Source organism: Streptomyces sp. NPDC043878, assembly GCF_056435735.1.
Window position 1 is genome coordinate 112,248 of sequence record NZ_JBWKDW010000012.1, and the last position, 54,440, is coordinate 166,687.

The 54,440-nt window shown below is 71.6% G+C and carries 45 protein-coding genes and 1 pseudogene (1 of these 46 only partly in view); 36 read left to right on the forward strand and 10 right to left on the reverse strand.

Translation table 11 applies throughout. The annotated features are described in order from the left end of the window. Positions 1 to 277, reverse strand: partial view of a HEAT repeat domain-containing protein gene (locus AC07AZ_RS18455; protein WP_478848910.1) — the 5' portion only. It extends 455 nt beyond the left edge of the window; 277 of the gene's 732 nt are visible here — the first part of the coding sequence; it begins with the start codon at positions 275 to 277; its stop codon lies off the left edge, out of view. Beyond that, complete coding sequence (locus tag AC07AZ_RS18460; protein ID WP_478848912.1) at positions 274 to 660, reverse strand: CPCC family cysteine-rich protein; 387 nt, start codon at positions 658 to 660, stop codon at positions 274 to 276. Before AC07AZ_RS18460 ends, AC07AZ_RS18455 begins: the two co-directional genes overlap by 4 nt. Before the next feature lie 304 nt (positions 661 to 964). On the opposite strand from AC07AZ_RS18460, the gene AC07AZ_RS18465 reads away from it, so the two are divergent. The 11 genes from AC07AZ_RS18465 to AC07AZ_RS18515 all read left to right on the forward strand — a co-directional run bounded on the left by AC07AZ_RS18465 (position 965) and on the right by AC07AZ_RS18515 (position 14,221). Then, a complete protein-coding gene (locus AC07AZ_RS18465; RefSeq protein ID WP_478848914.1) occupies positions 965 to 1,780 on the forward strand; it encodes an oxidoreductase in 816 nt (271 codons plus the stop codon). A 511-nt stretch (positions 1,781 to 2,291) separates the two neighbouring features. Continuing rightward, on the forward strand, positions 2,292 to 2,882 hold the full coding sequence (locus AC07AZ_RS18470; RefSeq protein ID WP_478849122.1) for a TetR/AcrR family transcriptional regulator: 591 nt from the start codon (positions 2,292 to 2,294) through the stop codon (positions 2,880 to 2,882). 529 nt (positions 2,883 to 3,411) lie between these two features. Beyond that, on the forward strand, positions 3,412 to 4,416 hold the full coding sequence (locus AC07AZ_RS18475; RefSeq protein WP_478848916.1) for an NADP-dependent oxidoreductase: 1,005 nt from the start codon (positions 3,412 to 3,414) through the stop codon (positions 4,414 to 4,416). Between the two features lie 111 nt (positions 4,417 to 4,527). Then, positions 4,528 to 4,971: a gamma-glutamyl-gamma-aminobutyrate hydrolase family protein gene (locus tag AC07AZ_RS18480; RefSeq protein WP_478849124.1), complete on the forward strand. Its 444-nt coding sequence runs from the start codon at positions 4,528 to 4,530 to the stop codon at positions 4,969 to 4,971. Then, on the forward strand, positions 4,899 to 7,046 hold the full coding sequence (locus AC07AZ_RS18485) for a DEAD/DEAH box helicase (RefSeq protein WP_478849126.1): 2,148 nt from the start codon (positions 4,899 to 4,901) through the stop codon (positions 7,044 to 7,046). Before AC07AZ_RS18480 ends, AC07AZ_RS18485 begins: the two co-directional genes overlap by 73 nt. Before the next feature lie 394 nt (positions 7,047 to 7,440). Then, the gene (locus AC07AZ_RS18490; RefSeq protein WP_478848918.1) at positions 7,441 to 8,646 is read left to right on the forward strand and encodes a DUF4190 domain-containing protein; all 1,206 of its coding nucleotides are present in this window, start codon (positions 7,441 to 7,443) and stop codon (positions 8,644 to 8,646) included. Between the two features lie 147 nt (positions 8,647 to 8,793). Beyond that, complete coding sequence (locus AC07AZ_RS18495) at positions 8,794 to 9,546, forward strand: GntR family transcriptional regulator (RefSeq protein ID WP_478848920.1); 753 nt, start codon at positions 8,794 to 8,796, stop codon at positions 9,544 to 9,546. A gap of 338 nt (positions 9,547 to 9,884) precedes the next feature. Next, positions 9,885 to 10,076, forward strand: coding sequence for an SPOR domain-containing protein (locus tag AC07AZ_RS18500; protein WP_478848922.1), 192 nt, complete (start codon positions 9,885 to 9,887; stop codon positions 10,074 to 10,076). A 207-nt stretch (positions 10,077 to 10,283) separates the two neighbouring features. Continuing rightward, positions 10,284 to 10,781 (forward strand): (deoxy)nucleoside triphosphate pyrophosphohydrolase, encoded by a 498-nt coding sequence (locus AC07AZ_RS18505; protein ID WP_478849128.1) that lies wholly within the window; start codon positions 10,284 to 10,286, stop codon positions 10,779 to 10,781. A 110-nt stretch (positions 10,782 to 10,891) separates the two neighbouring features. Continuing rightward, complete coding sequence (locus AC07AZ_RS18510) at positions 10,892 to 11,320, forward strand: ATP-binding protein (protein ID WP_478848924.1); 429 nt, start codon at positions 10,892 to 10,894, stop codon at positions 11,318 to 11,320. A 276-nt stretch (positions 11,321 to 11,596) separates the two neighbouring features. After that, the gene (locus AC07AZ_RS18515; protein WP_478848926.1) at positions 11,597 to 14,221 is read left to right on the forward strand and encodes a SpoIIE family protein phosphatase; all 2,625 of its coding nucleotides are present in this window, start codon (positions 11,597 to 11,599) and stop codon (positions 14,219 to 14,221) included. 54 nt (positions 14,222 to 14,275) lie between these two features. Here the strand turns inward: AC07AZ_RS18515 and AC07AZ_RS18520 are convergent, their stop codons facing one another. After that, positions 14,276 to 16,093, reverse strand: a complete 1,818-nt coding sequence (locus tag AC07AZ_RS18520) for a hypothetical protein (RefSeq protein WP_478849130.1) — start codon at positions 16,091 to 16,093, stop codon at positions 14,276 to 14,278. 150 nt (positions 16,094 to 16,243) lie between these two features. Between AC07AZ_RS18520 and AC07AZ_RS18525 the strand changes: the two genes are divergently transcribed. Next, positions 16,244 to 17,449, forward strand: a complete 1,206-nt coding sequence (locus tag AC07AZ_RS18525; RefSeq protein ID WP_478848928.1) for a glycoside hydrolase family 18 protein — start codon at positions 16,244 to 16,246, stop codon at positions 17,447 to 17,449. A 43-nt stretch (positions 17,450 to 17,492) separates the two neighbouring features. Beyond that, complete coding sequence (locus AC07AZ_RS18530; RefSeq protein WP_478848930.1) at positions 17,493 to 17,696, forward strand: hypothetical protein; 204 nt, start codon at positions 17,493 to 17,495, stop codon at positions 17,694 to 17,696. Here the strand turns inward: AC07AZ_RS18530 and AC07AZ_RS18535 are convergent. From AC07AZ_RS18535 to AC07AZ_RS18550, 4 genes are read right to left on the reverse strand one after another with little or no spacing between them, the layout of a single operon-like run. Next, a complete protein-coding gene (locus tag AC07AZ_RS18535; protein ID WP_478848932.1) occupies positions 17,677 to 18,447 on the reverse strand; it encodes a succinate dehydrogenase/fumarate reductase iron-sulfur subunit in 771 nt (256 codons plus the stop codon). The two genes, AC07AZ_RS18530 and AC07AZ_RS18535, sit on opposite strands and share 20 nt — an antisense overlap. Next, positions 18,444 to 20,411 (reverse strand): fumarate reductase/succinate dehydrogenase flavoprotein subunit, encoded by a 1,968-nt coding sequence (locus tag AC07AZ_RS18540; RefSeq protein ID WP_478848934.1) that lies wholly within the window; start codon positions 20,409 to 20,411, stop codon positions 18,444 to 18,446. Before AC07AZ_RS18540 ends, AC07AZ_RS18535 begins: the two co-directional genes overlap by 4 nt. Positions 20,412 to 20,429: 18 nt before the next feature. Continuing rightward, entirely contained in the window at positions 20,430 to 21,266 is an 837-nt protein-coding gene (locus AC07AZ_RS18545; protein WP_478848936.1) for a hypothetical protein, read from the reverse strand. A 19-nt stretch (positions 21,267 to 21,285) separates the two neighbouring features. Further along, positions 21,286 to 21,576 (reverse strand): hypothetical protein, encoded by a 291-nt coding sequence (locus tag AC07AZ_RS18550; RefSeq protein WP_356045917.1) that lies wholly within the window; start codon positions 21,574 to 21,576, stop codon positions 21,286 to 21,288. 632 nt (positions 21,577 to 22,208) lie between these two features. Here AC07AZ_RS18550 and AC07AZ_RS18555 point away from each other — a divergent pair. The 12 genes from AC07AZ_RS18555 (at position 22,209) to AC07AZ_RS18610 (ending at position 39,858) form a co-directional block, all read left to right on the forward strand. Next, on the forward strand, positions 22,209 to 24,500 hold the full coding sequence (locus tag AC07AZ_RS18555; RefSeq protein ID WP_478848938.1) for an ABC transporter family substrate-binding protein: 2,292 nt from the start codon (positions 22,209 to 22,211) through the stop codon (positions 24,498 to 24,500). 266 nt (positions 24,501 to 24,766) lie between these two features. Continuing rightward, on the forward strand, positions 24,767 to 26,674 hold the full coding sequence (gene typA, locus AC07AZ_RS18560; protein ID WP_478848940.1) for a translational GTPase TypA: 1,908 nt from the start codon (positions 24,767 to 24,769) through the stop codon (positions 26,672 to 26,674). A gap of 439 nt (positions 26,675 to 27,113) precedes the next feature. Further along, entirely contained in the window at positions 27,114 to 28,160 is a 1,047-nt protein-coding gene (locus AC07AZ_RS18565) for an ABC transporter permease (RefSeq protein ID WP_478848942.1), read from the forward strand. Positions 28,161 to 28,259: 99 nt separating this feature from the next. Further along, complete coding sequence (locus AC07AZ_RS18570; RefSeq protein ID WP_478848944.1) at positions 28,260 to 30,053, forward strand: ABC transporter substrate-binding protein; 1,794 nt, start codon at positions 28,260 to 28,262, stop codon at positions 30,051 to 30,053. A gap of 98 nt (positions 30,054 to 30,151) precedes the next feature. Further along, complete coding sequence (locus AC07AZ_RS18575) at positions 30,152 to 31,129, forward strand: ABC transporter permease (RefSeq protein WP_478848946.1); 978 nt, start codon at positions 30,152 to 30,154, stop codon at positions 31,127 to 31,129. Between the two features lie 15 nt (positions 31,130 to 31,144). After that, positions 31,145 to 32,206, forward strand: coding sequence for an ABC transporter ATP-binding protein (locus AC07AZ_RS18580; RefSeq protein WP_478848948.1), 1,062 nt, complete (start codon positions 31,145 to 31,147; stop codon positions 32,204 to 32,206). 13 nt (positions 32,207 to 32,219) lie between these two features. Next, on the forward strand, positions 32,220 to 33,353 hold the full coding sequence (locus AC07AZ_RS18585; protein WP_478848950.1) for an ABC transporter ATP-binding protein: 1,134 nt from the start codon (positions 32,220 to 32,222) through the stop codon (positions 33,351 to 33,353). Between the two features lie 900 nt (positions 33,354 to 34,253). Further along, positions 34,254 to 35,888: a peptide ABC transporter substrate-binding protein gene (locus AC07AZ_RS18590; RefSeq protein WP_478848952.1), complete on the forward strand. Its 1,635-nt coding sequence runs from the start codon at positions 34,254 to 34,256 to the stop codon at positions 35,886 to 35,888. 5 nt (positions 35,889 to 35,893) lie between these two features. After that, positions 35,894 to 36,817: an ABC transporter permease gene (locus tag AC07AZ_RS18595; RefSeq protein WP_478848954.1), complete on the forward strand. Its 924-nt coding sequence runs from the start codon at positions 35,894 to 35,896 to the stop codon at positions 36,815 to 36,817. Next, positions 36,810 to 37,820, forward strand: a complete 1,011-nt coding sequence (locus AC07AZ_RS18600) for an ABC transporter permease (RefSeq protein WP_478848956.1) — start codon at positions 36,810 to 36,812, stop codon at positions 37,818 to 37,820. Before AC07AZ_RS18595 ends, AC07AZ_RS18600 begins: the two co-directional genes overlap by 8 nt. Positions 37,821 to 37,829: 9 nt before the next feature. Beyond that, entirely contained in the window at positions 37,830 to 38,804 is a 975-nt protein-coding gene (locus tag AC07AZ_RS18605; protein WP_478848958.1) for an ABC transporter ATP-binding protein, read from the forward strand. Beyond that, positions 38,797 to 39,858 carry an ABC transporter ATP-binding protein gene (locus AC07AZ_RS18610; protein ID WP_478848960.1) on the forward strand — a complete coding sequence of 354 codons (1,062 nt, stop codon included), beginning with the start codon at positions 38,797 to 38,799 and terminating at the stop codon, positions 39,856 to 39,858. Before AC07AZ_RS18605 ends, AC07AZ_RS18610 begins: the two co-directional genes overlap by 8 nt. Before the next feature lie 233 nt (positions 39,859 to 40,091). Here the strand turns inward: AC07AZ_RS18610 and AC07AZ_RS18615 are convergent, their stop codons facing one another. Continuing rightward, a complete protein-coding gene (locus AC07AZ_RS18615) occupies positions 40,092 to 42,221 on the reverse strand; it encodes a S9 family peptidase (protein WP_478848963.1) in 2,130 nt (709 codons plus the stop codon). A 177-nt stretch (positions 42,222 to 42,398) separates the two neighbouring features. On the opposite strand from AC07AZ_RS18615, the gene AC07AZ_RS18620 reads away from it, so the two are divergent. The 9 genes and pseudogenes from AC07AZ_RS18620 to AC07AZ_RS18660 all read left to right on the forward strand — a co-directional run bounded on the left by AC07AZ_RS18620 (position 42,399) and on the right by AC07AZ_RS18660 (position 50,532). Beyond that, positions 42,399 to 42,593: a hypothetical protein gene (locus tag AC07AZ_RS18620; RefSeq protein WP_478848965.1), complete on the forward strand. Its 195-nt coding sequence runs from the start codon at positions 42,399 to 42,401 to the stop codon at positions 42,591 to 42,593. Positions 42,594 to 42,724: 131 nt separating this feature from the next. Then, positions 42,725 to 43,097, forward strand: a pseudogene (locus tag AC07AZ_RS18625) (hypothetical protein); the annotation flags it as partial. 11 nt (positions 43,098 to 43,108) lie between these two features. Next, on the forward strand, positions 43,109 to 43,975 hold the full coding sequence (gene mshB / locus AC07AZ_RS18630; protein ID WP_478848967.1) for an N-acetyl-1-D-myo-inositol-2-amino-2-deoxy-alpha-D-glucopyranoside deacetylase: 867 nt from the start codon (positions 43,109 to 43,111) through the stop codon (positions 43,973 to 43,975). Continuing rightward, positions 43,972 to 44,382 (forward strand): DUF6113 family protein, encoded by a 411-nt coding sequence (locus AC07AZ_RS18635; RefSeq protein ID WP_478848969.1) that lies wholly within the window; start codon positions 43,972 to 43,974, stop codon positions 44,380 to 44,382. Before mshB ends, AC07AZ_RS18635 begins: the two co-directional genes overlap by 4 nt. Positions 44,383 to 44,540: 158 nt before the next feature. Beyond that, positions 44,541 to 46,925: a hypothetical protein gene (locus AC07AZ_RS18640; RefSeq protein WP_478848971.1), complete on the forward strand. Its 2,385-nt coding sequence runs from the start codon at positions 44,541 to 44,543 to the stop codon at positions 46,923 to 46,925. Between the two features lie 148 nt (positions 46,926 to 47,073). Beyond that, positions 47,074 to 47,997 (forward strand): ABC transporter ATP-binding protein, encoded by a 924-nt coding sequence (locus AC07AZ_RS18645; protein ID WP_478848973.1) that lies wholly within the window; start codon positions 47,074 to 47,076, stop codon positions 47,995 to 47,997. After that, positions 47,994 to 48,734, forward strand: coding sequence for an ABC transporter permease (locus AC07AZ_RS18650; protein WP_478848975.1), 741 nt, complete (start codon positions 47,994 to 47,996; stop codon positions 48,732 to 48,734). Before AC07AZ_RS18645 ends, AC07AZ_RS18650 begins: the two co-directional genes overlap by 4 nt. A 41-nt stretch (positions 48,735 to 48,775) precedes the next feature. Then, complete coding sequence (locus AC07AZ_RS18655; RefSeq protein ID WP_478849132.1) at positions 48,776 to 49,921, forward strand: sensor histidine kinase; 1,146 nt, start codon at positions 48,776 to 48,778, stop codon at positions 49,919 to 49,921. Next, complete coding sequence (locus AC07AZ_RS18660) at positions 49,918 to 50,532, forward strand: response regulator transcription factor (protein ID WP_356045877.1); 615 nt, start codon at positions 49,918 to 49,920, stop codon at positions 50,530 to 50,532. Before AC07AZ_RS18655 ends, AC07AZ_RS18660 begins: the two co-directional genes overlap by 4 nt. Before the next feature lie 47 nt (positions 50,533 to 50,579). Here AC07AZ_RS18660 and AC07AZ_RS18665 read toward each other — a convergent pair whose 3' ends face one another. Then, positions 50,580 to 51,428, reverse strand: coding sequence for a transglutaminase-like and tetratricopeptide repeat-containing protein (locus AC07AZ_RS18665; RefSeq protein WP_478848978.1), 849 nt, complete (start codon positions 51,426 to 51,428; stop codon positions 50,580 to 50,582). Between the two features lie 17 nt (positions 51,429 to 51,445). Continuing rightward, positions 51,446 to 52,504, reverse strand: coding sequence for a GNAT family N-acetyltransferase (locus tag AC07AZ_RS18670; RefSeq protein WP_478848980.1), 1,059 nt, complete (start codon positions 52,502 to 52,504; stop codon positions 51,446 to 51,448). Between the two features lie 140 nt (positions 52,505 to 52,644). On the opposite strand from AC07AZ_RS18670, the gene fdxA reads away from it, so the two are divergent. Both fdxA and AC07AZ_RS18680 read left to right on the forward strand, forming a co-directional pair. Continuing rightward, positions 52,645 to 52,965 carry a ferredoxin gene (fdxA, locus tag AC07AZ_RS18675; RefSeq protein WP_003973842.1) on the forward strand — a complete coding sequence of 107 codons (321 nt, stop codon included), beginning with the start codon at positions 52,645 to 52,647 and terminating at the stop codon, positions 52,963 to 52,965. A 163-nt stretch (positions 52,966 to 53,128) separates the two neighbouring features. Then, the gene (locus tag AC07AZ_RS18680) at positions 53,129 to 54,220 is read left to right on the forward strand and encodes a bifunctional succinyldiaminopimelate transaminase/glutamate-prephenate aminotransferase (protein ID WP_478848982.1); all 1,092 of its coding nucleotides are present in this window, start codon (positions 53,129 to 53,131) and stop codon (positions 54,218 to 54,220) included. The last annotated feature ends 220 nt before the right edge of the window (positions 54,221 to 54,440 follow it).

Here is a 54,440-nt window from a genome sequence, read left to right on the forward strand (position 1 = left end):
CGATCTTCAGGCTCGCCAGGGCCATTGCCGCCCATTCCCGGACGGTGGAGTCGTCGCTACCCAGGAGGGCGATCAGAGCGGGGCCGCAGCGAGGGTCCGCCACCTCTTCGAGGACCTCGATGGCGGTCAGCTGCCCGAAGCCGCCGAGGGAGGGCAGTCCGTCGATGATGGTGGGGATGGCTTCGGGGCCGATCCAGATCAGTTCGGCGCGGGCGTCGTACGACGGGCCGGTCGAGTCGTCGAGCTGCTGGATGAGTCTTTCGATGCGGGTTGTCATGACACCAGGTGGTCGCGGCGCCAGAAAGTGGGGAGCCACCAGCAGAGCATCGAGCGGTCCTCGGGCCAGGGGGCGCGGTCCTCGGCTGCCCGGTCCTCGAAGGAGTCGCGTGTCAGGTCGATGGGGCGCCAGGCGGGGTCGAGGGGCTCGTTTTCGGCCGGAGGGCGGACGTACCGGCGGCCGTGTTCGTCGCAGGCGCCGAAGTCCTGGTAGTTGTGCTGGGCCTCGATCAGGGAGACCTTGTTCGCCCCGCCGGCCATGGTCGGCCAGCGGAACTGGACCCCGTCGTCCTCCCAGAAGCAGACGGGGCAGATCTCGTAGGAGCCGGGCATGGCGTTGAGCACACGGTGCCCGCAGCAGGGACAGGGATAGCGGTCGCTCACCTGCGCAGTCTCGTTGCAGGCCCGGCCGCTGCGCCATGGATTTCCCGGCCTCCGCACGCGCCTGATTGTCCGTCAGGCGATTCAGGTGTCGTAGATCGTGGAGCGGTGTCCGACGCGGATGACCCACACGATCAGTCGACGGTTCCGGTCTGTCGTCCGCTCGTGGTCTTTCCCGTTCCGCGCCCCACGTTTCCGGATCTTTTCTGGAGCGCCGGACGTGGCCACTTGTCATCGATCGACGGCCACCGTATGGTCGTACGAATGTAAGGCATACGACCGTAAGTCAAACTCGAGGGAGTCTGTGATGGCGACAACTCGGCCGGTGGCGCTCGTGACGGGCGCCTCATCGGGGATCGGCAGGGAGGCGGCCCGCGCCTTCGTCGCGGCAGGTTTCGAGGTGGTCGGAACCGGCCGAAAGACCTCCGGGCTCACCCCGCCCGCCGGTGTGACCTACCTCGATCTCGACGTGGGCAGTGACGACTCGGCCACCGCCGCGGTCGCTGAGGTGGTCGACCGGTTCGGGCGCATCGACGTCCTGGTGAACAACGCGGGCATCGGCTCGGCTGGTGCCGTCGAGGAGAACTCCGTCGCCCAGGCCCAGAACGTCCTGAACGTCAACGTCCTCGGTGTCATCCGTATGACGAAGGCCGTCCTGCCGCACATGCGCGCCCAGGGCGGTGGCCGCGTCATCAACATCTCGTCCGTCCTGGGCCTGGTCCCCCAGCCCTACATGGCTCTCTACGCCGCGTCGAAGCACGCCATCGAGGGCTACTCCGAGTCCCTGGACCACGAGGTCCGCGAACACGGCATCCGGGTCCTGGTCGTCGAACCCGCCTATACCAGGACCAGCTTCGACACCAATGCCGCACAGCCCGACACCCCGCTGCCTCTGTACGCGGAGCGGCGGCGCATCTTCGACGGGGTGATCGCGGATGCGATGAAGGCCGGCGACGACCCCGCCGTCGTCGCCAAAGTGATCGTCACCGCGGCCACCGACAAGAAGCCGAAGCTGCGCTACACCGCCGGCCCCCTCGCCAGGCGCATGAGGACACTGCGCCGCTTCGCCCCCACCGCCACCTTCGACAAAGGCATCCGCAAATTCAACCGGATGCCCGCCTGACATCCCGGTCCGGCTTCAGAGGCGCCGATTCCGCCTGGAGGTCTCCGGTGTACCCGACATCACTGATGTCTCCGAAAGTCCATTGACCAGTCGCTCTGCCAACAAGGGAGCGCTGCTGCGGGTACCGGTCACCCCCGGCGCGGCCCCATCCGCCTGGTCACTAGCGGCCTGCCCGGCATCGACGACCTCAGCTTCCTGACCCCACGCTCCGATGTGGTGTTCGCCGCGCAGAACGGCTCCTCCTCGGACGACGGCCCGGACAGGGTCGTGGCCATCTACCCGAACGGCACCTAGAAGCCCGTCCTGACCAGCGCGGACGGTCTCGCCTCGCCCTCCGCGACCGCGGTTCGGGGCGACCGGCTGTACATCACCGACGGCGAGGTGTCCGAGCCCCATGACCCGAGACTGCAGACAGTGAGGATCGACTTCGCCGCTCTCCTTGCCCGCGCCGCACACTGACTCGACCAGGGCGGTAGCCGGAGCACAAGCGCAGGCTGTGATGGAGGAACGCATCGTGCGGTATGCGAAGGAACACAAGCAGGAGACAAGGCAGCGGATCGTCGAGACGGCCGGTCGCCGGCTCAAGCGGAACGGCATCGACGGCTCCGGAGTCGCCACGCTCATGAAGGACGCCGGCCTGACCAACGGCGCCTTCTACGCCTACTTCGCGTCCAAGGACGACCTCGTCGCCACCGCGGTCGCCGACCAGATGCGCGCACAGCACCAGAACATCGTCGCGCAGGCGGCGCCCGGCCGCGCCGGACTCGAACAGATGATTCGGTGGTACTTCTCCACCGAGCAGCGCGACAACATCGAGGACGGCTGTCCCAACGCCGCCCTGCTCGACGAGATCGGACGCTCCACGGGTCCTACCAGGCAGGCGTACACCGACGGCGTGCTGGTCCTCATCGACGGTTTCGCCGCCCGCCTGGCACCCCGTGATCCGCCGTCGGCGCGTCTGAAGGCACTCGGGCTCCTCGGCATGATGGCCGGAACCCTGCAACTCTCCCGTGCCCTGACCGACCCGCAACTCGCCGACCAACTCCTCGGACAGGGCATCCACAACGCACTCGCAGTGCTGGATGCCGAACAGCACGACTGAGACGCCATCCGTTCCTGACGCCCTCGCCGCCCGCGGGACCGGTACCCGTGAGGATCGGCTTGCGACTCCTCGCCGCAGGCCGAGTGCCTCCGCGAGGCTTCGAAGGCAACAACTCGGCGAGGGCCGGGCCTCGCCGATCAGTCCCGCGTCCGCCACGAGTACGGCGCCCCCGCCAGGAGCGGGTCCACTTGCGGGCCGCCGACCGACCACTTAGAATTACGTGCATAATTCAATTAGCTCTGCCCCTCGCCCACGAAACGGGCCGACGGCGGCGTCCATGACGCGAGGCGGTGCAGCCCCGGAAGGTTCTGCCGACCGGGGTGAACGTCGGGCACCACGCCCGGTGCGCTCCACGCGCGCTCGTCACCCCGGGCCCTCGGCCCTTCGCCGAAAGCCAGGACCAAGAGCCCCACCCCGCCACTGAAACCCATCCCACCAAAGCCCGCATGCCATCAAAAACCACCAATCATCCAAGGAAGTCCGGGATGAACAGCACCCGTCCGCTTGCGGGCGAGATGAGGAGCCGACGATGAGGGCCTTCACGGTAGAGCGCTACGGCGACAAGGCCGGAGTGCGTGTCGGCGACGTGCCGGACCCGGAGGTGGGCGCGGACGACGTGCTGGTCCGGATCCAGGCCGCGAGCGTCAACCCGCTCGACCGCATGATCCGGGACGGGGAGATGAAGGCGATCCTGCCGTACCGGGTCCCGTTCGTCCTGGGCAATGACCTGGCCGGGGTGGTGGTCGAAGTGGGTGCGGCCGTTACGCGGTTCGCGGTGGGCGACGAGGTCTTCGCGCGGCCCGACAAGGACCGGATCGGCACGTTCGCCGAACTCATCGCGGTGCACCAGGACGACGTGGCGATCAAGCCGGCCACGCTGACCATGGAGGAGGCGGCGTCCCTTCCCCTGGTCGCCCTGACCTCGTGGCAGGTGCTGGTCGAGCGGGCGCACCTTCAGCCGGGCCAGAAGGTCCTCATCCACGCGGGTTCCGGCGGCCTGGGCACCATCGCCATCCAGCTGGCGAAGCAGCTGGGTGCGCACGTGGCGACCACCACGAGCACGGCCAACGTCGACCTGGTGAAGCGTCTGGGCGCGGACGTCGTCGTCGACTACAAGAAGCAGGCGTTCGAGACGGTGCTGCACGACTATGACGTCGTCCTGGACTCGCTCGGCGGCGAGACGCTGAAGAAGTCCCTGGACGTGCTCAGGCCCGGCGGGAAGGTCATCAGCGTCGCGGGCCCTCCCGACGCCGCTCTGGCCAGGGAGCTGGGAGCGAATCCGGTCGTCCGGCTGGTGATGTCCGCACTGAGTTTCCGGATCCGGCGAAGCGCCCGGCGCCGCGACGTGACGTACTCGTTCCTGTTCATGAAGGCCAGCGGGGACCAGCTGCGCGAGCTCACCCCCCTCATCGAGGCCGGCGGGATCCGGCCCGTCGTGGACACCGTGTTCCCGTTCGAGTCGGCCCGAGAAGCGCTGGAGTACGTCGAAGCGGGGCGTGCGAAGGCCGGCAAGGTCGTCGTCAAGATGACGTGAGGGAACGACGCCGTCTGCGGCAACGAGGAGTGCCCTGAACCCGCCACGGAAGGACCTTGGCGACGTTGGAGCGGGAGCTCCAGAAGGTGACGGCGGGGCTCGGCGGCCGAACTGTCCGGCACACGCCTGCTGCGGGTCAACAGCCTCCACCAGCAGGCCGGCGCCCGCACCGCCCCGGCGCTGAGGGCGGTCGGCACGGCCGAGGACGGTGTCGTGGAAGCCGTCGAGGCGACCGACTCCGGTCGGTGGATCGCCGGAGTCCCGTACCACCCGGAGGAGTTGACCGACCGACCGGCACACCGCCGGCTCTTCGACGACTTCGTCCCGGTCCGCTGTCAGTGGCGCGTGCCACGATGGAGGCAGAGGGGACGGCTGGGGATTCCGGGGGAGACGGGGGTGTCATGGAGGGGGAGCTGCCGGCGGGGCGCGGGGCCAGAGAACTGTGGGCGCGGGGCGCGCGGCTCCACCGGGCGGCACGCACCCTGCGCGAGGACCACGACCGCGCCCTGGACGCCGTGCGCTCGGCACTCGAACCGATCCGGGACCGGCTCGTAGCCGAGGAACTCGAGTCCATCCCGGTCAGCCGGCTGAAGGACGTCACCGAGGGGCGGCTGCGGCTCGGCGCCGTGGAGGCGGCCGGGTTCGACTCGGTGCGCGCGGTGCACGAGGCCGGCCGGTACGAACTGCGGCAGGTCCCCGGTGTGGGCCCGCAGACCGCCGACCGGGCGCTCGCCGCCGCCCGGCAGATCGCGCGGGCCGTGGCCGAGACCGTCTCCGTCCGCATCGACGTCGACCACCCCGAGCCCCGCACCACCGCCCTGGTCGTCGCTCTCCAGCGGCTCGTCGAGGCGGGCCCCGAGCTGCGCCGCGCCCTGGACGCCGCCGCACTGCTCGACGAACGGCTCCGGGAACTGCTGCCCGCGGCGCGGCCGGCCGGCAGCAGGCTGCGCATGGCGCTCGCCGGACGCGGACGCAGGGAGAGCGCGCTCACGGCCGTCGCCGGACTGCGCGAGCTGCTGGCCGACGCGGACACGCGCGACCTCCGGCTGCTGATCGCCCAGGCATCCACCGACCTGCTGCGCCCGCCGGTCTCCGACATCGAGGCCTGGGTCGACTTCGAGCTGCGTTCCGCCGAGTACTACAGCCGGCTCGCCGACGTCTCCGAGGAGCGCCCCGACCTCGCGGCGAGCGAGGGCTTCGTGCCGGCGGAGATCGCCGAGCGCGTCCACGCCCAGCCGCTCGACGACACCCACCGCCGCGTGTCCCTGCGCGGCTACCAGGAGTTCGGCGCCCGTTTCGCGCTCGCCCAGCGCCGGGTGGTCCTCGGCGACGAGATGGGGCTCGGCAAGACCGTCCAGGCCATCGCGGCGCTGGCCCACCTCGCGAGCGAGGGCCACAGCCACTTCCTCGTGGTCTGCCCGGCCAGCGTGCTGATCAACTGGACCCGTGAGATCCGCGCCCGCAGCACCCTGCGCGCACTGGCGGTGCACGGCCCCGACCGACAGGACACGTACGCGCAGTGGTGCGAGCGCGGAGGCGTCGCGGTCACCACCTACGACACGCTGCACACGCTGCCCGTTCCCGACGGCCCGGCGCCGGGCATGCTCGTCGTGGACGAGGCCCACTACGTGAAGAACCCGGCCACCCGCCGTGCCGGATCCCTCGCCGCGTGGACCAGCCGCTGCGACCGCGTCCTGTTCCTGACGGGCACCCCGATGGAGAACCGCGTCGAGGAGTTCCGGGCGCTCGTCCACCAGCTCCGCCCCGATCTGCTGTCCGCGCTGACCGGCGCCGGCGCGGCCGTCGGACCGCGGGCCTTCCGCACCCTGGTCGCCCCCGCCTATCTGCGCCGCAACCAGGACGACGTCCTCACCGAACTCCCGGCTCTGCTCCAGGTCGACGAGTGGGAGGAACTCGGCGCCGCCGACCGCGAGGCCTACGACCGGGCGGTCGCCGACGGCAACTTCATGGCGATGCGCCGGGCCGCGTACGCCGACCCGGAGAAGTCGGCGAAGCTGCAACGGCTGTCCGAACTGGTCGCCGAGGCCGCCGACAACGGACTGAAGGTCGTCGTCTTCTCGTACTTCCGCGAGGTGCTCGGCACGGTCCGGCGGACACTGACCGAGCCGACGCCGACGCCGACGCCGACACCGGCACAGGACCCCGGCCCGGACCGGCCGACCGCCGAGCAGCGGGTGTTCGGTCCGATCACCGGGGCCGTCCCGGCGGCGCGGAGACAGCGGATGGTCGACGACTTCACGCGGGCGTCGGGGCACGCGGTGCTGCTCTCCCAGATCGAGGCCGGCGGTGTCGGCCTCAACCTCCAGGCGGCCTCCCTGGTGATCCTCTGCGAACCGCAGGTCAAACCGACGGTGGAGCACCAGGCGGTCGCCCGCGTGCATCGCATGGGCCAGACCCGCACAGTCCAGGTGCACCGCCTGCTCGCGGCGGACAGTGTGGACGATCGGCTCCTGGACATCCTCCGGAACAAGGCCCGCCTCTTCGACGCGTTCGCCCGGCGCAGCGACCTGGCGGACTCCACACCGGACGCCGTCGACATCTCCGACGCGGCGCTGGCCCGCCGCATCGTGGAGGAGGAACAGCGCAGGCTCGCGGCGAACACGAGCTGAGACGAAGGTGCGGCCCGGAGATCCTGCCGGGACGCCGGGACGCCGGGACGCCGGGACGCCGGGACGCCGGGTCCGGACCGGCCGAGTTCGGCGCGCGCCGAGATGTCCCGGGTCCACCGAACATCAGGCCCGCTGCCGGACCCCGCGTCCCTGTCGGGCGCGCTTACGATGCGCCCAGTCGTACGTCGGTCCCGTACGGCCTTCGCCCTGTCCCCGCGCCGGTCCCGTACGGCCTTCGCCCTGTCCCCGCGCCGGTCCCGTACGGCCCTCGCCCTGTCCCGCCGTCAGTTCCGCACGGACACCGCCGTCTCCCCGCATCCGCATCCGCACCCGCGGCCGCCCCGCCGTCCCTCATCACCCCGGCGCCCCCGCCTGAACCAGGAGCACGGTACTCGTGTCCATACCCCCGCCCTCCGGGCCGCACCAGCCCCAGGAGCCGTACGCGCAGGGCGACTTCCGGGTGCCCCCGCCGGGCTTCCCGTACCCCGGGCCCCCGCGGGCCCCCGGCGCCCACCCCCCGCCGCCCTATCAGCTCTGGGGCCAGGGCTACAGCCCGTACAACCGGCCCGTGCCCGTCAACGGGGTCGCCATCGCCTCGCTCGTCCTCGGCATCCTCTGCTTCATGCCGGGGGTGGGGCTGGTGCTGGGGCTGATCGCGCTGCGGCAGATCCGGCTGCGGGGCGAGCGGGGCAGGGGGATGGCGGTCGCCGGGTCCGTGCTGTCCTCCGTGGGACTGGCGCTGTGGGTGCTGACGTTGTCCACGGGGGCAGCGTCCGACGTCTGGGAGGGCGTCAGGGACGGCGCGACCGCGAGCGTGCCGATGGATGAGGGAACCTGCTTCGACTCGCCCACGGGGCTGAAGGGCGCGGCCTACGACTTCGACGAGGTGCCGTGCGCGGACGAGCACGATGGCGAGGTGTTCGCCGTCGTCACCCTGCCGGGCGGCTCCTACCCCGGCGACCGGGAGCTCACGGACACCGCCGACGACCGGTGCTACGGGCGGCGGACCGATTACGCGATGGACGCCTGGGCCGTGCCGGACGACGTCGACGTGTACTACCTCCTGCCGTCCCGGCAGAGCTGGCGCCTCGGTGACCGCGAGATCACCTGCGTGTTCGGCAACACCGACGAGAACGCCACGCTGACCGGGTCACTGCGCAACGACTCGACGATCCTCGACTCCGACCAGACCGCCTACCTGAAGGCGGCCAACACGCTGGAGGCCGCCCTCGACTCGGCGCCCGGTGCCACGCCGGAGGACGACCTGGCCGCGAACAGGCGGTGGGCCGCGCGGGTGGCGGGCGCGCTCGGCGAGGAGGCGGCGCTGCTGGAGCGGCACCGGTGGCCCGCGCGGGCCGAGGGGCCGGTCGCCGCCGTCGGCAGGGAAGTGCGGGCCCTGCGCGAGGAGTGGGCGTCGGCGGCCGGGGCCGCCGACGTGGACGCCTTCTACCGGCACTACGACCGGACCCTGACGATCGAGCACCCCGACCCGTCCGTCACCGCTCGCAAGGCTCTGGGCCTCGCCACCACACCGCCGTCCCCCGACGACGACCCCGGCGACTCGGGCGGCGGTGGAGACAAGGGCGGCGCCGAGGTGTGAGCGCGCCCATAGCGGGGAGAAAGTGCCTGCGTAAAGCCCTCACGGGCCACATGTCATCACATCGAGTGATTCTCTGGCCTTTACTTGCACCGCCCAACCTACGGTTGCCACGCTGTTGCTATCTGTACAACCTGATGGGAGCGGCCAGTGACATTCGGTGAGCAGCCGGCGTATCTGCGCGTCGCGGGTGATCTTCGCAAGAAGATCGTCAACGGTTCGCTGCCACCGCACACCCGTCTCCCGTCGCAGGCCAGAATCCGCGAGGAGTACGGCGTCTCGGACACCGTCGCGCTGGAGGCGCGCAAGGTGCTCATGGCCGAGGGGCTGGTCGAGGGCCGTTCCGGCTCCGGCACCTATGTGCGCGAGCGTCCGGTGCCCCGGCTCATCGCCCGCTCCGGTTACCGTCCGGCCGGCGGTGCCACCCCCTTCCGGCAGGAGCAGGCGGACGCCGACGCCCGCGGGACCTGGGAGTCGAGCAGCGCGCAGGTCGAGGCGGGCGGCGCCGTCGCCGACCGGCTGGACATCCGGCCCGGCGACCGCGTGATGCGCACGAAGTACGTCTTCCGGGACGCGGGCGAGGTGGTCATGCTCTCCACCTCCTGGGAGCCCCTCGCCGTCACCGGCCGTACGCCGGTGATGCTTCCCGAGGAGGGCCCGCTCGGCGGCATGGGCGTGGTCGAGCGCATGGCCGCCATCGACGTCATCGTGGACAACGTCACCGAGGAGGTCGGCGCCCGTCCCGGTCTCGCCGAGGAGTTGCACGCCCTGGGCGGAGTTCCGGGCCATGTCGTCGTCGTCGTCCAGCGCACCTACTACGCCTCCGGGCGCCCGGTCGAGACGGCCGACGTGGTGATCCCGGCCGACCGATACCGCGTCGCGTACCACCTCCCAGTGAAGTAGCGCACACCCTCGCACCACCTTGCACACCCCTCCGGCAGTTGCCGCCGGCGTGGGACCCCCTCCGCGCCCACCTCCACGGCGTTGGGATTCAGCCGTTCTCGCAGGTCGACCGGTATGTGGACGGTATGCCGCTGACCGGATACGTCGATGTGCGGGGGCGGCGCGTTCCACTTCGTGCGCCCCCGTGAGGCCCGTCCGACCTGGCTGGTTGCGTACCTCTTTGTGAAAAGCCGTATTCGCTGCGTGAAGGTTGGGCGTAGGCTCGGGCATATGCGGATTGCGGTTTCCTTATCTGGCGGGGCACGGCAGAGGCCGCGGGCGGGAAGTGGAGGGTCGCGATGAACGACGGCACGATCACTCTTCCCTGGCTCGTCATACGCCAGGACGACAACGGCAATCGCTACCGCGTGGGGCGGTACGCGACCCGCGCCGAGGCCCAGAAGATCGCCGACAGCCTCGACAGCCGCGGACACAAGCAGCTGTACTGGGTCGAGCGGATCGGCCCGAACGGCACGGGCGCCGACGCCTGACCGTTCGACCGGCGCCGCCCCACACCCGCCGTGCCCCGTCCCCGCAGCCGAGTTCACGCGGCCCCCGTCCGTGCGGCCGAGTTCACGGTTCACGAGAGCTCCGTCCCGTGGTCGAGTTCGTACGGCCCCGGCAGTCCGGGTGTGCGCGGCCGCCGTCCCGGCGCTCGCTTCCCGCCGCTCCCCGCTAGGCTCCGGCGCATGACGCCGATGAGCGAACGGATCGTGGTGGTGGGAGCCGCCCTGCTCGACGGAGGCCGGCTGCTCGCCGCGCGCCGCAGCGCTCCCCCCGAACTGGCCGGCCGCTGGGAACTGCCCGGCGGCAAGGTGGAGTCGGGCGAGACACCCGAGGCGGCCCTCGTGCGCGAACTGCGGGAGGAGCTCGGCGTCGACGCAGAGCCCGTCGAACGGATCCCGGGGGAGTGGCCCCTGCGGCCGCCGTACGTTCTCCGGGTGTGGACCGCCCGGCTGCTGCCCGGCTCCGCCGACCCCGAGCCCCTCCAGGACCACGACGAACTCCGCCGGCTGACCCCCGCCGACATCTGGAGCGTCGACTGGCTGGACCAGGACGTGCCCGCCGTACGCGAGGTACTGGCCCGCCTCCGGGCGGAAGCCGAAGCCGGGAGGCGGACGGAGACGGACACCCGGACGGACACCGGGGCCGGGGCGCGGGCGGGGGGCATCGGCGGCAACGCGGCCGGCGGGTGAGCCCGGGCGAGCGCCCTCGTACGCCGTTCGTGCCACAGTGCGCCCTCAAGGGCGGTACTCGTGCCTGGATATCGGGTATCTGCCCATTAACCCCATGAAACCGGACATGGGTGGGCTCGTTGGGCTGGGAAGTGATCGGCGTGATCGACAGCGAGGGCGACCGCGCCGAGTGGACCTTCCCCGCGGACCCGGGCGCCGTCCGTGACGCCCGGGCCGCCGTCCGTGGCCGGCTGCGCGACTGGGGCCTCGACAGCCTCGCCGATCTCACCGCGCTGCTGGTCAGCGAGCTGGTCACCAACGCGCTGCGGCACGCCACCGGCCCCATCGGGGTGAGCCTGGTGCGCCCGGCCGCTCTCGGCGACGTACTGCGGGTGGAGGTCTCCGACCCGATCCCGGACCCGCCGCGGGAGCGCGCCGCCCGGCCCGAGGACGAGAGCGGCCGCGGTCTCCAGCTGGTCGCCCACACGTCCCGGCGCTGGGGCACCCGGCCCGGAGGCGCGGGCAAGACCGTGTGGTTCGAGCTCGCGGTGCCAGGATGAACCGGGTGGCCCGGCAGCGCCGGCGCGGGGGCTGTACGGACCCGTCCGCGCTGTCGAGCGACTGGTTCAGGCCAGTGGCGGTTGTCGACGGGTGGGATTCGATGACGTGTCCGCTGGTTAGAAGACTGGAAGTGTTGTCGCGGCTCGGACCGAAAACCATCGGGACCGTGCTGTGATCGTGAACACCGTGTTGTGCGGAGCCGTAGTGCTGGATACTGCGGGCAGCCGCCGCCGGTGACCGGTGCCGGACGCGGTGAGCTGGAGGGGACGGTTCGCGTGAGCGAGATACCAGCGAAGGCCACGGAGTCCGAGGACCCGTCGGACGGTGCTGGAGCGGAGGTCGTGGATGCTGCCGCGATGGGAGTCCGCCCCGGCGAGACGCCGCCCGGCGACGCCCTGTGGCAGAGCAGCCCGCCCGGCTCGATCTACGACTACATCAAGGTCGCGTCCTTCTCCATCGGGCCCGACGGGCTCGTCGACCAGTGGAGCCTGCGCGCCGAGCAGCTCTTCGGCATCCCCGCCGGGCACGCGGTCGGCATGGACCCCATCGAGGCGTTCATCGACCCGCACCGCCGCGAGGAGGGCCAGCGCAAGATGGCCGAGATCCTCGACGGCCGCGAGTGGACCGGCGTGGTGCCCTTCCGGCTGCCGGACACCCCCGGGGGCGAGCCCGGCCACGAGGGCCTCGCCGAGGTGTACGTCATGCCGACGCGGACGGAGGAGGGCGAGAAGGCCGCCGTCTGTATCGTCGTCGACGTGCGTACCCTGCGCAGCATCGAGACGGACCTCGCCGCCTCGCAGGCGATATTCGGTCAATCTCCCTTCGGCTTCCTGCTGATCGACCCCGATCTGCGGGTGCGCCGCGCCAACCAGCGGTTCGCGTCGATCTTCGGCGGCACGCCCGACGACCACCGCGGTCGCGGTGTCCACGACTACCTGCCGCGCTCCGAGGCCGAGCGGGTCGCCGCGACCCTGCGCCGGGTCCTGGAGACCGGCGACTCCATCACGGACATGCACGTCACGGGCTTCGTGCCGGGCTCCGAGGAGCGCCGTCACTGGTCCGTCAACCTCTACCGCGTGCACAGCGGCACCGGCCGCCCCATCGGGGTCGCCTGGCTCGGGACCGACATCACCGCCCGCCGCGCCGCCGCCCGAGAGGCCGCCGCCGCCCGGCGCAACCTCGCCCTGCTGAACGACGCCGGGGCCCGCATAGGCAACTCCCTCGACCTGGAGACCACCGCCCGCGAACTCCTCGACGTCGTGGTGCCCGGCTTCTGCGACCTCGCCACCGTCGACCTGTACCAGGGTCTGCTGGCCGGCGACGAGACCCCGCCGGGCCTCGCCGACGGCAGTGCCGAACTGCGCCGCGTCGCATTCGCCAGCGCCGTCTCGGACGCGCCCTTCGTCGGTGGCGGCGCGCCCGTCGCGGTCGGCGCCGTCCACCACTACCCGTTCAACTCCTCCTGCGCGGACGCCCTGCGCACCGGCCGGCCGCAGTTCGTCCCCGCCGAGGAGGGCGGCGTCGTCCAGTCCACGCTGGCCGTGCCGATGGTCGCCCACGACACGGTCGTGGGACTGGCGCAGTTCGCGCGGACGAAGGGCAGCGAGCCGTTCGGCGACCGGGACCGCGACCTCGCGGTGGAGCTGGCCGCGCGGGCCGCCGTCTGTATCGACAACGCCCGCCTGTACCGGCGCGAGCACGAGCGGGCGCTGATCCTGCAGCGGTCCCTGCTCCCGCCCGGCGACCCGGTCGCCTCCGGCCTGGACATCGCCTGCCGCTACCTGCCCGGCAACTCCTCCTCCGACCGGCCCAGCGAGGTCGGCGGCGACTGGTTCGACGTCATCGAACTCCCCGGACACCGCACGGCGTTGGTCGTCGGTGACGTCATGGGGCGCGGACTGCGCGCGGCGGTCGCCATGGGTGAACTGCGGTCCGCCGTCCGCACGCTGGCCCTGCTCGACCTCGAACCGGCCGAGGTGCTCTCCGCGTTGGACGAGATCGCGCGCGGACTCGGCGCCCCCGGCGGTGTCCAGCAGGCCACCCGCTCGGCCCGCCGGCCCCGCGAGGCGGACCTGCTGGAGGTGTACCTCGCGACCTGCGTGTACGCCGTCTACGACTCGGTGACCCGCAGGTGCACCTTCGCCAACGCCGGCCACCTGCCGCCCGTCCTGGTCGAACCGGGCGAGGACGCGCTGATGCTCGACGTGCCCCCGGGCATGCCGCTCGGTGTCGGCGGCGAGCCGTTCGAGGAGGTCGAGGTCGAGCTGCCCGAGGGTGCGCTGCTGGCGCTCTACACGGATGGACTGGTCGAGTCGCGCGACCACCCGCTCGACGAGGGCCTCCAGGCGTTCGTGGGCGCACTCACCGACCCCTCCGCCCCGCTGGAGGACGTCTGCGACCACGTTCTCAACACCCTCGACACCCACCACGGCGAGGACGACATCGCCCTGCTGATGGCCCGCGTCCAGGGGCTGCCCGCCGGATCCGTCGGCGACTGGACGCTGCCGCGCGAGCCGCGCAGCGTGGGGCGCGCCCGCGAACAGGCCCGCCGGCAGCTGCTCGAATGGGACCTGGAACCCCTCGTCGACACGACGGAGCTGCTGGTCAGCGAGCTGGTGACGAACGCCCTGCGGTACGGCGAGGGCGAGATCAGACTGCGGCTGCTGCTGGACCGCACGCTGGTGTGCGAGGTCTGGGACTCGGGTCTGGTCCAGCCGCGCCGCCGCCGCGCCCGCGACACGGACGAGGGTGGACGCGGCCTGCAACTGGTCGGCCTGCTCAGCGCGGCCTGGGGTTCGCGCCGCACACCGCGCGGCAAGACGGTGTGGTTCGAACTCCCCCTGCCCGACGGCGAGAACGGCCTCGCGGACCCGGCGGAGGCGTTGCTGAGCCTGTTCTGAGCGCGCCGCGCGACGGTCGCCGGGGCCGGACGACGCGGGGAGGACGGACGCGCGTCACGGCGCGGGCTCCGGGCCGTCCGGCGGGTCAGCGGCCCGCGCGGTTCCGGTGCCACCGGGGGTCCTCGGCTCGGCCCGCCGCGCGCTGTCCGGGGTTCCCGTACCTTCCGGGGTTTCCGTACCTTCAGGGGGCTCAAGTGGCTGCGCGGATTCCGGTGTCCGCCGGTCGGTGAGCCCGCGCCGGGCCCGGGTGGCCGGCCCGCCGAAGCTCGCGGACGGGCCGCCGTCCGGCTCCCCGCCGAGAAGGATGCCGCCGAGGACGGCCCCGCCCACCCCGGTGGTGTGCTCCGCCGCGCCGACGGCCGGGGTGCCGTGCGTCCGCACGTCCTGTTCGGCGAGTGCGCGGGCCCGCCGGGCCAGGGCGTCCGCCGTCGGACACCGCTCGTGCTCCTCCGCGCCGAGCTGGCTGTACGGCGCCGAGGGGGCCGGGAGCGCGAGCAGCCGTTCCGCCTCAGCCAGCAGGGTGCGGGCCGCGCCGCCCACCGCACCCCGGTGCGTCCCGACGAACCCGGCCGTGAGGGCGGTGGCACTGCGGGCCGTGAGGGCGGCGGCCGCCGCCAGTACCCCGGTCCGCCCGGTGCCCACCGGCGCGACGGCCCGTTCGATCCGCCGGAGCGCGTCGAGCGGGTCGTAGGGCCCGGCGGTCAGCTCCTCCCGTACGGCGGCCAGGACGGCGTCCGCGTGCAGGACGCGGGAACGCAGCGCGGAGACGGGCGGATCCGTGTCGCCGCCGGGCGTACCGGCGGGCCCGTCCGGCGTGCCGGGAGCGCCGGCCGGCGGCATCGACTGCTCCCGGGCACCCGCGATCTCCGCCTCCGCGCCCGTGAGCGCGGCCGGCACCAGCCGTGCGGCCGCCGTCAGTTCGGCGGCGAGCCGGTCGACGCCGTCCAGGAACTCCGCGGCCTGCGCCACGGCACCCTCGGCGGCGCGCACCTGGCGGGCGGCGTCGGCCGGCTCGCCCAGATCGGCGGCCTGCCGGGCCTGGTTGAGCCGGAAGGTCGCGAACACCAGGCGGTCCCGGGCCTGTTCCACATGGCCGGTCACGGGGACGGTGGCGGCGGGGGTGAACCGGCCGGCCAGCCCGGCGAGGACGGCGTCCGCGGCCCCGGTGCGGCCCGCCAGCTCCCGGAAGCGGGACTCGGCGGCCTCCAGGGCCGGGGCGGCCGCCCGTTCCAGGCCGCGCAGTCGGTCGAAGTCTGCGGCCTCGGCGTCCAGCCGCCGCCCCGCCTCCTGACACCGCCCCACGATCCCGGTGAGCGCGTGCCGCCGCGACGGCTCGTCCGCCGGGACCCCTTCGTCGTACTGCCGGCGCATCCGGAAGGCGGCCGACAGCTCGGCCTCCGCGTCCCGTACGGCCCGGGCGAAGGGGGCCGCGGGGGGCGCCCCCGAACGGGCCTGGGCGAAGCCGAGTTCCTCACGGCTGGTGCGGAGGCAGTCGTCGGCCTCGGCGAGCAGTGCGAGGGCCCGCGCGTCGAGGTCGTCGAGCGGCGAGGGAGGCGGTACGGCGGGGGCGGCGCCCGGAGTCGTACGGGTGCGGGCCCGCCGGGTGCGCCGTACGTAGCCGTAGCCGGCGAGCGCGCCGACCGCCGCGACCACGACCAGGGGCAGGACGAGGTCGGCTGTGGACGTCTCGTCCTCCTGGGCCGCGGCGGCCACCGGGGTCCGCGCGGCCCGTACGGTCGCAACCGGAGCGTCGGTACTGATCGTCATCCAGGGCAGCACCAGCCACACGACCCCGGCCGCGACGCCGAGCAGGGCGTGCGCCACCCGCACGGATATGTGCGTGTTCGCGCGCCGCGGGCGGCCCCGGCTCATGGATGACGTCACGTTTCGGAGCGTATGAGCAGGAATCGACCGGCGCGACCGGGGCGCGTCCGGGGTGGGGTACGCGGGGCACGAGGACGCGGGAGAGGACGACGTGGGAGGGAACGGGGATGGGTGGGGACGGCGTGGGAGGGGACGGGGATGGGTGGGGACGGCGTGGGGGCGGAACGTACGGCGGCGACCGGCACGGGGGCCGGGGAGACGAGGGGGGATCCGCGGCAGGCGGACCCGCACGGCCCGGACGGACAGCAGCCCCACACTGAGGCCCCCGCCCCCGAGGCCCCCGACACCCAAGCCGCCCCACCCCTCAGCCGCCACCGCCCCCGCCCCAGCCCCCGCACCCCCTGGCCCCGCCGTCTCCGCCGTACCGCCTTCGTCCTGGTCCTCGTCCTCCTGCTGCCGGCGCTCGCCGCGGCCGTCGCCCTCCGGGTGAACTACGCGGGGGACCCGGCCGACGGGACGTACACACGTGACCGGGACGCGCTCTGGCTCGGGCACGCCTGGGTCGACGGGCGGAAGAAGGACGCGGATCTCGCCGCGCTGGCCCGCCGGCTCGGCGACACCGGCATCCACGACCTGTACGTGCACGCGGGTCCCCTGGAGCACGACGGCACGCTGCCCAGGTCGGCCTACTCCCACGCACGGTGGTTCATCGACGGGGTGCGCCGGGAGCTGCCCGGCGTCCGGGTGCAGGCCTGGCTGGGTGACGTGCTCGCGACGGAGGGCCCCGACGGCATGCGCCTCGAACGCGCGGCGACCCGTGCGGCCGTCGTCACCTCCACGCGCCAGATCCTCGCCGCCGGCTTCGGCGGCGCCCACTTCGACCTGGAGCCGCTGCACTCCGGCGACCGCGACTACCTCACGCTCCTCGACTCCCTGCACCGCGTGACGAAGGCGCACGGCGTGCCACTGTCCGTGGCGGCCCACCAGATCGACCCGCTCCCGGCGTTCCACTCCCTCGCGGGCGCGATCACCGCACACCCCAAGTGGTGGTCGCAGGCGTTCTTCGGCGAGGTCGCGCGCCGCGTCGACCAGATCGCCGTCATGTCGTACGACACGGCCCTGCCGCTGGAGAGTCTGTACGGCGGCTACGTCGCCGAGCAGACCTCCCTGGCCCTGGAGGTCACCCCGCCGTCGACCGGCCTGCTGATGGGGCTGCCGTTCTACTACGAGGACAACATGGACCACCACGGGAACGCCGAGACCGTGGCCGCCGCCGTCCGCGGAGTCCGCCTCGGCCTGTCCCGCACGGACGCCGGCCGCGCCCGCTTCGGCGTCGCGCTGTACGTCGACTTCGCGGCCACGGAGGCGGACTGGACGGCGTACCGGGAGGACTGGGCGCGCTGAGACCCGCCTGACGGCGGCCGGGCGGGGTGCGAGGATCCGGCGGGTGACCTCCACCCGAGCGCCCCTCACCCGCACCGACCTGTCCCCCCTCGCCCGGGCGGCCGCCGGCCCGGGCCCCGATCATGTCCTCCCGACCGCCGACGACCGGCCGGCGCTGATCGACATCGAAGGGCTCATGTACTTCGACGGGGCGGGGCCGGGGCAGCCCGGTGGCAGGGAGGCCGGTCCTAGGGGCGGCGTCTGGTGATCTTCGAGCCCAGCCACACCAGGGGGTCGTACTTGCGGTCGGCCGCTCGTTCCTTCAGGGGGATCAAGGCGTTGTCCGTGATCTTGATGCCCTCGGGGCAGACCTCGGTGCAGCACTTGGTGATGTTGCAGTAGCCGAGGCCGTGTTCGTCCTGCGCGGTGCGTTTGCGGTCCAGGCCGGACGCGTCGGCCTCGTCCAGGGGGTGCATGTCGAGCTCCGCGACCCGCATGAGGAAACGGGGGCCGGCGAACGCCGTCTTGTTCTCCTCGTGGTCGCGCACGACATGGCAGGTGTCCTGGCACAGGAAGCACTCGATGCACTTGCGGAACTCCTGCGGACGGTCCACGTCCTCCTGCATCATGCGGTACTCGCCGGGGCCCACACCCCGCGGCGGTACGAAGGCCGGGACCTCCCTGGCCTTCTGGTAGTTGAAGCCGACGTTCGTCACCAGGTCGCGGATCACCGGGAAGGCCCGCAGCGGGGTGACCGTGATGGTCTCCGCCCGGTCGAACACCGACATGCGGGTCATGCACAGCAGCCGGGGCCGTCCGTTGACCTCCGCGGAGCAGGAACCGCACTTGCCCGCCTTGCAGTTCCAGCGCACGGCGAGATCCGGCGCCTGGGTGGCCTGGAGGCGGTGGATGATGTCGAGGACGACCTCACCGTCGTTCACCTCGACCTCGAAGTCCTCCAGGCCGCCGCCCTTCACGTCGCCGCGCCACACCTTGAAGCGGGCCTCGTAGCTGCTCACTCGTAGAGCTCCTCTTCGGCGAGGTACTTGACCAGCTCCTCCTTCTCGAAGAGGGCGAGCAGGTCCGGGCGGACGGGTTCGGTGGTCTCACGGGAGAGGTCGATCTGGCCGCGCACCGGATCCAGCGCCGTCGGCTCGACCGCGGGGTCGACCAGCCGGCACAGCAGGTTGACGCGGCGCCACGCCCGGTCCATCGACGGGTGGTCCTCGCGCGTGTGGCCGCCGCGTGACTCGGTGCGCTCCAGTGCGGCCCGGGCCACGCACTCGCTGACCAGCAGCATGTTCCGCAGGTCCAGGGCCAGGTGCCAGCCGGGGTTGAACTGCCGGTGGCCCTCGACGCCGGCCCGCCGGGCCCGTACCCGCAGCTCCGCAAGTTTCTCCAGCGCCTGCTCCATCTCGGCCTCGCGGCGGATGATCCCGACGAGGTCGTTCATCGCCTGCTGGAGCTCCTGATGGAGGGTGTACGGGTTCTCCGGCGGGCGTCCGTCGTCCGCGCCGGGCGCCGGGCCCTCCGCGGAGAAGGGCCGCAGGGCCTCGGCGGCGGCCGCGTCGACCTCGACGTCGTCCACCGCCGGCCGGCCGGCGGCCGGACCGGTCGCGTACTCCGCCGCGTGCCGGCCCGCGCGCCGGCCGAACACCAGCAGGTCGGAGAGCGAGTTTCCGCCCAGGCGGTTGGAGCCGTGCATGCCGCCGGCCACCTCGCCGGCCGCGAACAGCCCGGGCACGCCGCGGGCCGCCGCCGACTCCGAGTCGACCGCGATGCCGCCCATCACGTAGTGACAGGTCGGGCCGACCTCCATCGCCTCCGCCGTGATGTCGACGTCGGCCAGCTCCTTGAACTGGTGGTACATCGACGGCAGTCGGCGCCGGATGACCTCGGCGGGCATGCGCGTCGACACGTCGAGGAAGACACCGCCGTGGGGGGAGCCACGGCCCGCCTTCACCTCGGAGTTGATCGCGCGGGCGACCTCGTCACGGGGGAGCAGTTCCGGTGGCCGCCGGTTGTGGTCCGGGTCCTCGTACCAGCGGTCGCCCTCCTCCTCCGACTGCGCGTACTTCTCCTTGAAGACGTCGGGGACGTAGTCGAACATGAACCGTTTCCCGTCGGAGTTCCGCAGCACCCCGCCGTCGCCGCGCACCGACTCGGTGACGAGGATGCCCTTCACCGACGGCGGCCAGACCATGCCGGTCGGGTGGAACTGCACGAACTCCATGTTCAGCAGGGGCGCTCCGGCGAGCAGCGCCAGCGCGTGCCCGTCGCCGGTGTACTCCCACGAGTTCGACGTCACCTTGAAGGACTTGCCGATGCCGCCGGTCGCGATCACCACGGCGGGCGCCTCCAGGACGAGGAAACGGCCCGACTCGCGCTCGTAGGCGAAGACACCGCTCACCCGGCCCGCGGCGGAGCCGCCGTCGGACGCCGTGTCCTTGAGGACCCGGGTGACCGTGCACTCCTGGTAGACCTTCAGCCGCGACTCGTAGTCCCCGGTCTCGCGGTGGTCCTCCTGCTGCAGTGAGACGATCTTCTGCTGGAGCGTCCGGATGAGTTCCAGGCCCGTGCGGTCCCCGACGTGCGCGAGACGCGGGTACTCGTGGCCGCCGAAGTTGCGCTGGGAGATCCGGCCGTCCTTCGTACGGTCGAACAGCGCTCCCCAGGTCTCCAGCTCCCACACCCGGTCCGGCGCCTCCCGGGCGTGCAGTTCGGCCATCCGCCACTGGTTGAGGAACTTGCCCCCGCGCATGGTGTCGCGGAAGTGGACCTCCCAGTTGTCGCCGGAGTTCACGTTGCCCATCGCGGCCGCGATGCCGCCCTCGGCCATCACGGTGTGCGCCTTGCCGAACAACGACTTGCAGATCACCGCCGTACGGGCGCCCCGTTCGCGCGCCTCGATCGCGGCGCGCAGCCCGGCACCGCCGGCCCCGACCACGACGACGTCCCACTCCTGCCGATCCACCACGGACATCAGAGGACCCCACTCAATCTAGAAGAAGCGCGGATCGTCGAAGGCACCGGACGCGACCAGGAAGACGTAGAAGTCGGCGGCCGCCACGCTCACCAGCGAGGCCCAGGCCAGCGCCATGTGACGGGCGTTCAGCCGGCCGACCCACTGCCACATCCGGTAGCGCACGGGATGTCTGGAGAAGTGCTTGAGCTTGCCGCCGACGATGTGCCGGCAGGAGTGGCAGGAGAGCGTGTACGCCCAGATCAGCCCGATGTTGACCAGGAAGACGAGGGTGCCGAGGCCCATGTGGCCCCAGTGGTAGTGCTCGTCGCGGAAGGAGAGCGCGGTGTCGTAGGTCAGCACACCGGCGACCAGGAGCGCCGCGTAGAAGAAGTACCGGTGGATGTTCTGCAGGATCAGCGGGAAGCGGGTCTCGCCGGTGTACTTCCTGTGCGGCTCGGCCACCGCGCAGGCCGGGGGCGAGGCCCAGAAGCCCCGGTAGTAGGCCTTGCGGTAGTAGTAGCAGGTCAGGCGGAAGCCGAGCGGGAAGACCAGGATGATGATCGCGGGGGAGATGCCCCACCAGCTGCCGAACAGGTCCCCGTTGGGGCCGGCGTGCATGGTCCGGCAGCGCTCCGCGAGACACGGCGAGTAGAACGGCGAGACGTACGGCGCCGCGTAGTAGTCGGTGTCGGCGAAGGCCCGCCAGGTCGAGTACACGATGAAGGCGAGCAGACCGGCGGCGGTGGCGGCCGGCGCCAGCCACCAGCGGTCGGTGCGCAGGTGCGGGGCGTCGATCGCGGCGCGCGTACCGCCGCGTACGCCGCCGCTGGGCGGATGGGACTCCGTGCCGGGGGGTTCCGTACCAGTGGCCAAGTCATGACTCCGGTCGGGTTCAGGGGGCGTGCCGGTCGCGGGCGCCGAGACCCTCGTCGTCCGAGTCCGTCCACAGGCTGTTGTCGTACGGGGTGTCGGGGATGGAGACGAGGTCCGGCCGCCGTGGTCCGCCGAGCGCGGGAGCGGCCTCGCGCAGCAGCGCGACGCTTTCGCGCAGGTGGTCGGTGTCGGCGCGGACGCGGCGCATCTCCAGGCCGCCCCTGCCGAGCTGCTGCTCCAGGCGCTTCACGGACCGGTTCAGGTCCTCGAGGCAGCGCTGGACTGATGTCAGGTCGTCGTGCACGGACATGACGTGACCTCGCTTCCGTGGGCCGTCGGCCCTTGGGTGGCAACGTTCATGCGCCTGCGAGTGTTGCGCGTCACACCTGCCGGTGGGAACCCGTGTGCACGGATTGGCGGATCGTGACCGTCCGGGCGCCCCGGCCGCACCCCGGCCGCACCCCGGCGCGCGCCGGGGCCCGGGTGTCCGGCGGTGCGTTCCGGTGGCGGGGCGCCGGGGTGTCGCGCGGTGCGTGGCCCAGGGGCCGGGTGTCGCGCGGTGCGTGGACCGTCCGGCCCGGGTGTCGCGCGGTGCGGTGCCTGCCGGGCCCGGGTGTCGCGCGGTGCGGTGCCTGCCGGGCCCGGGTGTCACGCGGCGCCTTCTCCGTCGGGCCGGGTGTCGCGCGGCGCGTCCCGTGGCGGACCTGTCGGGAGCGGTCCTACGACGAGTCGCGCGCCCCCTCCGCGCTCCGCCCGTATGCCCGCTCCCGCACGCCTCCCGACCGCCCCCGTTGCGCCGCACGGGTGGGTTTCGGGCCTGTCGCCGCCGTGTCGCCGCTCGCTGCTGAACCCTTTCCTCTTCAGTGGCCGCATACATCTGATCAGCTCCATATACCGCCAAACGTGATCCAAACCGGCGGTCCATCACCGGAGGTAGACGGGATGTCCCACGACGGCGTCGGACTGCGCGCGGTCATGCGCTCGGTCGCCTTCCTCACCGCGGGCGCGCTCGCGGTGCCCCTGCTGGCGGCCTGCAGCGCGAAGGACGAGGCGGGCAGGCCACTCGCCGGACAGGACCTCGCGCCCGCCGCGCGTGACCTGGTCACCGACGGCGGCACCCTCAACTGGGCGGTGGACGACGTACCGGAGACGCTGAACACCTTCCAGTCGGACGCCGACGCGGCCACCAGCCGGGTCGCGCAGGCGGTGCTGCCGTCCCTGTACCGGCTCGACGCGAGCGGCCGGCCGCAGCTGAACCCGGCGTACCTGGAGTCGGCGAAGGTCGTCGACACCGAGCCGAAGCAGGTCGTCCTGTACAAGCTCGACCAGCAGGCCGTCTGGAGCGACGGCCGCGAGATCGGCGCCGCCGACTTCGCCGCCCAGTGGCGGGCCCTGTCCGGCAAGGACAACGCCTACTGGACCGCGCGCAACGCCGGTTACGACCGGATCGAGAAGGTCGAGCGCGGCGCCAACGACCTGGAGGTCAGGGTCACCTTCAAACGGCCGTACGCCGACTGGCGTTCGCTGTTCTCGCCGCTGTACCCGAAGGACGTCATGGGCACCCCCGACTCCTTCAACGACGGGGCCCGGCGGAAGCTGAAGACCACCGCCGGGCCGTTCGCCGTGAAGAAGGTCGACCGCAAGGAGGGGCGGATCACCCTCGTCCGCAACCCGCGCTGGTGGGGCCGGCCGGCCAAGCTGTCCGAGATCGTGCTGCGTGCCGTACCGCGTGACAAGCGGACCGCCGCGCTGGCCGCGGGCACCGTCGACATGGCGGACGTCGACTCCACCGAGGCCCGGAGCATCGCCCTCGCCGGGCGCGCCGGCGGCAGCGGCACGAGCACCCCGCTCCAGGGCCCGGGCCACAAGCAGGCCGAGAAGGCCGAGAGAGCAGGAAAGGCCGAGAAGGCCGAGAAGGCCAAGGGTGCCGAAAAGTCCAAGAAGGACGAAAAGGGCGAAAAGGCCGAGCCCCTCACCAAAGCCGCGCGGCTCCGCAAGGAGTTGCGGGACTTCGAGGTCCGCAAGTCGCTGGAACCCGCCTACACCCAGCTCGCTCTCAACGGCGCCGGCGGTCCGCTCGCCGACGAGCGGGTCCGCCGGGCCGTGGCCCGCGCCCTGGACCGCGCGGAACTGGCCCGGGTCGTGCTGAAGCCGCTCGGTCTGCCCGCCGTGCCCGTCGGCAGCCACCTCGCGCTCTTTGGGCAGGCCGCGTACGCGGACGGCAGCGGGGCGCTGGGCGGCCAGGACACCGCGGAGGCTCAGGCACTGCTCGCCGACGCCGGCTGGGTGCCCGGCGGCCCGCTCAAGGAGGGAAAGAAGAAGGGCGAGAAGGCGGCCGGCGCCAAGGGCGAGAAGACCAAGAACGAGAAGACCAAGAAGGAGAAGGCCAAGGGCGACGAGGCCGAGGACGACTCCTCGGACGGCGACGACGGCACGTACATCGTCGGCGAGGACGACAAGGCGCGCGGCGAGGCCCCCGGGGAGCAGGACAGGGAGCCGGGGGACCACGCGAACAAGCACCGGCAGACGAGCGAGCGGGCCGGCGGCACGAGCGAGGAAGGCCCGCGGCACCTCGCGCAGGACGCCGGGCAGTACAGGCCGCTGGTGCCGCAGGGCGCCTACGCCCCGAAGGGCACCGCCGTCCCGGTGGGCGCCGTGGCCGGGCCGCTCGCCAAGGACGGCAAGCCCCTGACGCTCCGTTTCGTGCTCCCCTCAGGCCCCGGCTCCGACTCGCTGCGCGCGGTCGCCGCCCGCGTCAGCCGCATGCTGGAGCGCGTCGGCATCCGTACCGAGATCACCAAGGTCTCCGACGAGAGCTACTTCAAGGACCACATCGCGGCCGGCCAGTACGACCTCGCGCTGTACTCCTGGCCCGCGTCGGCCTTCCCCGCCACCGACGCCCGCCCCGTCTACGCCAAGCCGGTCCCGGCCGCCGACGGCTCGCTGAACGTCGAGCAGAACTACACCCGCGTCGGCACCGACCAGGTCGACCAGCTGTTCGACCGGGCGCTGGGCACGCTGGACGAGGACGAGAACCGCAGCCTGATCCGCAAGGCGGATTCCCGCATCTGGGCCGCGGCGGGCTCCATCCCCCTCTACCAGCGCCCGCAGCTGACGGCCGTCCGCAGGACCGTGGTCAACGCGGGTGCCTTCGGTTTCCAGACACCGGTGTACGAGGACATGGGCTTCCTCAAGAAGGGCGCGAAGCCCTCGGCGAGCCCGTCGGTGAGCTGACCGGCCGGATTCCGGATGGTGGCGGTCGCCGCCCGCGTCGCGCGGGGGGCGGCCGCACCCCTGTGCCCGGGCGGGTTTCCGGGCACAGGGAGACGTCTGACCGGGGGTGACGCGGTACGGGGGCCCGCGCCACCGAAGCCCGGCGCGCCCCAGTGTCGGCGGCCCCGTACCATGGGGTAAGGCCGTGGCGTGTCCAGCCCGGCAGGGTCCGCGTAGCACTGACGTACGCGCAGGCCGTCCACTCACTTCGGGAGAAGCGCCTCTATATGGCCACGCGCCACGACATCCGCAACGTTGCCATCGTCGCCCACGTCGACCATGGCAAGACCACCCTGGTCGACGCCATGCTCAAGCAGGCCGGTGCCTTCGCCGCGCACGCCGCCGAGTCGCTCGACGACCGCATGATGGACTCGAACGACCTGGAGCGTGAGAAGGGCATCACGATCCTGGCCAAGAACACGGCCGTGAAGTACCACCCCAAGGATGGCGGCGACGTCATCACGATCAACATCATCGACACCCCCGGCCACGCCGACTTCGGTGGTGAGGTCGAGCGCGGTCTGTCGATGGTGGACGCGGTCGTGCTGCTGGTCGACGCCTCCGAGGGCCCGCTGCCGCAGACCCGCTTCGTGCTGCGCAAGGCGCTGCAGGCCCGCCTGCCCGTCATCCTGTGCATCAACAAGACGGACCGCCCCGACTCGCGCATCGACGAGGTCGTGAACGAGGCGTACGACCTCTTCCTCGACCTCGACGCCGACGAGGAGCAGATCGAGTTCCCGATCGTCTACGCGTGTGCGCGTGACGGTGTCGCCTCGCTGACGAAGCCGGAGGACGGCACCGTCCCGGCCGACAGCGACAGCCTGGAGCCGTTCTTCTCCACGATCCTCTCGCACGTCCCGGCTCCGGAGTTCGACGAGGCCGCCCCGCTCCAGGCGCACGTCACCAACCTGGACGCCGACAACTTCCTCGGCCGTATCGCGCTGCTGCGCGTCGAGCAGGGTGAGCTGCGCAAGGGCCAGACCGTCACCTGGATCAAGCGCGACGGCACCATGTCCAACGTGCGTATCACCGAGCTGCTGATGACCGAGGCGCTCACCCGCAAGCCCGCGGAGAAGGCGGGCCCCGGTGACATCTGCGCGGTCGCCGGTATCCCGGACATCATGATCGGTGAGACGCTCGCCGACCCGGAGAACCCGATCCCGCTGCCGCTGATCACGGTCGACGAGCCGGCGATCTCGATGACCATCGGTACCAACACCTCGCCGCTGGTCGGCCGGGGCGGCACCGGCAAGGGCGCGGAGAACAAGGCCGCGGTCAAGGACCGCAAGGTCACCGCCCGTCAGGTGAAGGACCGTCTGGACCGCGAGCTGGTCGGCAACGTCTCGCTGCGCGTCCTGGACACCGAGCGTCCCGACGCCTGGGAGGTGCAGGGCCGCGGTGAGCTGGCGCTGGCCATCCTGGTCGAGCAGATGCGCCGTGAGGGCTTCGAGCTGACCATCGGCAAGCCGCAGGTCGTCACCAAGACCGTCGACGGCAAGGTGTACGAGCCGGTCGAGCGCATGACGATCGACGTGCCCGAGGAGCACATGGGCGCGGTCACGCAGCTCATGGGTGTCCGCAAGGGCCGGATGGACAACATGTCGAACCACGGCTCCGGCTGGGTCCGCATGGAGTTCGTGGTGCCCTCCCGCGGTCTCATCGGCTTCCGTACCGAGTTCCTGACCGGCACGCGCGGCACGGGCATCGCCCACTCCATCCACGAGGGCCACGAGCCGTGGTTCGGCACGCTGACGACCCGTAACAACGGCTCGCTGGTCGCCGACCGGGCAGGTGCCGTCACCGCGTTCGCGATGACGAACCTCCAGGAGCGCGGTGTGCTGTTCACCGACCCCGGCACCGAGGTGTACGAGGGCATGATCGTCGGCGAGAACTCGCGCTCCGACGACATGGACGTGAACATCACCAAGGAGAAGAAGCTCACGAACATGCGGTCGTCCTCGGCCGACTCGTTCGAGGCGATCGTCCCGCCGCGCAAGCTGTCGCTGGAGCAGTCGCTGGAGTTCTGCCGTGACGACGAGTGCGTCGAGGTGACCCCGGAGGCGGTTCGCATCCGCAAGGTGAACCTGGACGGCCGCGAGCGCGCCCGCGCCGCCAGCCGCGCCAAGAACGCCTGACCCGGCCCCGGGAGGCCGTCGGAGACACCCTGCCGACCCGGCCGTCCGCTGAGCGGACGGCCGGGCTTTCGGCGTGCTCGTGGAGGGTGAGTATTTTCACCCGGTCCGGGTGCGGGAGGGTCTGGCGAGGGGTGTTTCCGCGCCGGTTCACAGGGCCCTCATTGGCTGTTCGGTAATCGGTGATCCAGCGATCAAGTTTCGGACATGTAAACAGAAATCTCTTCCTGAATGCCCGATTTGACGGGTTGCCACGGCTCGTGTCAAGCGCGTACAGATGTCAATCTTTGCAATTTTTGCTCAAAATATGGACCGTAGGGAGATCCCTGTGTCTTCCGCCCTTGACGCGCGTTGACTCGCATGGCGAAAGTTCCCCCAAACCACAGAACCTGCCGGTATCTGTGCTGCGCACAACTCTCAACCCCCCGGGGGAAGAACAAACATGACCAGTCCAGCCAAGGCTGAGGGCACCGGGCCGTCGATCGCCTTGGACCCCGAGCTCGAGACGAACCCCGAGCCCGCCAAGGGCGAGAAGAAGCTCGAGGGCCGTTCTCCCGGCCAGTTGATGTGGCAGCGCTTCAAGCGTGACCGTACCGGTGTCATCTGCGCCGTGGTAGTGATTTTGTACTTCGCCGTGTCGCTGCTCGCGCCGCTGCTGGTCAAGCTGAGCGGCACCGACCCGTACACGCTGTACGGGCAGGACCCGACCTACGCGGACAAGCCGATCCTCGACCAGTTCGGACTCCCTCTCGGCTACTTCGGCGGGGTCTCGGGGGACCACTGGTTCGGTGTCGAGCCGCAGCTCGGCCGCGACCTGTTCGCCATGCTGGTCTACGGCATGCGGACGTCGCTGTTCATGGCGCTGGGCGTGACGGTCCTGCTGATGGTCACCGGCGTGATCATCGGTCTGATCGGCGGTTACTTCGGCGGCCGGACCGACTACTGGATCGGCCGGGTCACCGACTTCTTCCTCTCGTTCCCGCAGCAGCTGTTCTTCATCGCCTTCATGCCCGTGGTCACCGCGTTCTTCGTCGACCCGCGGGAGGAGACCCCCACGTACTTCCGCGCCCTGGCGATGCTGATCGTGCTGTGGCTGCTGGGCTGGATGGGCATGGCCCGGCTGGTGCGCTCGACCGTGCTGTCCCTGCGTGAGCGGGAGTTCGTCGAGGCCGCCAAGGTCTCCGGCGCCTCCCCGGCGCGGATCGTCCGCAAGGAGATCCTGCCGAACGTGGTGACGCCGATCCTGGTGCAGTTCACCTACACGCTGCCCAGCACCATCCTCACCATCGCCTTCCTCTCCTTCGCCGGCGTCGGGTTCGTCGAACCCACCCCGGACTGGGGACGACTGTTCGCCGCCGCTGCCAACTACACGCAGCAGGACCCGGCGTTCCTCTTCTTCCCCGGACTGGCGCTGGTGATCTTCGTCCTGGCCTTCAACCTCCTCGGAGACTCGGTCCGGGACGCTTTCGACCCCAAGTCCGGGCGCTGAACCGTCCATTGGTGGGGGGTGGCTGCCGCCCCCGCGTCGGCCTACCAGCCGCGTCAGGCAGTACTCATGGATAACAACCGACAGGTAGGTATTCGCCACATGAAGTCCATCAGCTCGCGCAGAGCGCGCTCCATCGTCATAGCGCTCGCAGCCGGTTCCCTCGCGCTCACGGCCTGCTCGAAGAACGAGGGCGGCAAGTCCAACGAGGACGCCAAGAAGGACCAGAAGCAGGCTTCGGTCCAGTCGAAGGCGGTCACCTACGCCGACGCCGCGGGCTCGACCGGTCCCGCCGAGGAGGTCACCGGTGCCAAGACCGGCGGCACCATCGGCGTGTACCAGGAGGCGGGCCTCTCCCACCTGGACCCGGGTCAGATCTACGTCTCCGACGCCGGCCAGGTCGCCAACCTGCTCTTCCGTCGCCTGACCCAGTTCAAGGAGGACGGCAAGGGCGGCGTCTCGGTCGTGGGTGACCTCGCGACCGACGCGGGCAAGTCCTCGGACGGCGGCAAGACCTGGACCTTCACGCTGAAGGACGGCATCAAGGACGAGAAGGGCGCGGCCATCACGTCCGCCGACGTCCGCCACACCGTCGAGCGCCTCTACGCGAAGTTCATCTTCGACGGCCCCACCTACCTGCAGACCTGGCTGAGCGGCGCCGACTACCGCAAGGCGCTGCCGGACGGCGGCTTCGGCAAGAAGCACCTGCCGGCCTCGGTCCTGGACACCCCGGACGCCAAGACGGTCGTCTTCCACTTCGACACCGCGCGCCCGGACCTGCCGCAGACGCTGGCCATGGCCGGCTACGGCATCGTCCCGGCGAAGACGGACACGAAGGAGAAGTACGACAAGGCCCCGGTCGCCACCGGTCCGTACAAGATCGTCTCGAACAAGGTCGGCAAGGAGCTCGTCCTCGAGAAGAACACGAACTGGGACCCGAAGACCGACTCCGTGCGCCACCAGTACGCGGACGGCTTCGACTTCCAGTTCGGCGTGACCGAGTCGACCCAGACCAAGCGTCTGATCGCCGACCAGGGCAAGGACAAGAACGCCATCCAGCTCACCGCCGGCGTCGAGGCCACGCAGATCCAGGACGTCATCGGCAACCCGAAGGTCAGCAGCCGCACGGTCAAGGGCTACCAGCCCTACGTCATGCAGCTGACGTTCAACCTCGACCGCGTCAAGGACCTGAAGGTCCGCCAGGCCATCACCTACGCGGTGAACTCCAAGTCGCTCATCGCCGGTGAGGGCGGTGTCTACGGCGGCGACGTGGCCCCGAACTACTTCGCCCCGACCCTGCCGGGCTACGAGGCCAAGTACGACCCCTACGGCCGTCTGAAGACCCCGCAGGGCAACATCGCGAAGGCCAAGGAGCTCCTCGCGGGCGTCCCCGCCGCCGAGAAGAAGGTCGTCTTCGCGTACTCCAACAGCGAGCCGGGCCAGAAGCGCAAGGTCGCCATCGAGGACGCCCTCACCAAGGTCGGCTTCGACGTCGTCTCCAAGGAGGTCGACGCGGCGAGCTACTACGAGCAGATCGGCAAGCTCGACAACCCGTACGACATGTACATCTCGGGCTGGGGCCAGGACTGGCCGTCGCCGTCCACGGTCGTCACGCCGGTCTACGACGGTGAGCAGGTCGCCGACGGTGCGCCGAACTACTCCCACGTCAAGGACCCGAAGGTCGACGCCCTCATCAAGAAGGCGCTGAGCGAGGACCCGACCGTGGCCGCCAAGACGTGGAAGGAAGCCCAGCACTACCTGCTGGAGAAGGTCGTCCCGGCCGCCCCGCTCTGGTACACCAAGCAGTTCCAGCTCTCCGGCTCCAACATCGGCGGTGCCCGCTACGGCTCGGTGTCCAGCCTCATCGACATCACCCGCCTGTACGTGAAGTCGTAACTCTCTACGGCTGATCGCGGGGGTGCGCACCAGGCGGAGCGCACCCCCGCACCTCCGTGAAACCTCCCACCGTCTCCGCAGAGAGCAGCCCTCCCGCCATGCTTCAGTTCATTCTTCGGCGCACGGTCGGTGCCGTCGTCACCCTGTTCCTCATCGGCGCCGCCACGTTCTTCCTGTTCGTCGCCACGCCCTCCGACTACGCCTCGCTGGCCTGTGGCAAGGACTGCTCGCCCACGAGACTGGAGGAGATCCGTCAGGCCCTCGGCCTGAACCTCCCGATACACCAGCAGTTCTGGGACTTCATGACCGGCATCTTCATGGGTCGTGACTACCCCACCGGGCACTGCAACGCGCCCTGCCTCGGCCAGTCGTTCTACTCGGGCGACATGGTCTGGTCGACCATCATGGACCGCTTCCCGACCACCCTCACGCTCACCGCGGGTGGCGCGATCGTGTTCGTCGTCGTCGGTGTCGGCGCCGGCATGATCGCCGCGTACCGGCGCGGGACGATGATCGACAAGGTCGCCACCGGTGTGTCGATGGTGCTCAGCTCGTTCCAGATCTACGTGCTCGGCCCGATCGTCCTGCTGATCTTCGTCTACAGCACGGGCTGGATGGACAACCCCCAGTACCACCCGATCACCGAGGACCCCTGGGCCTGGTTCACGGGCATGCTGCTGCCCGTGCTGGTGATGGCCACCATCTTCACCGCGCAGTACACCCGTATGGCGCGCTCCTCGATGATCGAGCAGCTCGCCGAGGAGCACGTGCGCACCGCCCGCGCCAAGGGCATGTCGCAGAAGTACGTGTTCTTCCGCTACGCCTGGCGCGGCTCGCTGATCCCGATCGTCACCGTCCTGGGCATCGACATCAGTTCCATGCTCGGCGGCGCCGTGGTCACCGAGCTCACCTTCTCGCTCCAGGGAATCGGCCGTCTCGCCGTGGACGGCGCGGTCCACAAGGACCTGCCGCTCACCATGGGCGTCATGCTGTTCGGTGCCTTCTTCATCCTGATCGTCAACATCCTCACCGACATCGCGTACGCCTACATCGACCCGCGCGTCCGGCTCTCCTAGGAAGAACGAACCACCGTGACCACACTGACCAAGACCGAGGACGCGCCGGCCCCGACCGGTCCGGAGAGCTTCCTCTCGGTGCGTGATCTGAAGGTGCAGTTCTCCACCGAGGACGGCATCGTCAAGGCGGTCGACGGCCTCTCCTTCGACGTCGAGCGCGGCAAGACCCTGGGCATCGTCGGCGAGTCGGGATCCGGCAAGTCGGTCACCAACCTGACCGTCCTCGGCCTGCACAACCCGCGGAACACCACCGTCGACGGCGAGATCGTCCTCGACGGCAAGGAACTCGTCACCGCCACCGAGCGGGAGCTGGAGCAGCTCCGCGGCAACAAGATGGCGATGATCTTCCAGGACCCGCTGACCGCCCTCTCGCCGTTCTACACGGTGGGCCGCCAGCTGTCCGAGCCGTTCATGAAGCACCGCGGCGCCTCCAAGAAGGAGGCGAAGGACCGTGCCGTCCAGATGCTGGAGAAGGTCGGCATCCCGCAGCCCAAGACGCGCTTCGACGACTACCCGCACCAGTTCTCCGGCGGCATGCGCCAGCGCGCGATGATCGCCATGGCGCTGATGTGCGACCCCGACCTGCTGATCGCCGACGAGCCGACCACCGCGCTCGACGTGACCGTGCAGGCGCAGATCCTCGACCTGCTCAAGGACCTCCAGCAGGAGTTCGGCTCCGCGATCGTCTTCATCACCCACGACCTCGGCGTCATCTCCAACATGGCCGACGACCTACTGGTGATGTACGCCGGCCGGGCCGTGGAACGCGGCTCCGTGCGAGAGGTCCTGGGCGAGCCCAAGCACCCGTACACGTGGGGTCTGCTGAGCTCGATGCCCCGCCTCGACGGCGACATCAACGAGGTGCTGGAGCCGATCCCCGGCTCGCCGCCCTCGCTGCTCAACCCGCCGTCCGGCTGCCCGTTCCACCCGCGGTGCGTCTTCCGGAGCGAGGTGCCGGGGACCCTGTGCACCGACGTCCGGCCGCCGCTGGGCGAGGGGCGCGCCTCCGCGTGCCACCTGACGCCCGAGCAGAAGCAGACCATCTTCATCGACAAGATCCAGCCCCGGCTGCGCTAGGGAGATCCGAGACATGAGCGACAACCTCACACTCCCCGCCCAGCAGGGTTCCACCGGTACGTCCCCCGAGGCGCTCCTCAAGGTGGAGGGGCTGACCAAGCACTTCCCGATCTACGGCGGCTTCCCGATCAAACGCAGGGTCGGTGCCGTGCAGGCCGTCGACGGGGTCGACCTGACGGTCGGCGTCGCCGAGAGCGTCGGCCTGGTCGGCGAGTCCGGCTGCGGCAAGTCGACCACCGGGCGGCTCATCACCCGCCTGCTGGAGCCGACCGGCGGCACCATCACGTACGCGGGCCAGGACATCACCCGGGCCTCGCGGCGGCAGCTCGCGCCGGTGCGGTCCGAGATCCAGATGATCTTCCAGGACCCGTACTCCTCGCTGAACCCGCGGCAGACGGTCGGCTCGATCATCAAGTCGCCCATGGAGGTCAACGGCATCGAGCCGGCGGGCGGCCGGGAGAAGCGCGTCCGGGAGCTGCTGGAGCTCGTCGGCCTCAACCCCGAGCACTACAACCGCTTCCCGCACGAGTTCTCCGGCGGCCAGCGCCAGCGCATCGGGGTGGCCCGCGCGCTGGCCCTCCAGCCGAAGCTGATCGTGGCGGACGAGCCGGTCTCCGCCCTCGACGTGTCGATCCAGGCGCAGGTAGTCAACCTGCTGCAGAAGGTGCAGCAGGAACTGGGCATCGCGTTCCTCTTCATCGCCCACGACCTGGCCGTCGTACGGCACTTCTCGCAGCGCGTCGCGGTGATGTACCTCGGCAAGGTGGTCGAGGTCGGCGACCGGGAGGCGATCTACAACCGCCCCCGGCACCCGTACACGCACGCCCTGCTGTCCGCGGTGCCCGAGGTCGACATCGACGGCACGGGCAGCGACCGGGAGCGCATCCGGCTCTCCGGTGACGTGCCCTCGCCGATCATGCCGCCGTCCGGCTGCCGCTTCCGCACCCGGTGCTGGAAGGCACAGGACAAGTGCGCGACGGAGGAGCCGCCGCTGGTCCAGATCTCCGGCAACCGCGCGGGCCACCTGACGGCCTGCCACTTCCCGGAGGACCCGACCACGGAGGCCCGCGACGAGGACGTCGTCCTCGACCCGGCCCTCAAGGCCCTGGAGGCGAACACGGACACCGTGTCCGCACCGAAGAAGTAACCCCGGCCCGGCCGCCGACGGCCACCGGACGAACCGCCCGACCGGGGCGGGGGCACACGCCCCCGCCCCGGTCGCGTGCGTTCGGGCAGGTGCGGGACGCCGGCCGCTGACCGTCCGTCGGTCAGCGGCCGCTCGCGCCGGGCGCGGGCCAGGTCGGCTACGCAGGCGGGGCGGGGCCCCCGCCTGGGCCGCGCGGGCGGACCACACCTCGCTGTCATGACGGCGGTCCGGCACCGCTGCCCTGGCGCGCCACGGGGCGGCCGCTGACCGGCCGTCGGCCGAAGCGGTCGTGTGCGCTGGGCGCGGGCCAGGTCGGCTACGCGTGGCCTGGGCCCCGGCCGGAGCCGCGAGGGTGGACCGCGGCTCGCTGTCATGACGGCGGTCCCGGCACCGCTGCCCTGGCGCGCCACGGGGCGGCCGCTGTCGCCCCTCGGCCGGTCGCCGGCCGGCGAGCGGCCGCTGACCGGCCGTCGGCCGAAGCGGTCGTGTGCGCAGGGCGGTGGCCGGGTCGGCGCGGGTGCCGGTGCCGATGGCCTGGCGGACCGGGGCGCGGTCGTGCGACCCCGCCCCGGTCGCGTGTTACCGATGCGCGGCGCCGACTGTGCTGGGCCCCGGCCAGGCCCCGGCGCGTGCGGCGCCGACTGTGCTGGGCCCCGGACGAGCCCCGTCCCGGCCTCCGTCCCGGCCTCAGCCCGGGCCCCCAGCCCGGCCGCGCAGGTAACCCTCCCGCCCGGCCTCGACCGTGAGGTGAGGGTGGACCGACCGGGCGAGTTGTGGGTGGGTTCCGCCACTCGAAAGAGTGGGGCGCCAGTGCGTTGTGCACCTTTTGGGTTGATATTGGCCCTTAACGCATCAGCGCCTCGGCGCTGGCGGCACAGCGCACTCACGAGGAGGAACTCCATGCGCGGAGCCACGCACGCCAAATGGGCCGCCTGCGCGGCGGCCACAGCCCTCGCGGCCACGGCCTGCGGAGGCGGGGGGAGCGACAGCGGCAGCGGCGGTGACAGCAGCGCGGTGGTCAGCGCCTCCTGGGGAGATCCACAGAACCCGCTGGAACCCGCCAACACCAACGAGGTGCAGGGCGGCAAGGTCCTCGACATGATCTTCCGCAGCCTGAAGCGGTACAACCCGGAGACGGGTGCCGCCGAGGACATGCTGGCCGACAAGATCGACACCAAGGACTCGCAGAACTTCACGATCACCATCAAGGACGGCTGGAAGTTCAGCAACGGCGAGGCGGTCACCGCCCAGTCCTTCGTGGACGCCTGGAACTACGGCGCCAGCCTGAAGAACAACCAGAAGAACGCGTACTTCTTCGGCTACATCGAGGGCTACGACAAGACGCACCCGGACACCGGCAGCCAGACCGCCGACACCCTCTCCGGGCTCAAGGTCGTCAACTCCAAGACCTTCACCGTCAAGCTGAGCCAGAAGTTCTCGACCTTCCCGGACACCCTCGGCTACCCCGCCTTCGCCCCGCTGCCCAAGGCGTTCTTCGACAACCACGGCGCCTGGGTGAAGAAGCCCGTCGGGAACGGGCCGTACGCCATCGACTCGTACACCAAGGGCTCGCAGATGGTCCTGAAGAAGTGGGACGCCTACCCCGGCTCGGACAAGGCGCAGAACGGCGGGGTGACCCTCAAGGTCTACACCGACAACAACACCGCCTACACCGACCTGCTGGCCGGCAACCTCGACCTCGTCGACGACATCCCGGCCGCCCAGCTGAAGAACGTCAAGAGCGACCTGGGCGACCGCTACATCAACACGCCCGCCGGCATCATCCAGACCCTCGCCTTCCCGTTCTACGACGCCCAGTGGAACAAGTCCGGCTCGGAGAAGGTCCGCAAGGGCCTGTCGATGGCGATCAACCGCAAGCAGATCACCGAGACGATCTTCCAGAAGACCCGTACCCCGGCCACCGACTGGACCTCCCCGGTGCTCGGCAAGGAGGGCGGTTTCCAGGACGGCCTGTGCGGTGCGGGCTGCGACTACAACCCGACCGAGGCCAAGAAGCTCGTCCAGGAGGGCGGCGGCCTGCCCGGCGGCCAGGTGAAGATCACGTACAACGCGGACACCGGCTCGCACAAGGAGTGGGTCGACGCGGTGTGCAACTCCATCAACAACGCGCTCGGCAACGACAAGGCGTGCGTCGGCAACCCGGTCGGCACCTTCGCCGACTTCCGCAACCAGATCACCGAGAAGAAGATGAGCGGGCCGTTCCGGGCCGGGTGGCAGATGGACTACCCCCTGATCCAGAACTTCCTCCAGCCGCTGTACTACACCAACGCCTCCTCCAACGACGGCAAGTGGTCCAACAAGGACTTCGACAAGCTCGTCAACGAGGCCAACGCCGAGACGGACACCGCGAAGGCGGTCCAGACGTTCCAGAAGGCCGAGGGGGTCGTCCGGGACAACATGGCCGCCATCCCGCTCTGGTACCAGAACGGCAGCGCCGGCTACTCCTCACGGCTCTCCGCGGTCAAGCTCAACCCCTTCAGCGTCCCCGTCTACAACGAGATCAAGGTGGGCTGAGCGCCATGGGACGCTACGTCCTGCGGCGGCTGCTCCAGATGATCCCGGTCTTCATCGGCGCCACGCTGCTGATCTTCCTGATGGTGAACGTGATGGGCGACCCCATCGCGGGGCTGTGCGGCGACCGGCAGTGCGACCCCGCCACCGCCGCCCAGCTGGAGAAGGAGTTCGGCCTCGACAAGCCGGTGTGGCAGCAGTACCTGACCTACATGGGCAACGTCTTCACCGGCGACTTCGGCACCGCGTTCAACGGGCAGAAGGTCACCGAGCTGATGGCGTCGTCCTTCCCGGTCACCATCCGGCTGACGATCGTGGCGATCCTCTTCGAGATCGTCATCGGCATCACGCTGGGCGTCGTCACCGGCCTGCGCCGCGGCCGGCCGGTCGACACGAGCGTGCTGCTGCTGACCCTCGTCGTGATCTCCGTCCCCACCTTCGTCACCGGCCTGCTGCTGCAGCTCCTGCTGGGCGTCGAGTGGGGCTGGATCAAGCCGTCGGTGTCGACGGACGCCACGTTCGGCGAGCTGATCGTGCCGGGTCTGGTCCTCGCCTCCGTCTCGCTCGCCTACGTGACCCGGCTGACCCGCACCTCCATCGCCGAGAACAAGCGCTCCGACTACGTCCGTACGGCCGTCGCCAAGGGGCTGCCGCGACGGCGGGTCATCACCCGGCACCTGCTGCGCAACTCGCTGATCCCCGTGGTCACGTTCATCGGTACGGACATCGGGGCCCTGATGGGCGGCGCCATCGTCACCGAGCGGATCTTCAACATCCACGGCGTCGGCTTCCAGCTCTACCAGGGCATCCTGCGCCAGAACACCCAGACGGTCGTCGGCTTCGTGACGGTGCTCGTCCTGGTGTTCCTGATCGCCAACCTGCTCGTCGACCTGCTGTACGCCGTCCTCGACCCCAGGATCCGCTATGCCTGAACCGCAGCCGCCGGAGCGGCACCTGCCGGGCCCGGGCCGCACCCCGGAGGACGGCGCCATCGCCGCGACCGGCATGGGCGGCGCGATGGACCTCGCCACGAGCGAGGGCGAGACACTGGAGCGGACCCCGGGCGCGGACGGCACCGACCCCCAGGGCAAGCCCCGGTCCCTCTGGTCCGACGCCTGGCGCGACCTGCGCCGCAACCCCGTCTTCGTCATCTCGACGCTGGTGATCATCTTCCTCGTCGTGATCTCGATCTGGCCGTCCCTGATCGCCACCCAGAACCCGCTCAAGTGCGACCTCGCCAAGGCCCAGGAGGGCTCGCAGCCCGGCCACCCCTTCGGCTTCGACGGCCAGGGCTGCGACGTCTACACGCGGACCGTCTACGGCGCCCGTACGTCCGTCACGGTCGGCGTGTGCGCCACGCTCGGCGTGGCGATTTTCGGGTCCGTCCTGGGCGGACTGGCGGGCTTCTTCGCCGGGTTCTGGGACTCGATCCTGTCCCGGATCACCGACGTCTTCTTCGCCATCCCGGTCGTCCTCGGCGGCCTGGTCCTGCTCTCCGTGGTCACCACCAACACCGTCTGGCCGGTGATCGGGTTCATGGTGCTGCTCGGCTGGCCGCAGATCTCCCGCATCGCCCGCGGCGCGGTCATCACCGCGAAGCAGAACGACTACGTCCAGGCCGCGCGGGCGCTCGGCGCCTCCAACTCGCGGCTGATGCTGCGCCACATCACGCCCAACGCGGTCGCGCCGGTGATCGTGGTGGCGACCATCGCGCTCGGCACGTACATCGCGCTGGAGGCGACCCTGTCGTATCTCGGCGTCGGTCTGAAGCCGCCGACGATCAGCTGGGGCATCGCCATCTCCGCCGCGTCCCCGTACATCCGGCAGGCGCCGCACATGCTGCTGTGGCCGGCCGGGGCGCTGGCGCTGACCGTGCTCGCGTTCATCATGCTCGGCGACGCGGTGCGCGACGCCCTCGACCCGAAGCTGAGGTGAACCCCCGTCATGCTGCTCGAAGTGCGTGACCTGCACGTGGAGTTCCGGACCCGGGACGGCGTCGCCAAGGCCGTCAACGGCGTCGACTACGCCGTGGACGAGGGTGAGACCCTCGCGGTGCTCGGCGAGTCCGGCTCGGGCAAGTCGGTGACCGCGCAGGCCGTGATGGGCATCCTCGACATCCCGCCCGGACGGATCACCGGCGGCGAGATCCTCTTCCAGGGCCGGGACCTGCTGAAGCTGAAGGAGGAGGAGCGGCGCAGGGTCCGCGGCGCCGAGATGGCGATGATCTTCCAGGACGCGCTGTCGTCCCTGAACCCGGTGCTCTCCGTCGGCGACCAGCTCGGCGAGATGTTCGTGGTGCACCGCGGCATGTCCAGGAAGGACGCCCGGACCAGGGCCGTCGAGCTGATGGACCACGTCCGTATCCCGGCCGCAGCGCAGCGCGTGCGGGACTACCCGCACCAGTTCTCCGGCGGCATGCGCCAGCGCATCATGATCGCGATGGCGCTGGCCCTCGAACCGGCGCTGATCATCGCCGACGAACCGACCACCGCCCTCGACGTCACCGTCCAGGCCCAGGTCATGGAGTTGCTCGCGGAGCTGCAGCGCGAGCTCAGCATGGGGCTCATCCTCATCACCCACGACCTCGGCGTGGTCGCCGACGTGGCGGACCGGATCGCGGTCATGTACGCGGGCCGGATCGTCGAGACCGCACCCGTGCACGACATCTACAAGGCGCCCGCCCACCCGTACACCAAGGGCCTGCTGAAGTCGATCCCGCGGCTGGACCAGAAGGGCCGCGAGCTCTACGCCATCAAGGGCCTGCCCCCCAACCTCACGAACATCCCGCCCGGCTGCGCCTTCAACCCGCGCTGCCCGATGGCCCAGGACGTGTGCCGCGCCGACGTACCGCCCCTGTACGAGGTGGACGAGGACCGTCGCAGCGCCTGCCACTTCTGGAGGGAGTGCCTGCATGGCTGAGCCGATTCTCGAGGTGAGCGGGCTGGTCAAGCACTACCCGCTCACCCGGGGCATCCTGTTCAAGAAGCAGATCGGTGCGGTGAAGGCCGTCGACGGGGTCGACTTCAGCCTCGCCCGGGGCGAGACCCTCGGCATCGTCGGCGAGTCCGGCTGCGGCAAGTCGACCGTCGCCAAGATGCTGGTCAACCTGGAGCGGCCGACGGCCGGGGTGATCAAGTACAGGGGCCAGGACATCACCGCGCTGTCCGGCCGCGCCCTCAAGGCCGTACGGCGCAACATCCAGATGGTCTTCCAGGACCCGTACACCTCCCTCAACCCGCGGATGACGGTCGGCGACATCATCGGGGAGCCGTACGACATCCACCCGGAGGTGGCGCCCAAGGGGGACCGGCGCAAGCGGGTCCGCGATCTCCTCGACGTCGTCGGCCTCAACCCGGAGTACATCAACCGCTATCCGCACCAGTTCTCCGGCGGGCAGCGCCAGCGCATCGGCATCGCCCGGGGCCTCGCGCTGCGCCCCGAGGTCATCGTCGCCGACGAGCCGGTCTCCGCGCTCGACGTGTCCGTGCAGGCCCAGGTGATCAACCTGATGGACCGGCTCCAGGGCGAGTTCGACCTGTCGTACATCTTCATCGCGCACGACCTGTCGATCGTGCGGCACATCTCGGACCGGGTCGGGGTGATGTACCTCGGCCGGATCGTGGAGACCGGCAAAGACGAGGAGATCTACGAGCACCCGACCCACCCCTACACCCAGGCCCTGCTCTCCGCGGTGCCGGTGCCCGACCCGGAGGCGCGCGAGCACCGGGAGCGGATCATCCTCACCGGCGACGTGCCGTCCCCGACGAACATCCCCTCCGGATGCCGCTTCCGCACCCGCTGCTGGAAGGCGCGGGAGCGCTGCGCGCTGGAGGTGCCCGCGCTCGCGGTACCCGCCGAGTTCCGGCTCGTGCCGGGCCCCGCCGCACACGACTCGGCCTGCCACTTCGCGGAGGAGAAGCAGGTCGTGCCGCCGGAGGAGACCACGAACGATCACCCCGGGGGTACGCCATAGCCGCACAAACACCCATCAACCGCGTTTACACGCAGGCAACTCGGCCGACCCGGTCTCGATATACGGACAGGCCAGTCTGAACGACGTACGGCCGTGCGGGTGCCGTAAACGGGCCGGGAGCGCCATGTCTCCCGGCCCGTTGCCGTGCTTTCGCGCCTGAACCGGCGCCGCTCTCGCGGAGGTGGCCGGGGCTTCGCCGGGGTTGCCCGGCTGATGGTCGCGGGTGTTGCCGCTCAGGTCAGACGGAGTGCGCGGCGGAGGAAGTCGACCTGGAGCAGCAGGAGGTTCTCCGCGACCTGTTCCTGGGGGGTCATGTGGGTCACGCCCGACAGGGGGAGGACCTCGTGCGGGCGGCCCGCGGCCAGCAGGGCTGAGGACAGCCGCAGGGAGTGCGCGACCACCACGTTGTCGTCGGCCAGCCCGTGCACGATCATCAGCGGGCGGTGCGGCTCGGCGGGGAAGGCCAGGCCGTCGTCCGTGACCAGGGAACTCCTCGCGTACGACGCCGGGTCGGCGGCCGGGTCGCCCAGGTACCGCTCCGTGTAGTGGGTGTCGTACAGCCGCCAGTCCGTGACCGGGGCGCCCGCGATGGCCGCGTGGAAGACGTCCGGGCGGCGCAGCACCGCCAGCGCCGCGAGCCAGCCGCCGTAGGACCAGCCGCGGATCGCCACCCGGGAGAGGTCGAGGGGGTGGTTCCTCGCGAGGTCCTGAAGGGCCTCGATCTGGTCGTCCAGGGAGACCGTGAGGTCGTGGTGCACGGCCTTCTCCCAGGCAGGGGAGCGGCCGGGGGTGCCGCGACCGTCGGCGACGACCACCGCGAACCCCTGGTCGGCGAACCACTGCGAGGTCAGGTGCGCGTTGTGCGCGGCGACCACCCGCGGACCGTGCGGGCCGCCGTAGGGATCCATCAGGACGGGCAGGGGAGTGTCGCCGGAGTAGTCCGCAGGCATAAGCAGGGCGCACGGGATTCGGCGTGCGCCCCCCTGGGTGAGCGTCACGCGCGGGGACAGACCGGGATCTTCGGCGTACGACGTGACAGTCGCCACCGGCTTCCCTCCGCGCAGCACCCGCGCCCGCGTGCCCGGCCGGTCGAGGGTGGCGGAGACCAGCACCGTCACGCCCCCCGCGCGCACCGCCGCGTGCACGCCCGGCTCCTGCGAGACGCGCTCCACTCCGAGCTCGTTGACGCGGTACACATGCACCTCGCCCGTCTCCGGTTCTGCCGCGCCCGCACCCGCGGACGCCGAGACCAGCACGTCGTCGGCGCCCACGTCCAGCACCGCACGGATGTGCAACTGCCGCCCGGTGAGCGGTCGTTCGCCTACCGCGAGGACGCGCGCACCGCCCTCGTCGGCGATCCGCACGAGCTGTCCCGAAGGGCTCCAGCACGGCACACCGGCGAACAGTTCCAGCCAAGTTGGATCTTCGTCGGCGTGCACCATCCGGGTCGCGCCGGTCTCCGGGTCGACGGCCAGGAACAGCTGGCTGCGCTGGTCGCGCGCCTGTACGAGCAGCAGCGGGGCACCCGCCGCTGACCAGTGCACATGCGCCAGATACGGGAAGCGCGCCCGGTCCCAGACCACCTCCGTGCGCACCCCGTCCAGGCCGAACACGAACAGCCGTACCTCCGCGTTCGCCGTGCCCGCCGCCGGATACGGGACGTGCTGTGGGTCACGCTCCGGGTGGGCCGGGTCGGAGATCCACCAGCGTCGCACCGGGCTGTCGTCCACCCGCGCGACCAGCAGCCGGTCCGACTCCGGAGCCCACCAGAAGCCCCGAGATCGGCCCATCTCCTCGGCCGCGACGAACTCCGCCAGACCGTAGGTGACCTGGCCCGCACCCGTCGCGGCCTCCGGCACGGCCAGCGCCCGGTCGTCCTCGCCGCCGGCGCCCACGACGCGCAGGGCGCCCCGCGCGACATACGCGACCTGTCGGCCGTCGGGGGAGGGACGCGGGTCGATCACCGGTCCGGGAGTGCGGAGTTCACGTGCCGTGCCGGCCCGCAGCTCCGCCGTGAAAAGCCGCCCCGACAAGGCGAAAGAGGCCAACTCGACGGCCGCGTCGGTGGCGTAGCCGACGATGCCCGCGCCGCCCTCGCGACTGCGTTCCCGGCGGGCCCGCTCCTCCGGCGAGAGGTGCTCCACGGCACCGCCCAGCAGGGCGCGCGGGTCGGCCGCCACGCGCTCTCCGGCCGCCTCCGGGTCGAGCACCCACAGGGCGTTCGCCCGGTCCGTACCGGAAGCGGAGCGCAGGAACACGACACGGGAGCCGTCGGGCGCCACGGTGAACGCGCGGGGCGCGCCCAGGGTGAAGCGCTGGGTGCGGGCGTGCCGCCGGGGGAAGGAGTCGGACGTCGTCGTCATGCCCCGACCATATTGGCCATGCGCCCCCTTGTGCGGCCGTGCGCCGAGCGATGCGCGAGTGCGGATAGTTATGATCACTACCGCATGGTGGGTATGAACCCGCTGGCTGCTGTATGGATTTATCTGACCCCTCGGTCCGACCCCCCGTGCTCCTGGGATCTTTGGAGGTGAGCCGCCGTGGCACTCTCGATTTCGGCGGTGGTGCTGCTGGCGATCATCGTCTTCCTGCTGGTCAAGAAGTCAGGGTTGAAGGGTGGACACGCCGTTGTGTGCATCCTCCTCGGCTTCTATCTGGCCTCGTCGACGATCGCTCCGACGATCAACGATGTGACGACGAACATCGCGGGCATGATCGGCGACCTCAAGTTCTGACCCGAGCGGCCGGCCCGCCGGGTCAGCCCACGGACGCGTACGGCACGAAGTCGGCCCAGGCCTCCGGCGAGAGCTGGAGGCGGGGGCCGTCGGTGTGCTCGGAGTCACAAACGTGGACGGTGGCGGGGCAGATGCTCGATGAAGGCCATCGAAGCCTTGGTGGCCTCACCCACGACACCACCCGCTTCACCGTGATCGGCAACCACCTCGCCCAGCACCCGCACCTGTCGGGGCTCGCGATCGGGCCGGCCGTGCACATCCAGTCCCTCCTCGCCGGCGCAGGGCCTTGCGGGGTGCCCGCCTCTCTCGTTGTCCGCCGGGTTCCGGCGTCGTGGGCCGCTTGACCGCCGGGTCCTCACGGCGGGCCGCGTCGACATCAAGACCCTCGCCGCCCGCTCTCCGGAGGGCGTGACCCGGATCGCCGCAGCCCTGCGGGAACGGGAGCACCATCGCAGCGGACAACGCGCGACAGGGCGCCTCCCAGGGGCAGGGCCGGTGCCTCGTAGGGTGGCCCCATGACGGAACCATCCGGCCGGCGTCTGCTGCTGGTGCACGCGCACCCGGACGACGAGTCGATCAACAACGGCGCCACCATGGCCAGGTACGCGGCCGAGGGCGCCCGAGTGACCCTGGTCACCTGCACCCTCGGCGAGCGGGGCGAGGTCATCCCGCCCGAGTCGCGGCATCTCAGCGGTGCCGCCCTCGGCGCACACCGCCTCGGTGAACTCACGGCCGCGATGCGCGAGCTCGGCGTCGAGGACTTCCGTCTGCTCGGCGGCGCGGGCCGCCACCGGGACTCCGGGATGATGGGCCTCGCCGACAACGACGACCCCGCCTGTTTCTGGCAGGCCGACGTGGACGAGGCCGCCCGGCCCCTCGTGGACGTGATCCTGGAGGTCCGCCCCCAGGTCCTCGTCACCTACGACCCCGACGGCGGCTACGGCCACCCCGACCACATCCAGGCCCACCGGGTCGCCACCCGCGCCGCCGAACTGGCCGCCGCGGCGGGCTGGAAGATCGCCAGGACCTACTGGAACCGCGTCCCGCGCTCGGTCGGCGAGGAGAGCTTCGCCCGGCTCCGCGCGGACCTCCCCGGGCTGCCCTTCACCGAGGCGGCCGCCCTGGAGGACGTACCGGGGGTGGTGGACGACGAGCGGATCACCACCGAGATCGACGGCACCGCGTTCGCCGCCGCGAAGACCGCCGCGATGCGCGCGCACGCCACCCAGATCGAAGTGGCCCCCGGCCGACCGTACTTCGCGCTCTCCAACGCACGCGCGCAACCCCTGTTCACCACCGAGTACTACGAGCTGGTGCGTCCCGCGCGCGCTCCCGGTCCCCGGGAGACGGACCTGTTCGCCGGGATCGAGGAGGCGTCATGAACGACCGGACCCCGGTGCTCGCCCAGCCGTTGCAACGCCCCTCCCTCGGCCGGGCCGCCGCCTACCTGGGGCTCCTGGTGCTCGGCGCGCTGGTCGGCGCGGCCGGGGCGCTGGTGCAGGCCGGCTGGTTCCCGGCCGGGCTGCTGCTGGCTCTCGCCGGTGAGGCCGGGCTGTGCCTGGGCGCGGCGCGGGCCGCCGCCAGCCGGGCCGCCGGTGTCGCCTGCGCCGCCGGCTGGATGGTCGCCGTCGTCCTGCTCACCGCCAGCCGCCCGGAGGGCGACTTCGTGTTCGCCGCGGGAGCGGGCTCCTACCTCTTCCTGCTCGGCGGCATGGCCGTGGCTGTGATCTGCGCCACCCTTGGGCCGGGGCGGCAACCAGGCGGCGAAGCCGTCCGACTTCGCAAGTGACGTACCACTTCGCCGGATCTGACGCGTGCGAGTCCGGTGTGGGTTTCCCCGGCGGTCGTGGGATACACGCCTGAAGTGGCCAGTATGGTGGTGCGCGCCGCCGAGCCGCCCGAGAGAGGTCGTACCGCGGGCGGCGGAGCCAACCGGGAGAACCTGCCTTGAGTCGTGAAACTGACACTCCGTCCTCCGGGCCCAACGGGCGCGGCGGAGCCGCCTACCCTTCGGGGACGCCGCCGTACGGGACCCCCGTGGCTTCCGACGACGGCGCGCAAGCTGCCCGTTCGGCCGCGCAGCCGGAGGAACGCAAGACCGAGACCACGCTGACGACCCGCATCCGGATCAACATCCCCGGATCACGGCCGATTCCGCCGGTCGTCGTCCGCACACCCGTCGCGGACACCGAGGGCGCCGACGGCCCCGCCGACAGCGAGACGACGTCGTCGGGCATGCCGATGCCGACGTCCCCCGGCGCGACCGAGCCGCCGCCCGCCGACCCCCCGACCGGGGGCGCCCCCGGAGCCGGGGAGAAGGCGAGCAACTGGTTCGCCCCGCGCAAGTCCCCTCCGGGCGGCCCCGGTCCGGGCGGCGGTGCCCCCAACGGGGCCGGACTTCCCGGCGCTTCGGGGGCGCCCGGCGCCCCCGGCGGCGCGGGCGCTCCGGCCGCCCCCGGCGTCGCGCGCCCCGAGGCCGCCCGTCCAAACACCGGCCGTCCCGGCGGCGTGGTCGGCTCCATGGGCATCCCGGCCGGCTCCCGGCCCGGCGGTACGAACGGGGCCGGACTGCCGAGCGGCGCCACCGGCGGGCCCGTGGCCCCCGGCCACGGCGGCGGCACCGGCTCCTTCGACGTCACCGATGCCCTGGCCGCGGGACCGCTGGGCAGCGGCCCGCGCCCCGGCGCGGGCGGCGGCGAACCGCGCCGCGACGACCTGCCGTACTTCGCGGAGAACGGCCAGGGCACCCCGAACGGCCCCGGCACCCCCAACGGTCAGGGCACCCCCAACGGTCCCGGCGGCCAGGCCGGTCCCGGTGGCCGGAGGGGCCCCGGTGGCCGGAAGGGCCTGGCCGGTCCGGCCGGACCCGGCGGCCCCGGCGCCCAGACCGGCCCCAACGGGCAGGGCGGCTACGGCGGACCCAACGGCCCAGGCGGTCAGGGCGGCCCCAACGGCCCCGGCGGTCAGGGCGGCTTCAACGGGCCGAACGGCCAGGGACGTCCGGGCGGCCCGCAGGGCCCCGCGGGCCCGACCGGCGGTCCGGTCACCGGAGACAGCCCGCTGGTGCCCCCGGCCGGCGGCGCCCCCGGTGCCCCCCGCACCGGCCGCGGCCCTGGCGCCCCCGGCGGCGGCCTGAGCGACGACACCGCGATCCTCACCCCGCAGAAGCAGGCCCCCGGACCCGGCACGCCCGGCCACCGCCCGATGGACAACGTCTCCGGACACACCGTCACCAGCGGTATCCCCGTCGTGCCGCCGGCCGGCCAGAACTCGCCGTTCGGGCCGGGCGCCCACACCGACGGGCCGCTGCCGCACACGCCCCCGAAGCTGCCCGAGCCGGTCACCACGAACGCGCCCGCTGCCGCCTCGTCCAAGAAGAAGAAAAAGAAGAAGGGCCGCAGCAAGCTGGTGCTGCTGCTCGTCGCCGTGTTCGTCATCGGGGGCCTCGCCTACGGCGCCGGGCTGCTGATGAACCACTCCGACGTGCCCAAGGGCACCACCGTGCTCGGCGTGGACATCGGCGGCGGCACCCGCGACGACGCCGTCAAGAAGCTCGACGACGCCTTCGGCGGCCGGGTGAACAAGGCGCTGAAGCTGTCCGTCGACGGCGACACCGTCGCCCTCAAGCCGGACCAGGCGGGCCTCCAGTTCGACACCCAGGCCACCGTGCGGGCGGCCGCGCAGAGCGACTACAACCCCGTCTCCGTCATCGGCTCGCTGTTCGGCAACCACCGAGTCGTCGACCCGGTCATGCCGGTCGACGAGGAGAAGCTGCACGCCGCCCTGGAGGACGCCGCCGGCGGCTCCGGCTCGGCGACCGACGGCACGATCGAGTTCAAGTCCGGCAAGGCCGTCGCCGTGTACGGCAAGGCGGGCAAGACCATCGACGTCGGCAAGTCGACCCTCGCGGTCGAGGAGGCCTACCGCACCCAGGTGAAGACCGACGCCTCCACGCCGGTGGCGGTCGCGACGACCACCCGGAAGCCGACGGTCTCCGACGCCGAGGTCGACCGGATGATGAAGAAGTTCGCCGAGCCCGCCATGTCGGCCAACGTCACCGTGCAGACGGACGCCGTGCACTCGGTCGCCTTCAGCCCGCAGAACTCCCTGTGGAAGTTCCTCAAGGTGAAGGCCGTCGACGGCAAACTGGTCGACTCCTACGACCCGGCCGCGCTCAAGACGCTCTACGGCCAGACCTTCGACGGCGTGCTGATCACCCGGGGCACCGGGCAGAAGACGGCCGTCACCGTCCAGGACGTCTACGGCGCCCTGCGCCTGGCCCTGATGAGCCGGACCGACCGGGTGGCCGTCATCGACACCGACCCCAGCTAGTCCGACCGCGCTCGACCGAGAGGGGGGACCCGGCGCAGGCCGGGTGCCCCCTCTCGGCGCGGCGCCCTCCCCGTATGACATCTGTCATGCGCCCCTCAGGACCGTCGACACTGCCCGGCGGTGGGCCCGCCCCGCCACGATGGTGCCCATGACGACATCAACGACGGCCACCACCGAGGTGGTCGGGTTCGAGCAGGTGAGCAAGAGCTACGGGGACGTCCGGGCCGTGGACGGTCTGACGCTGCGCCTGCACCCGGGGGAGACCGTGGCGCTGCTGGGCCCCAACGGGGCCGGCAAGTCGACCACACTGGACCTGCTGCTCGGCCTCAAGCAGGCCGACAGCGGCACCGTACGGATCTTCGGCACCGGTCCGCGCGAGGCGATCGTCGCCGGACGCGTCGGTGCCATGCTGCAGAGCGGCGGCCTGATGGACGAGGTCACCGTCCGCGAACTGGTCACGCTGGCCTGCTCGCTGCACCCCAGGGCCTACCCGGTGGCCGACGTGCTGGCCCGGGCCGGCGTCACCCAGATCGCCGACCGCAAGGTCAACAAGCTCTCCGGCGGCCAGGCCCAGCGCGTCCGCTTCGCCCTCGCCACCGCCGGCGACAGCGACCTGATCGTCCTGGACGAGCCGACGACCGGCATGGACGTCTCCGCCCGCCAGGCATTCTGGGCCACCATGCGCGAACAGGCCGACCAGGGCCGTACGGTGCTGTTCGCCACCCACTACCTCGAAGAGGCCGACGCCATCGCCGACCGCGTGCTCGTCCTGCACCGGGGCCGGCTCCTCGCCGACGGCACCGCCGCCGAGATCAAGGCGAAGGCCGGTGCCCGCCGGATCTCCTTCGACCTGGCGGACCCGGTCGACGACACCGCGCTGCGCGCCCTGCCGTCCCTCACCACGATCGACGTGTCCGGACAGACCGTCCGCATGCAGTCGACCGACGCCGACGCCACCGTGCACGCCCTGTACGGCCTCGGCGTCTACCCCCGCAACCTGGAGGTCGCCGGGCTCGGTCTGGAGCAGGCCTTCGTCGCCATCACGTCCGCCGAGGAGGCGAAGTCGCTGTGAACAGCCTCATCAAGCTGGAACTGGTCCGCGCCCTGCGCAACCGCAAGTTCCTGTTCTTCTCGGTGATCTACCCCTCGGCCCTGTTCCTGCTCATCGCGGGCAACGCCGACACCACCACCAGGGTCGACGGCACGGGCCTGACCCTCCCGACGTACATGATGGTCTCCATGGCCTCCTTCGGCGCCCTGACGGCCGTCCTGATGGGCAACAGCGAGCGCATAGCCAAGGAACGGGAGAGCGGCTGGGTACGGCAGTTGCGGCTGACGCCGCTGCCGGGCCGCGGTTACGTCCTGGCGAAGACCGCGAGCGCCGCCGTGGTGAGCCTGCCGTCCATCGTCATCGTGTTCGTCGTCGCCGCGGTCGTGAAGGACGTACGGCTGGACGCCTGGCAGTGGCTCGCCCTCACCGGCGCGATCTGGGCCGGCAGCCTCGTCTTCGCCGCGCTCGGCGTCGCCATCGGCTACCTGGCGTCCGGGGACGCGGTCCGCCCGATCACGATGATCACCTACTTCGGCCTGTCGATGCTCGGCGGCCTGTGGATGCCGTCGACGACGTTCCCGCAGTGGCTCCAGGACATCGCCCAGTGGCTGCCCACGCACGCGTACGCTGCCCTGGGGCGGGCGATCGAGCAGAGCCAGGCCCCGCACGCCAAGGACATCGCCATCCTCGCCGTGTTCTTCGCCCTCTTCGCGGGCGGCGCGGCCTGGCTGTACCGGAAGGACACGCTGAAGGCGTGAGCAGCAACCCCGACGAGGCCGGTCCGGCCCCTCTGACGCGCATGGGACAGGCGCCCCGCAACCTCCGCGAGGCGCTGCGCAAGACCGTGTGGATCGCCGTCTGGCTCGTCTTCCTCAGTTCGCCGGTCCACGACCTGGTGTCCGGCCACCACACCACGGGTGCCACCGTGGCCGGCTGGCTGGGCCTGCTGGCCTTCGTCGCGGGCTATCTGTCGCTGGTCTTCCGGAACATGGGCGGCCGGGCGTACTCCGGGCGGACGCTCGGCGCCCTGATTTTCGGCCTCGCGGTACTCGCCACCGTCCTGTGCCTCACCCTCGGCAGGGAATGGCTCGGCCTCTACGTGTACGTCTCCGTCGCGTGCGGGGCGGCCCTGCCGCTGCGCATGGCGTACTGGACGATCCCGCTGACCGCCGCGACCATGCTGCTCGTCGGCCTGCGGGTCGGCGAACGGGACGCCATGGACCTGGTCGTGCTGGTGGTGCTGATCGGGTTCGCGATGCACGGCGTCAGCCAACTGGTGCGGACGACCATAGAGTTGCGCAAGGCCCGGGCCACCGTCGCCCAGCTCGCCGCCAACGAGGAGCGGCTGCGGCTGGCCCGCGACCTGCACGACCTGCTCGGCCACTCGCTGTCCCTGATCACGCTGAAGAGCGAACTCGCCGGCCGGATGCTCCCCGGCCACCCCGACAAGGCGGCCCAGCAGGTCGCCGACATCGAACAGGTCAGCCGCCAGGCCCTCGTCGACGTCCGCGAGGCCGTCAGCGGGTACCGCCGACCACGCCTGCGCGAGGAACTCGCGGGCGCCCACGTCGCGTTGACGGCGGCCGGCGTCACGGCCGCGCTGCCCGCGGAGCCGGACCTCACCGGCGTCCCCGAGGAGAACGAGTCGGCCCTCGCCTGGTCGCTGCGCGAGGCGGTCACCAACGTCGTACGGCACAGCGGCGCCGGGCGCTGCACGGTCGAGCTGCTGCACCGCCAGACCCTCGACGGGCCGGTGTGCGAACTGTCCGTCGAGGACGACGGCTCCGGCGGCGCCGGGAAGGGGCCGGGCAACGGTCTCACCGGCCTCACCGAGCGCCTGGAGAAGGCGGGCGGCTCCCTGGAGGCGGGCCGCACCAGGCACGGCTTCCGGCTCGTCGCCCGCGTGCCGGCCGGCGCCCGGGCCGACGTAGGATCCGGCGCATGAGCCGCACGATCAAGGTCCTGCTCGCCGAGGACCAGTCGATGGTCCGCGAGGCGCTGGCCGCACTGCTCGGCCTGGAGGACGACATCGAGGTCGTTGTCCAGGTGGCGCGCGGCGACGAGGTACTGGCCGCCGCCCGCGCGCACGACGTGGACGTGGCCCTGCTGGACATAGAGATGCCGGGCGCGACCGGCATCGAGGCCGCGGGGCAGGTGCACCGCGCGCTCCCCGGCGTGAAGCTGGTCGTCCTCACCACCTTCGGCCGGCCCGGCTACCTCCGCAGCGCGATGGAGGCCGGCGCCGACGCGTTCCTCGTCAAGGACGCCCCCGCCGCCCAACTCGCCGCCGCCGTACGACGGGTGCTGGCCGGCGAACGGGTCATCGACCCCACGCTCGCGGCGGCGGCCCTCGCGGAGGGCGCCAACCCCCTGACGGACCGCGAACGCGAAGTGCTCAGGGCGGCGGCGGACGGCTCCACCAACGCCGAACTCGCCGCGGCCCTGCACCTGTCCCAGGGCACCGTCCGCAACTACCTCTCCACGGCGATCCAGAAACTGGCGGTCCGCAACCGCGCGGAAGCGGTCCGCACGGCCCGGGAGAAGGGCTGGCTCTAACCGCGCCCGAGGGCGGGAGCCCCGGCGCGAGCCCCGGCGCGAGCCGGTCAGTTCAGCATCGCCCGGGCTGCGTGTGCCTGGCCGCGCACCCGCGCCGCGGCCGGTTCGTCCACCGCGCCCACCACCTCGGCGTAGGCGTCGAGTTCGGCCGCGCCCTCGACGAACTCGCCGCGCTGCACGAGCAGCTGGGCCCGTTCGTAGCGCAGGCGCGCGGGATGCGACGGCAGCAGCAGCGACAGGTCGACCGCCCACAGCGACACGTCGGAGCGTTCGGGCCGGGCCGCTGCCCACGCCCGTACGTTGTTCAGGACGCGCACCACCACCTCCAGCGGCTCCGCGGGACCGAGCATCGACGGATGCAGCGGCGCCCCCGTCGCCCCCGCCACCAGCAACTCCGCGTCGGACCCGCTGAGCACCCGACCCCCGTCGAACGGATCGGCGAGCACCTGCTCCTGCGCGCCGAACCCGACCACGAAGTGCCCCGGCAGGGCCACCCCGTACACCGGCGCCCCGGCCCGTCTCGCGACCTCCATCCACAGCACCGACAACAGGATCGGCAGCCCCCGCCGCCGGGCCAGCACCTGGTGCAGCAGCGACGACTCCAGCCGCTGGTAGTCCGCGGGCGACCCGCGGAACCCGCACCGCTCGCCCAGCAGTTCCCGCAGCGCGACCGCCCACGAGCGCGGCCCGCCCGGCCGGAAGGGCAGCCGGCCGGCCAGCTTGTCCAGTTCGATCTGGGCGGCGTCCACACCGGCGTCGTCGAGCTCCCCGTCGGCCTGCGCGCCGAGCAGCAGGCACAGCGTGGACAGGTCGGGACGCTCGGACCGCGCCTCTTCGGCGAACCGCTGCCGCAGTTCGGCGGAGCGCTCGGGCGGCGGGGGGCAGGGAGGACGCATAGCTGGCTCGTGCCCCCTCACGGCGATCGGTACCGGCCGGTGCGGGCACTTCCGGGTCCGGCACTTCCGGGCCCGGCGCTCACCGGTTCGCGGTAGTGGTGGTAGGCGTGGTGCGCGGTGAAACCCAGCTGGTCGTACAGCGCCTGCGCGCCCACGTTGCCCGTCTCGACCTGGAGCCACCCCGCCGACGCGCCCTCGTCCAGCGCGCGCCGGGCCAACGCGGTCATCACGGCACCGGCCAGCCCCCGCCGCCGCAGCGCGGGATCGACCTCGACGGCGGCGAAGCCCGCCCACCGGCCGTCGACCACGCACCGCCCGATCGCGGCGGGCGCGGCGCCCGGCCCGTCGCCCGGCACGGTCGCGAACCACACGGAGGGGCCGCTGCCCAGCACCTTCAGGGCCACCTCGCTGACCCCCTTGCGCTGGTAGCGCGCGAGCCACGCCTCGTCCGCCGTCCGGGACAGCGCGACCCGTGGTGTCTCGTCCCGGTCGGCCACCGGCGAGAGCGCGCCCGTCCACAGCTCGGCGGTCACCTCACGCGTCCAGCCCCGCCGCTCCAGCTCCGCGCTCAGCAGCTCCTGCGTGCCGGCGGCACCGGTGGCGGTCTGCACGTAGGCGGGCAGGCCGCGCTCGGCGTACCAGCGCCGTACGGCGGTCAGCGCCGCGTCGAGCGGCAGCCCGGGGTGGCCGAGCGGCAGCACCGAGTTCGCCCGCCGGGTGAACCCCTCGGCCGCCCGGAGCTCCCACTCGCCCAGCGGCTCGCTCTCCAGCGGCCGCCACGCGCGGGAGGAGACCCGCGCCAGCTCCTCGTAGGAGGAGGCGGGACCACGCCGGCGGGCCGGTGCGGGCGGCACGACCTTGCCCGCCACCAGCGCCGATTCCGGAATCCGGACGCTTCTGCCGTCCTTCTGGGTGATGCGCAGCACACCCCTGTCCCATGATGTGAGAACACCGACCGTGTCGGTGAACTTCTCACCCGTCGCCGGATGTTCGATCATGGACCGTACGGACACTCGTTTGCCCACGTCAGCAGTGGTGACACGGACCACGAGACGTCCGGCCGCAGAGATTTCCACAGGTCGGTTCACCCCTCCTGTTCGGATCATGCCCCGGAACGGAGATACTAGAGGCGGGCATCGACGACGCCGCGCTCCCGCGCGCCAGGCGGCGGAGCCTGTGGAGGCCCGCCAGCGCCCTATCGAGGAGGAACGACAGCGTGACTTACGTCATCGCGCAGCCTTGTGTCGACGTCAAGGACAAGGCGTGCATCGAGGAGTGCCCGGTCGACTGCATCTACGAGGGCCAGCGGTCCTTGTACATCCACCCGGACGAATGCGTCGACTGCGGCGCCTGTGAGCCGGTCTGCCCGGTCGAGGCGATCTTCTACGAGGACGACACTCCGGAGGAGTGGAAGGACTACTACAAGGCGAACGTCGAGTTCTTCGACGAGCTGGGCTCTCCCGGCGGCGCCAGCAAGCTGGGCCTGATCGAGCGCGACCACCCCTTCGTCGCCGCGCTCCCGCCGCAGAACCAGTAAGCGCGGCCCGCGCCCTTCCCGGTGTCCGGGCCTCGCCCGAGCCGGCGGACCCCATCGCCTCGGTCCCGTACGGCCTGATCGCCTTCGATCGCCGCACGGGGCCGGGGCGTTTGCCGTCCGCACGCGTCCGCACGCGTCCGTGCGAGAAAGTGAGCCAGATCCCGTGTCCGCAGTCTCCGACCGTCTCCCCACCTTCCCCTGGGACAAGCTGACGCCGTACAGGGCGACGGCCGAGGCCCATCCGGACGGCATCGTCGACCTGTCCGTCGGCACTCCGGTCGACCCGGTCCCCGAGCTGGTGCAGAAGGCGCTGATCGGCGCGGCAGACTCGCCGGGCTACCCGACCGTCTGGGGCACGCCCGAACTGCGTGACGCGATCACCGGCTGGGTGCAGCGCCGGCTCGGCGCCCGCGAGGTCACGCACCGGCACGTCCTGCCGGTCGTCGGCTCCAAGGAACTGGTCGCCTGGCTGCCCACGCAGCTGGGCCTCGGCCCCGGCGACCGCGTCGCCCACCCCCGGCTGGCCTACCCGACCTACGAGGTCGGCGCCCGGCTGGCGCGCGCGGAGTACGAGGTCTACGACGACCCGACGGACCTGGACCCGGCCGGCCTGAAGCTGCTGTGGCTCAACTCGCCGTCGAACCCGACCGGGAAGGTGCTGGCCCGGGAGGAACTGACACGGATCGTCGCCTGGGCCCGCGAGCACGGCGTCCTGGTCTTCTCCGACGAGTGCTACTTCGAGCTGGGCTGGGAGGCCGAGCCCGTCTCGGTCCTGCACCCCGACGTGAACGGCGGCTCCTTCGACGGCATCGTCTCGGTGCACTCCCTCTCCAAGCGCTCGAACCTCGCCGGCTACCGCGCGGCCTTCCTGGCCGGTGACCCGGCGGTCCTCGGCCCGCTGCTGGAGATCCGCAAGCACGGCGGAATGATGACGTCCGCGCCGACCCAGGCCGCCGTGATCGCGGCCCTCGGCGACGACACCCACGTGCGCGAGCAGCGCGAGCGGTACGCGGCCCGCCGCACCGCCCTGCGCGAGGCCCTGCTGCGGCACGGCTTCCGCATCGAGCACAGCGAGGCCAGCCTCTACCTCTGGGCCACCCGGGACGAGTCCTGCTGGAGCACGGTCGCCCACCTCGCCGACCTCGGCATCCTGGTGGCCCCCGGCGACTTCTACGGCACGGCGGGCGAACACTTCGTACGCGTGGCACTGACGGCCACCGACGAGCGGGTCAGGGCCGCGGTGGGGCGCCTCTAGCGCCGCGACGGGGCGACCGTCGGCTGTCGCGGCACCGGCCACTCGGGCCGCCCTGGCCGGGGGCCGGCGGGATGGGCTGGGGCCGGCGGGTTCGCGGTGGCCGCGGGGGGGGGGGGGGGGGGGGGGGGGGGGGGGGGGGGGGGGGGGGGGAGTGTGTGGGGGGGGGGGGGGGGGGGAGGGCGCAAGGTAGAGGGCAGCCGGCGCGGGGGAGGGGGTGCGC

Excerpts from the sequence above, each read along its gene's own strand:
- typA (WP_478848940.1), top strand. The coding sequence starts at position 24,767 with ATGGCCACGCGCCACGACATCCGCAACGTTGCCATCGTCGCCCACGTC.
- AC07AZ_RS18590 (WP_478848952.1), top strand. The coding sequence starts at position 34,254 with ATGCGCGGAGCCACGCACGCCAAATGGGCCGCCTGCGCGGCGGCCACA.
- AC07AZ_RS18635 (WP_478848969.1), top strand. The coding sequence starts at position 43,972 with ATGAACGACCGGACCCCGGTGCTCGCCCAGCCGTTGCAACGCCCCTCC.
- AC07AZ_RS18585 (WP_478848950.1), top strand. The coding sequence starts at position 32,220 with ATGAGCGACAACCTCACACTCCCCGCCCAGCAGGGTTCCACCGGTACG.
- AC07AZ_RS18605 (WP_478848958.1), top strand. The coding sequence starts at position 37,830 with ATGCTGCTCGAAGTGCGTGACCTGCACGTGGAGTTCCGGACCCGGGAC.
- AC07AZ_RS18570 (WP_478848944.1), top strand. The coding sequence starts at position 28,260 with ATGAAGTCCATCAGCTCGCGCAGAGCGCGCTCCATCGTCATAGCGCTC.
- AC07AZ_RS18520 (WP_478849130.1), bottom strand. The coding sequence starts at position 16,093 with ATGAGCCGGGGCCGCCCGCGGCGCGCGAACACGCACATATCCGTGCGG.
- AC07AZ_RS18505 (WP_478849128.1), top strand. The coding sequence starts at position 10,284 with ATGAGCGAACGGATCGTGGTGGTGGGAGCCGCCCTGCTCGACGGAGGC.
- AC07AZ_RS18550 (WP_356045917.1), bottom strand. The coding sequence starts at position 21,576 with ATGTCCGTGCACGACGACCTGACATCAGTCCAGCGCTGCCTCGAGGAC.
- AC07AZ_RS18665 (WP_478848978.1), bottom strand. The coding sequence starts at position 51,428 with ATGCGTCCTCCCTGCCCCCCGCCGCCCGAGCGCTCCGCCGAACTGCGG.
- mshB (WP_478848967.1), top strand. The coding sequence starts at position 43,109 with ATGACGGAACCATCCGGCCGGCGTCTGCTGCTGGTGCACGCGCACCCG.
- AC07AZ_RS18555 (WP_478848938.1), top strand. The coding sequence starts at position 22,209 with ATGTCCCACGACGGCGTCGGACTGCGCGCGGTCATGCGCTCGGTCGCC.
- AC07AZ_RS18610 (WP_478848960.1), top strand. The coding sequence starts at position 38,797 with ATGGCTGAGCCGATTCTCGAGGTGAGCGGGCTGGTCAAGCACTACCCG.
- AC07AZ_RS18645 (WP_478848973.1), top strand. The coding sequence starts at position 47,074 with ATGACGACATCAACGACGGCCACCACCGAGGTGGTCGGGTTCGAGCAG.
- AC07AZ_RS18465 (WP_478848914.1), top strand. The coding sequence starts at position 965 with ATGGCGACAACTCGGCCGGTGGCGCTCGTGACGGGCGCCTCATCGGGG.
- AC07AZ_RS18540 (WP_478848934.1), bottom strand. The coding sequence starts at position 20,411 with ATGTCCGTGGTGGATCGGCAGGAGTGGGACGTCGTCGTGGTCGGGGCC.
- AC07AZ_RS18660 (WP_356045877.1), top strand. The coding sequence starts at position 49,918 with ATGAGCCGCACGATCAAGGTCCTGCTCGCCGAGGACCAGTCGATGGTC.
- AC07AZ_RS18475 (WP_478848916.1), top strand. The coding sequence starts at position 3,412 with ATGAGGGCCTTCACGGTAGAGCGCTACGGCGACAAGGCCGGAGTGCGT.
- AC07AZ_RS18500 (WP_478848922.1), top strand. The coding sequence starts at position 9,885 with ATGAACGACGGCACGATCACTCTTCCCTGGCTCGTCATACGCCAGGAC.
- AC07AZ_RS18565 (WP_478848942.1), top strand. The coding sequence starts at position 27,114 with ATGACCAGTCCAGCCAAGGCTGAGGGCACCGGGCCGTCGATCGCCTTG.
- AC07AZ_RS18615 (WP_478848963.1), bottom strand. The coding sequence starts at position 42,221 with ATGACGACGACGTCCGACTCCTTCCCCCGGCGGCACGCCCGCACCCAG.
- AC07AZ_RS18595 (WP_478848954.1), top strand. The coding sequence starts at position 35,894 with ATGGGACGCTACGTCCTGCGGCGGCTGCTCCAGATGATCCCGGTCTTC.
- AC07AZ_RS18525 (WP_478848928.1), top strand. The coding sequence starts at position 16,244 with ATGGGTGGGGACGGCGTGGGGGCGGAACGTACGGCGGCGACCGGCACG.
- AC07AZ_RS18575 (WP_478848946.1), top strand. The coding sequence starts at position 30,152 with ATGCTTCAGTTCATTCTTCGGCGCACGGTCGGTGCCGTCGTCACCCTG.
- AC07AZ_RS18600 (WP_478848956.1), top strand. The coding sequence starts at position 36,810 with ATGCCTGAACCGCAGCCGCCGGAGCGGCACCTGCCGGGCCCGGGCCGC.
- AC07AZ_RS18655 (WP_478849132.1), top strand. The coding sequence starts at position 48,776 with ATGGGACAGGCGCCCCGCAACCTCCGCGAGGCGCTGCGCAAGACCGTG.